The 56,529-nt window shown below is 67.1% G+C and carries 54 protein-coding genes and 1 tRNA gene (2 of these 55 only partly in view); 24 read left to right on the forward strand and 31 right to left on the reverse strand.

The genetic code is table 11. The annotated features are described in order from the left end of the window. A protein-coding gene (locus QSK25_RS08375) for a dienelactone hydrolase family protein (RefSeq protein ID WP_285635858.1) crosses the window boundary here: on the reverse strand, positions 1 to 279 show its start. 363 nt of this gene lie to the left of the window's left edge; the window shows 279 of its 642 coding nt (coding positions 1–279); it begins with the start codon at positions 277 to 279; its stop codon lies off the left edge, out of view. A 76-nt stretch (positions 280 to 355) separates the two neighbouring features. Between QSK25_RS08375 and hisC the strand changes: the two genes are divergently transcribed. Continuing rightward, positions 356 to 1,423: a histidinol-phosphate transaminase gene (gene hisC, locus QSK25_RS08380; protein ID WP_285635861.1), complete on the forward strand. Its 1,068-nt coding sequence runs from the start codon at positions 356 to 358 to the stop codon at positions 1,421 to 1,423. A 17-nt stretch (positions 1,424 to 1,440) separates the two neighbouring features. Here hisC and QSK25_RS08385 read toward each other — a convergent pair whose 3' ends face one another. Next, positions 1,441 to 2,190, reverse strand: coding sequence for a sulfite exporter TauE/SafE family protein (locus QSK25_RS08385; RefSeq protein ID WP_285635864.1), 750 nt, complete (start codon positions 2,188 to 2,190; stop codon positions 1,441 to 1,443). A gap of 123 nt (positions 2,191 to 2,313) precedes the next feature. Further along, positions 2,314 to 4,788: an SdrD B-like domain-containing protein gene (locus tag QSK25_RS08390; protein ID WP_285635867.1), complete on the reverse strand. Its 2,475-nt coding sequence runs from the start codon at positions 4,786 to 4,788 to the stop codon at positions 2,314 to 2,316. 144 nt (positions 4,789 to 4,932) lie between these two features. Between QSK25_RS08390 and QSK25_RS08395 the strand changes: the two genes are divergently transcribed. The 3 genes from QSK25_RS08395 (at position 4,933) to QSK25_RS08405 (ending at position 6,643) form a co-directional block, all read left to right on the forward strand. Next, complete coding sequence (locus tag QSK25_RS08395) at positions 4,933 to 5,364, forward strand: helix-turn-helix transcriptional regulator (RefSeq protein WP_285635870.1); 432 nt, start codon at positions 4,933 to 4,935, stop codon at positions 5,362 to 5,364. A 10-nt stretch (positions 5,365 to 5,374) separates the two neighbouring features. Beyond that, the gene (locus QSK25_RS08400) at positions 5,375 to 5,794 is read left to right on the forward strand and encodes a VOC family protein (protein WP_285635873.1); all 420 of its coding nucleotides are present in this window, start codon (positions 5,375 to 5,377) and stop codon (positions 5,792 to 5,794) included. A gap of 141 nt (positions 5,795 to 5,935) precedes the next feature. Further along, positions 5,936 to 6,643, forward strand: coding sequence for a class I SAM-dependent methyltransferase (locus QSK25_RS08405; RefSeq protein WP_285635876.1), 708 nt, complete (start codon positions 5,936 to 5,938; stop codon positions 6,641 to 6,643). A gap of 48 nt (positions 6,644 to 6,691) precedes the next feature. Here the strand turns inward: QSK25_RS08405 and ypfJ are convergent, their stop codons facing one another. The 4 genes from ypfJ to QSK25_RS08425 all read right to left on the reverse strand — a co-directional run bounded on the left by ypfJ (position 6,692) and on the right by QSK25_RS08425 (position 11,372). After that, positions 6,692 to 7,588: a KPN_02809 family neutral zinc metallopeptidase gene (gene ypfJ / locus QSK25_RS08410; RefSeq protein WP_285635879.1), complete on the reverse strand. Its 897-nt coding sequence runs from the start codon at positions 7,586 to 7,588 to the stop codon at positions 6,692 to 6,694. Positions 7,589 to 8,160: 572 nt separating this feature from the next. Continuing rightward, positions 8,161 to 8,940, reverse strand: a complete 780-nt coding sequence (locus tag QSK25_RS08415) for a hypothetical protein (RefSeq protein WP_285635881.1) — start codon at positions 8,938 to 8,940, stop codon at positions 8,161 to 8,163. 57 nt (positions 8,941 to 8,997) lie between these two features. Then, complete coding sequence (locus QSK25_RS08420; protein ID WP_285635883.1) at positions 8,998 to 9,558, reverse strand: hypothetical protein; 561 nt, start codon at positions 9,556 to 9,558, stop codon at positions 8,998 to 9,000. Between the two features lie 98 nt (positions 9,559 to 9,656). Further along, positions 9,657 to 11,372, reverse strand: a complete 1,716-nt coding sequence (locus QSK25_RS08425; RefSeq protein ID WP_285635886.1) for a bifunctional metallophosphatase/5'-nucleotidase — start codon at positions 11,370 to 11,372, stop codon at positions 9,657 to 9,659. Positions 11,373 to 11,536: 164 nt separating this feature from the next. On the opposite strand from QSK25_RS08425, the gene QSK25_RS08430 reads away from it, so the two are divergent. The 3 genes from QSK25_RS08430 to QSK25_RS08440 all read left to right on the forward strand — a co-directional run bounded on the left by QSK25_RS08430 (position 11,537) and on the right by QSK25_RS08440 (position 13,287). Continuing rightward, positions 11,537 to 11,968, forward strand: coding sequence for a MarR family winged helix-turn-helix transcriptional regulator (locus QSK25_RS08430; RefSeq protein ID WP_285637546.1), 432 nt, complete (start codon positions 11,537 to 11,539; stop codon positions 11,966 to 11,968). Positions 11,969 to 11,998: 30 nt separating this feature from the next. After that, a tRNA-Ser gene (locus QSK25_RS08435) sits at positions 11,999 to 12,083 on the forward strand. 124 nt (positions 12,084 to 12,207) lie between these two features. Further along, positions 12,208 to 13,287 carry a toll/interleukin-1 receptor domain-containing protein gene (locus QSK25_RS08440; RefSeq protein WP_285635889.1) on the forward strand — a complete coding sequence of 360 codons (1,080 nt, stop codon included), beginning with the start codon at positions 12,208 to 12,210 and terminating at the stop codon, positions 13,285 to 13,287. A gap of 15 nt (positions 13,288 to 13,302) precedes the next feature. Here QSK25_RS08440 and QSK25_RS08445 read toward each other — a convergent pair whose 3' ends face one another. From QSK25_RS08445 to QSK25_RS08480, 8 genes are all read right to left on the reverse strand, one after another. Further along, on the reverse strand, positions 13,303 to 14,583 hold the full coding sequence (locus QSK25_RS08445) for a tyrosine-type recombinase/integrase (RefSeq protein WP_285635901.1): 1,281 nt from the start codon (positions 14,581 to 14,583) through the stop codon (positions 13,303 to 13,305). After that, complete coding sequence (locus QSK25_RS08450) at positions 14,583 to 14,762, reverse strand: helix-turn-helix domain-containing protein (protein WP_090074583.1); 180 nt, start codon at positions 14,760 to 14,762, stop codon at positions 14,583 to 14,585. Before QSK25_RS08450 ends, QSK25_RS08445 begins: the two co-directional genes overlap by 1 nt. An 18-nt stretch (positions 14,763 to 14,780) precedes the next feature. Next, on the reverse strand, positions 14,781 to 16,391 hold the full coding sequence (locus QSK25_RS08455) for a replication initiator (RefSeq protein ID WP_285635914.1): 1,611 nt from the start codon (positions 16,389 to 16,391) through the stop codon (positions 14,781 to 14,783). Then, the gene (locus QSK25_RS08460; RefSeq protein ID WP_285635917.1) at positions 16,388 to 17,848 is read right to left on the reverse strand and encodes an FtsK/SpoIIIE domain-containing protein; all 1,461 of its coding nucleotides are present in this window, start codon (positions 17,846 to 17,848) and stop codon (positions 16,388 to 16,390) included. The genes QSK25_RS08455 and QSK25_RS08460 overlap by 4 nt, the downstream gene beginning before the upstream one ends. Continuing rightward, entirely contained in the window at positions 17,845 to 18,108 is a 264-nt protein-coding gene (locus QSK25_RS08465) for a hypothetical protein (protein WP_285635920.1), read from the reverse strand. Before QSK25_RS08465 ends, QSK25_RS08460 begins: the two co-directional genes overlap by 4 nt. A gap of 363 nt (positions 18,109 to 18,471) precedes the next feature. Then, complete coding sequence (locus QSK25_RS08470) at positions 18,472 to 18,891, reverse strand: hypothetical protein (RefSeq protein ID WP_285635923.1); 420 nt, start codon at positions 18,889 to 18,891, stop codon at positions 18,472 to 18,474. 2 nt (positions 18,892 to 18,893) lie between these two features. Continuing rightward, complete coding sequence (locus QSK25_RS08475; protein WP_285635926.1) at positions 18,894 to 19,166, reverse strand: hypothetical protein; 273 nt, start codon at positions 19,164 to 19,166, stop codon at positions 18,894 to 18,896. 268 nt (positions 19,167 to 19,434) lie between these two features. Beyond that, positions 19,435 to 19,911: a hypothetical protein gene (locus QSK25_RS08480; RefSeq protein WP_285635929.1), complete on the reverse strand. Its 477-nt coding sequence runs from the start codon at positions 19,909 to 19,911 to the stop codon at positions 19,435 to 19,437. A gap of 233 nt (positions 19,912 to 20,144) precedes the next feature. Between QSK25_RS08480 and QSK25_RS08485 the strand changes: the two genes are divergently transcribed. The 4 genes from QSK25_RS08485 (at position 20,145) to QSK25_RS08500 (ending at position 23,714) form a co-directional block, all read left to right on the forward strand. After that, positions 20,145 to 20,987 (forward strand): GntR family transcriptional regulator, encoded by an 843-nt coding sequence (locus QSK25_RS08485; RefSeq protein ID WP_285635931.1) that lies wholly within the window; start codon positions 20,145 to 20,147, stop codon positions 20,985 to 20,987. Then, entirely contained in the window at positions 20,984 to 21,697 is a 714-nt protein-coding gene (locus QSK25_RS08490; RefSeq protein WP_285635933.1) for an HAD family hydrolase, read from the forward strand. The genes QSK25_RS08485 and QSK25_RS08490 overlap by 4 nt, the downstream gene beginning before the upstream one ends. Before the next feature lie 134 nt (positions 21,698 to 21,831). Next, complete coding sequence (locus QSK25_RS08495; RefSeq protein WP_285635936.1) at positions 21,832 to 23,094, forward strand: DUF262 domain-containing protein; 1,263 nt, start codon at positions 21,832 to 21,834, stop codon at positions 23,092 to 23,094. A 107-nt stretch (positions 23,095 to 23,201) separates the two neighbouring features. Further along, the gene (locus QSK25_RS08500; protein ID WP_285635939.1) at positions 23,202 to 23,714 is read left to right on the forward strand and encodes a HEPN domain-containing protein; all 513 of its coding nucleotides are present in this window, start codon (positions 23,202 to 23,204) and stop codon (positions 23,712 to 23,714) included. Between the two features lie 650 nt (positions 23,715 to 24,364). Here the strand turns inward: QSK25_RS08500 and QSK25_RS08505 are convergent. The 3 genes from QSK25_RS08505 to QSK25_RS08515 all read right to left on the reverse strand — a co-directional run bounded on the left by QSK25_RS08505 (position 24,365) and on the right by QSK25_RS08515 (position 27,542). Beyond that, entirely contained in the window at positions 24,365 to 24,988 is a 624-nt protein-coding gene (locus tag QSK25_RS08505; protein WP_285635949.1) for a hypothetical protein, read from the reverse strand. A gap of 337 nt (positions 24,989 to 25,325) precedes the next feature. Beyond that, a complete protein-coding gene (locus QSK25_RS08510; protein ID WP_285635951.1) occupies positions 25,326 to 26,837 on the reverse strand; it encodes a M28 family metallopeptidase in 1,512 nt (503 codons plus the stop codon). A 78-nt stretch (positions 26,838 to 26,915) separates the two neighbouring features. Beyond that, on the reverse strand, positions 26,916 to 27,542 hold the full coding sequence (locus tag QSK25_RS08515) for a GNAT family N-acetyltransferase (protein ID WP_285635954.1): 627 nt from the start codon (positions 27,540 to 27,542) through the stop codon (positions 26,916 to 26,918). Positions 27,543 to 27,587: 45 nt separating this feature from the next. Between QSK25_RS08515 and QSK25_RS08520 the strand changes: the two genes are divergently transcribed. After that, on the forward strand, positions 27,588 to 28,553 hold the full coding sequence (locus tag QSK25_RS08520) for an NAD(P)H-quinone oxidoreductase (protein WP_285635957.1): 966 nt from the start codon (positions 27,588 to 27,590) through the stop codon (positions 28,551 to 28,553). Here QSK25_RS08520 and QSK25_RS08525 read toward each other — a convergent pair. Beyond that, positions 28,537 to 29,181 carry a class I SAM-dependent methyltransferase gene (locus QSK25_RS08525; RefSeq protein WP_285635960.1) on the reverse strand — a complete coding sequence of 215 codons (645 nt, stop codon included), beginning with the start codon at positions 29,179 to 29,181 and terminating at the stop codon, positions 28,537 to 28,539. The genes QSK25_RS08520 and QSK25_RS08525 overlap by 17 nt on opposite strands. A gap of 18 nt (positions 29,182 to 29,199) precedes the next feature. Continuing rightward, positions 29,200 to 30,399, reverse strand: a complete 1,200-nt coding sequence (locus QSK25_RS08530; RefSeq protein ID WP_285635963.1) for a cysteine desulfurase-like protein — start codon at positions 30,397 to 30,399, stop codon at positions 29,200 to 29,202. Positions 30,400 to 30,481: 82 nt separating this feature from the next. Here QSK25_RS08530 and QSK25_RS08535 point away from each other — a divergent pair, with 82 nt between their 5' ends. The 11 genes from QSK25_RS08535 to QSK25_RS08585 are packed head-to-tail and all read left to right on the forward strand — an operon-like array spanning position 30,482 to position 42,694. After that, positions 30,482 to 30,967, forward strand: a complete 486-nt coding sequence (locus tag QSK25_RS08535) for a bacterial proteasome activator family protein (protein WP_502881815.1) — start codon at positions 30,482 to 30,484, stop codon at positions 30,965 to 30,967. Positions 30,968 to 31,026: 59 nt separating this feature from the next. Then, positions 31,027 to 31,866, forward strand: a complete 840-nt coding sequence (locus QSK25_RS08540) for a class I SAM-dependent methyltransferase (protein ID WP_285635966.1) — start codon at positions 31,027 to 31,029, stop codon at positions 31,864 to 31,866. Positions 31,867 to 31,925: 59 nt separating this feature from the next. After that, a complete protein-coding gene (wzm, locus tag QSK25_RS08545; protein WP_285635969.1) occupies positions 31,926 to 32,840 on the forward strand; it encodes a galactan export ABC transporter permease subunit Wzm/RfbD in 915 nt (304 codons plus the stop codon). Between the two features lie 17 nt (positions 32,841 to 32,857). After that, complete coding sequence (wzt, locus tag QSK25_RS08550; RefSeq protein WP_285635972.1) at positions 32,858 to 33,658, forward strand: galactan export ABC transporter ATP-binding subunit Wzt/RfbE; 801 nt, start codon at positions 32,858 to 32,860, stop codon at positions 33,656 to 33,658. Beyond that, the gene (gene glfT1 / locus QSK25_RS08555; RefSeq protein WP_285635975.1) at positions 33,659 to 34,561 is read left to right on the forward strand and encodes a galactofuranosyltransferase GlfT1; all 903 of its coding nucleotides are present in this window, start codon (positions 33,659 to 33,661) and stop codon (positions 34,559 to 34,561) included. It abuts the gene before it with no gap. A 24-nt stretch (positions 34,562 to 34,585) separates the two neighbouring features. Continuing rightward, a complete protein-coding gene (locus tag QSK25_RS08560; RefSeq protein ID WP_285635978.1) occupies positions 34,586 to 36,856 on the forward strand; it encodes a putative glycosyltransferase family protein in 2,271 nt (756 codons plus the stop codon). Next, positions 36,853 to 37,899: a glycosyltransferase family 2 protein gene (locus QSK25_RS08565; RefSeq protein ID WP_285635981.1), complete on the forward strand. Its 1,047-nt coding sequence runs from the start codon at positions 36,853 to 36,855 to the stop codon at positions 37,897 to 37,899. Before QSK25_RS08560 ends, QSK25_RS08565 begins: the two co-directional genes overlap by 4 nt. 26 nt (positions 37,900 to 37,925) lie before the next feature. Next, complete coding sequence (locus QSK25_RS08570; protein ID WP_352235730.1) at positions 37,926 to 39,767, forward strand: DUF6541 family protein; 1,842 nt, start codon at positions 37,926 to 37,928, stop codon at positions 39,765 to 39,767. Between the two features lie 40 nt (positions 39,768 to 39,807). Next, entirely contained in the window at positions 39,808 to 41,037 is a 1,230-nt protein-coding gene (locus tag QSK25_RS08575; RefSeq protein ID WP_285635988.1) for an ABC transporter substrate-binding protein, read from the forward strand. After that, positions 41,034 to 41,885 carry a carbohydrate ABC transporter permease gene (locus tag QSK25_RS08580; RefSeq protein ID WP_285635991.1) on the forward strand — a complete coding sequence of 284 codons (852 nt, stop codon included), beginning with the start codon at positions 41,034 to 41,036 and terminating at the stop codon, positions 41,883 to 41,885. Before QSK25_RS08575 ends, QSK25_RS08580 begins: the two co-directional genes overlap by 4 nt. Then, a complete protein-coding gene (locus tag QSK25_RS08585) occupies positions 41,882 to 42,694 on the forward strand; it encodes a carbohydrate ABC transporter permease (RefSeq protein ID WP_285635994.1) in 813 nt (270 codons plus the stop codon). Before QSK25_RS08580 ends, QSK25_RS08585 begins: the two co-directional genes overlap by 4 nt. A 45-nt stretch (positions 42,695 to 42,739) precedes the next feature. Here the strand turns inward: QSK25_RS08585 and QSK25_RS08590 are convergent, their stop codons facing one another. From QSK25_RS08590 to QSK25_RS08600, 3 genes are all read right to left on the reverse strand, one after another. Continuing rightward, positions 42,740 to 44,641, reverse strand: a complete 1,902-nt coding sequence (locus QSK25_RS08590; protein WP_285635997.1) for a glycosyltransferase — start codon at positions 44,639 to 44,641, stop codon at positions 42,740 to 42,742. 182 nt (positions 44,642 to 44,823) lie between these two features. Then, positions 44,824 to 46,008 carry a UDP-galactopyranose mutase gene (gene glf, locus QSK25_RS08595; RefSeq protein WP_285636000.1) on the reverse strand — a complete coding sequence of 395 codons (1,185 nt, stop codon included), beginning with the start codon at positions 46,006 to 46,008 and terminating at the stop codon, positions 44,824 to 44,826. A gap of 76 nt (positions 46,009 to 46,084) precedes the next feature. Beyond that, positions 46,085 to 46,984, reverse strand: a complete 900-nt coding sequence (locus QSK25_RS08600) for an LLM class flavin-dependent oxidoreductase (protein ID WP_285636003.1) — start codon at positions 46,982 to 46,984, stop codon at positions 46,085 to 46,087. 58 nt (positions 46,985 to 47,042) lie between these two features. On the opposite strand from QSK25_RS08600, the gene QSK25_RS08605 reads away from it, so the two are divergent. Continuing rightward, the gene (locus tag QSK25_RS08605) at positions 47,043 to 47,834 is read left to right on the forward strand and encodes an HAD family hydrolase (RefSeq protein ID WP_285636006.1); all 792 of its coding nucleotides are present in this window, start codon (positions 47,043 to 47,045) and stop codon (positions 47,832 to 47,834) included. A gap of 3 nt (positions 47,835 to 47,837) precedes the next feature. Here the strand turns inward: QSK25_RS08605 and QSK25_RS08610 are convergent, their stop codons facing one another. The 8 genes from QSK25_RS08610 to QSK25_RS08645 form a co-directional block, all read right to left on the reverse strand. After that, positions 47,838 to 48,557 (reverse strand): DapH/DapD/GlmU-related protein, encoded by a 720-nt coding sequence (locus tag QSK25_RS08610; protein WP_285636009.1) that lies wholly within the window; start codon positions 48,555 to 48,557, stop codon positions 47,838 to 47,840. A 95-nt stretch (positions 48,558 to 48,652) separates the two neighbouring features. Continuing rightward, positions 48,653 to 49,069: an LGFP repeat-containing protein gene (locus QSK25_RS08615; RefSeq protein ID WP_285636012.1), complete on the reverse strand. Its 417-nt coding sequence runs from the start codon at positions 49,067 to 49,069 to the stop codon at positions 48,653 to 48,655. Then, the gene (locus QSK25_RS08620; RefSeq protein WP_285636015.1) at positions 48,993 to 50,132 is read right to left on the reverse strand and encodes an LGFP repeat-containing protein; all 1,140 of its coding nucleotides are present in this window, start codon (positions 50,130 to 50,132) and stop codon (positions 48,993 to 48,995) included. Before QSK25_RS08620 ends, QSK25_RS08615 begins: the two co-directional genes overlap by 77 nt. 26 nt (positions 50,133 to 50,158) lie before the next feature. Beyond that, positions 50,159 to 51,679, reverse strand: a complete 1,521-nt coding sequence (locus QSK25_RS08625; RefSeq protein WP_285636018.1) for an LGFP repeat-containing protein — start codon at positions 51,677 to 51,679, stop codon at positions 50,159 to 50,161. A gap of 95 nt (positions 51,680 to 51,774) precedes the next feature. Next, positions 51,775 to 53,286, reverse strand: a complete 1,512-nt coding sequence (locus QSK25_RS08630; protein ID WP_285636021.1) for an LGFP repeat-containing protein — start codon at positions 53,284 to 53,286, stop codon at positions 51,775 to 51,777. Between the two features lie 93 nt (positions 53,287 to 53,379). Next, positions 53,380 to 54,942 (reverse strand): LGFP repeat-containing protein, encoded by a 1,563-nt coding sequence (locus QSK25_RS08635; protein ID WP_285636034.1) that lies wholly within the window; start codon positions 54,940 to 54,942, stop codon positions 53,380 to 53,382. A gap of 227 nt (positions 54,943 to 55,169) precedes the next feature. Next, positions 55,170 to 56,180 (reverse strand): lysylphosphatidylglycerol synthase transmembrane domain-containing protein, encoded by a 1,011-nt coding sequence (locus tag QSK25_RS08640; protein ID WP_285636037.1) that lies wholly within the window; start codon positions 56,178 to 56,180, stop codon positions 55,170 to 55,172. Positions 56,181 to 56,223: 43 nt separating this feature from the next. Continuing rightward, positions 56,224 to 56,529: the end of an acyl-CoA reductase gene (locus QSK25_RS08645; protein ID WP_285636040.1), read on the reverse strand. The gene runs 924 nt beyond the window's last position; 306 of the gene's 1,230 nt are visible here — the last part of the coding sequence; its start codon lies beyond the right edge, outside the window; it ends in the stop codon at positions 56,224 to 56,226.

Below are 56,529 nucleotides of genomic sequence, written 5' to 3' on the forward strand. Positions count from 1 at the left end.
GACGTCGGTGTCCGCGAGCAACCGGTCGCCGTTGAGCTTGCTGACCTGGTCCCTGATGTCGTCGCCGTGCACGCGGTCGGCGTCGTAGAGATGAGGCGCGATCACGAGCCATCCCTCGTCCGCGAGGCTGCTGACGAGCGTGCGCACACCGGCGGTGATACCGCGGGCCTCGTGCAGCACCACGAGTCCGCCCCGGACGGCGGAGTCGGGTTCGGCGATCGTCACCCTCAGCTCACGGCCGTCGGTGAGGGAAAGCGTCTCGACGCGGGTACTGGTCATGATTCCCACCCTTCCACGACGGGGTGAACTCCAGTCAACGTGACCAATCGGACGGAGCAATGCGAGGATCGGTGACATGACCGTGCGAACCCGTGCTGACCTGGCGTCCCTGCCGTCCTACGTGCCCGGCAGGTCCATCCCCGGCGCCATCAAGCTCGCGAGCAACGAGGTGTCCGCCGGACCGCTGCCGAGCGTCGTCAAGGCGATCGCCGACGCGGCCACCGGTATCAACAGGTACCCCGACTCGGGCTGTGTCGAACTCACCGACCGGCTGTCGGACCGGCTCGGCGTCCCCGCCGACCACCTCGCCCTCGGCTGCGGCTCGGTGACCCTGTGCCAGCAGCTCGTCCAGGCGACCTGCACCGAGAACGACGAGGTGCTGTTCGCATGGAGGTCCTTCGAGGCCTACCCGATCGTCACGCACGTGGCGGGCGCGAAGCAGGTCCGCGTGCCGTTGAACTCGGAGCACACGCACGACCTGGACGCGATGCTGGCGGCGATCACGCCGAACACGCGGATGGTCTTCGTCTGCAACCCGAACAACCCGACGGGCACCGCGCTGCGCACCGAGGAGATCGAGGCGTTCATCGCTCGCGTGCCGCGGGACGTGCTCGTGGTGCTGGACGAGGCCTACAAGGAGTTCGTCGACGACGCGCACGTGCCGGACGGCGTCGAGCTCGCGAAGCAGCAGTGGGCCGCGGGCCACGACAACGTCGCCGTGCTCCGGACGTTCTCCAAGGCGTACGGCCTCGCGGGCCTGCGGATCGGCTACGCGGTGGCCCCGCCGGCGGTCGCGGACGTGCTGCGCAAGGTCTACGTGCCGTTCTCGGTGAACGCGCTGGCCCAGGTGGCCGCGATGGCGTCGCTCGACGCCGAGGACGAGCTGATGGTCCGCTGCCGTGCGATCGTCGCGGAACGCACGCGCGTGCGTGGCGAACTGCTGGCGATGGGCTACGACGTGCCGGAGACGCAGGCGAACTTCGTGTGGCTGCCGCTGCGCGAACGCACCGCCGAGTTCAACGCGCACTGCCTGGAGCACAAGGTCATCGTGCGCGCGTTCGTCGACGAAGGCGCGCGAGTGACGATCGGCGAGCCGGACGAGAACGACGCCTTCCTGGCCGCCGCCCGCGCGTTCCTCGCGTAGGAACCGCCTGGGAACCGCTACTTGGTGAGCAGCTGAACGATCGCCGCGACTCCCACCACCACGATGACGCCGCGCAACACGGCGGGTGGGAGTTTGCGGCCGATCTTCGCGCCGATCTGGCCACCGACCACGGACCCGACGGCCAGCAGCAGCACGACCAGCCACGCCACGTCGGCGATGAAGATGAACAGGACGCCGGCGACGAGGTTCACGAACGCCGTCAGCACGTTCTTCAGCGCGTTCATCCGCTGCAGGTGCTCGCTGACCAGCACACCCATGATGCCCATCACCAGCACGCCCTGCGCGGCCCCGAAGTAGCCGCCGTAGATGCCTGCGGCGAAGACGCCGAACCACAGCAGCACGCCGCCATCGTTGTCGTTGCGCCGGTGGGAGAGCTTGCGGTTGAGCCACGGCTGGATCACCACGAGCACCAGCGCGATCACGATCAGCACCGGCACGATCGCGGTGAAGGCCTTGTCCGGCAGCGTGACCAGCAGGATCGCCCCGATGACGCCACCGAGGATCGAGGCGGGCAGCAGCCGCTTGACGCGGTCGCCCTGCCCCTTGAGCTCCTCGCGGTAGCCCCACGCGCCGGACAGCGAACCGGGCACGAGACCGAGGCTGTTCGACACGTTCGCGACCACGGGTGGGTAACCGACGGCGAGCAGCACGGGGAACGTCACGAGAGTGCCGCTGCCGACGACGGTGTTGATACCGCCCGCGAACACACCCGCGATGACCACGGCAATTGCTTCCCAGACCGTCATGTCACCCCCAGGTACCCGATGGTTCGCGACGCTAACACTTGACCCGGGACCACGAACTGTGGCGCTCATGACAACAGACCCGGCACTCAGAGTGAGCACCGGGCCTGCGTTCTGCAGCCTTGATCAGGTTCGGCGGCGGGCCGCCAGGCGGGCACCGAAGCCGAACGCGACGAGGAGTGCGGCGACCAGGCCGAGGCCGAGCACGCTGGCCCCGGTCCTGGCGAGCGCCTCGCGCACCGGCTCCGGTTCGGCGCCGGGCGGCCGGGTCGGCGCCGGGCCGGGCACGACCCAGAGCGCGCCGCCCGGGTCGAATCCGATGGAGACCACCACCTGGGGCGAGTTGTCATCCCTGTTCTTCCAGGGGCCGTCGAACTGCGGCCAGTACTCACCGGGCTGCAGCTGCTCGAAGACCACGGTGCCCTCGGCGTCCGAGACGGCCTCGGCGACGATGCCGCCGAACTCCCTCTCACTCATCAACACGACGCGGACGTTCGGAACGGTCTCGCCGGCGTCGACCACGAGGTTCTCGTTCTCGTCGTACGCGAGCGTTCCCGTGAACGTGCCGGTCTGGCCGGAGATGGTCGCCCAGTCGTACACCGTCGCGCCGTCCTCGTTCGACTCGACCCACGGCGCGAAGGAGCACTGCACGATGGCGCGGGTGCGGACGAACCGGATGTCCTCGGACACCTTCTCGGTGACGGTGAACGTCCTCGTCTCACCCGGTCCGACGTCCACACCCCGGTCGCGGAGATCACCCCAGCCGTCCACCATCGGCTTGTTGCCGAACCCCTGGCCCACGCCCACGGGGCTGCAGAAAGCCTGAATGCCGCGCATGGGGTGACCGGACTTGTTGGTGAGGGTGATCGTGATCTCGGCTTCCTCACCGAGGGCGTAGGACGACTTGTCGAGCACCGCGGTCGCCTTGAGTTTCTCGTAGTACGGGCGTTCGGCGCGGACGACGAGGTCCAGCGGCTCGACCGGGCTGACGATGTGCTGCGGGGTGGCGGTCTCCACGCGCACGATCCAGCCGTCGGCGAGCGTGTAGGCGATCAGGTAGCCACCGGAGGGGACGTCGCGGAACGAGAAGCGGCCTTCGGCGTCCGTCGTCGTCTGGAAGTAGTCGTAATTCACACCGCCGTTGGCCTCGACCACGGCGTCCGGGGCGGCCTCGCCGGGATCCTGCTGACCGTTGGAGTTGCGGTCGACGTAGACCACGCCGGTGATGTCGCCGTTGGACTGCACGACCTCGGTATCCGCGCCGACCTTCAGCACGCTCGGCATGCCGATGTAGCGGATTTCCACCGTGGCGGCGAGCTTGTCGGGGACGCCGGTGATCGCGGCCGTGACGGTGAACGTGCGCGACTCCCCGGCCGCAATGCGCGTGCCGGGCCCGTCCGGCCCCACGTCGTGCCACTGCTCGCCGGGGTACTCGAGGTACGGGAAGTAGCCGGACAACTTGACGCGTTCCGCGGCCTGGCCTCCGGTGTTCGTCACCGTCACGTCCACACGCGCGGTCTCGTGCGACTCGTACCGCGGCTTGTCGAACTTCATCGTGGCGCTCAACGACGCCGGTGCGGCGCGTTTCAGGAACTTGGTGATGTCACCCTGCGCGGGGACGACCACCCGTTGCTCGCCCTCGTCCGTGAACGCCCATGAACCGAGCACCACGACCTGGTACTCGCCGTCCTTCAGGCCGGTGAACTCCACCACGCCGTCAGCGCCGCTGGTGCGTTCGGTGATCGGCAGGCCCTGCACGGAGTCGAGCAACACGACCTTCGCGCCGCTGACCACCTCGGAAGCGTCGATCCGCTGGTCGGCGTCGCGGTCCTCACCGAGGACCATGCGGTGGCCGAGGCCGCCGGTGACCTTCGCCTCGACGCGGGCCTTCGCGCCGTCCTCGTTCAGGTCGGCGTACGGCGCGAACAGGAGGTCGAGCACGAGCGCGCCGTCCGGCAGAGCGTTCGGTGGAATCGTCTCGTCGACGGTGTGGGTGAACTGTCCGCCGGGGTCGAGCGAGATGCCGTTGTCGCCGCCCAGGCGCCACCATTCGCCACTGGAGCAGCTCGTGCCATGGGTGCTCACGCGGGCGCAGGTGGCCTTGATGCCGTCGATCCTGCGGCTGCTGACGTTGGTCAGCGTCACGGTGATCTTCACCGTCGCCGGGTGCGCGTAGCTGTCGCGGTCGATCGACGTGGTCAGCTTCAGCTGTTCCGTGTACGGGCGCTCGGCGCGCGCGGTCACCCGGGCGGTCGTGCCGTGGTCGACGAGGAGCTGGTCTTCGAGGCCCGGGCCGACGGTCCTGCGGACGATCCAGCCGTCCGCGATTTCGTACGACGGCCGGTACCAACCGGGTGGGAGGTCCGCGAAGACGAACCTGCCATCGGCGTCGGTGGTCGTCTCGAACTTCGTGGGGCCGTCCTCGTTGGTGACGGACACCTTGGCGCCCTGGACGACCTCGCCGGGGTCCTGCACGCCGTTGTTGTTCCTGTCGGCGTAGAGAAGTCCGGTGATGCTTCCCCCCGGCGCATCCTGCGCCAGGGCTGGCACTGAGCCGAACATGAGCACCACGACGGTCGTCAGCGCACCGAGCTTGAGCACGGGCGGACCGTAGCGCAGGCTCGTGACCTGCCGAAAGGTCTTTGGCCAACGTCAAAAGCCCGGTCTTTTTTCTTGGTGACCAGGGCAACCGTCGGGGGTCTTCGAGCGTGAGCAACGCGGGGGTTTCTCTGCCTTCGGGGTGGCATGCTGGTCGTCGTGACGCCCGAGGACCTCGCGCACCTGCGCCGGGCGCGTGACCTGATGGACCGCGAGTACGCGCGGCCGTTGGACGTGCCGGCGATGGCCCGTGCCGCGCTGATGTCGCCGTCGCACTTCGCCCGGCAGTTCCGCGCGGCCTACGGCGAGACGCCGTACGGGTACCTGATGACGCGGCGGATCGAACGCGCGAAGGCGTTGCTGCGGCTGGGGAAGATGTCGGTGACCGAGGTGTGCGTCGAGGTCGGCTGCACGTCGCTCGGGTCGTTCTCGGCGCGGTTCACCGAACTGGTCGGGGAGACTCCGTCGGCCTACCGGGCGCGCTCGCACGACGCGCTGGCCGCGGTGCCCGGATGCCAGTTGAAGGGGCTGACGCGACCGAGCAGGTTTCGAGAAGCGACGGGCTCAGCGCGTCCCTAGGGTTTCGGCCATGAAGCTCTCGCACACGTTCCTCTTCGTCCACGACCAGGACATCGCGTTGAAGTTCTACCGCGACGTCATCGGGCTCGAGGTGCGCACGGACGCCACCATCGAGAACGACTACCGGTGGCTCACCGTCGGTCCTCCGGAGCAGCCCGACGTCGAGATCGGGCTGGCGCTGATCGGCCCGCCCGTCCCGCCGACCGACCACGAGGCGCTGCACGCGTTGCTGGCCAAGGGATCGCTGCAGGGGATCATCTTCGCCCACGACGACGTGGACGCGAAGTTCGACCAGGTCCGCGCGGCCGGGGCCGAGGTGATGCAGGAGCCGGTCGACCAGTACTACGGCGTGCGCGACTGCGCGTTCCGCGACCCGTCCGGCAACATGGTCCGCTTCTCGTCGACGCGCCGAAATCCGTTTCCCGGGTAGGACGCCGCTGTGCTTCAGTAGTGCCCCAAGGCGGTTACACAGACAAGGTCGATGCCATGGCAGCCCCCGGACGCACCGGGTGCTTCAGCCGTGCCCGGTGACTCTCGCGCACTGATTCTCGCGATCACCAGGAGCATCACCTTGAGTTGGTACACCTCGTTCTTCACCGATCTCGCCAACAGGTTCTGGCGTGGCGCCGTCCTGCCGGAGCAGACCTCGGCCGAGATCGACTTCATCACCTCGTTCAGCGCCGGTCCGCGTGTGCTGGACGTGCCGTGCGGCAGTGGCAGGCACAGCATCGAACTGTCCCGTCGTGGCTACACGACGACCGGTGTCGACATCTCCTCCGAAGCCATCGCGCACGCCCGTGCGTCGGCCCCGGAACTCGACTGGCGGCTGGGCGACCTCGCGTCGCTGGGCTCGTTCGGCGTGACCGCCGACCTGGCCCTGTGCCTGGGCAACAGCTTCGGGTACCTCGACCACGAGGGTTCGCAGCGGTTCCTCGGCGACCTGGCCGCCGCCGCGCCCGTGCTGGTGATCGACTACGGCTGCACGGCCGAGTCGTTGTTGCCGAACCTGCCGGGTGAGCTGCGGATGTCGTTCGGCGGCGTCGACTGCGTCGCCGTGAACACCTACGACGTCGCGACCGCGCGGTTGGTGATCGACTTCGTGTTCGGCGACGGCGAGCGGACGCAGGAGTCGACCTGCGTGCAGCACGTCTACACGGCCGGTGAGCTGACCCGGATGCTGAACTCGGCCGGGTTCTCGTCGGTCGAGCTGTTCGGCGACGTCGACGGCAGCGCGTTCCGGCTGGGCGGCCACCGGTTGCTCGCCGTGGCACGTCGTTGAGGCCGAGCGGCCCGTCCCCTGCCTCGGGGGCGGGCCGCTCGTTCGTCGTCAGCCCAGGTTGTTCGTGTCGAACGTGTTGCAGCGGGCCGGGTCGCCGGTCTGCAGGCCGAGCGTGAACCACTTCTGCCGCTGCTCCGAGCTGCCGTGGCTGAACTTGGTCGTGTCGACCCTGCCGCCGCCGAGCTCGCGCTGGATGAAGTCGTCACCGATGCGGGCCGCCGCGTCGAGGGCCGCGTTGACGTCCTCCTGGGTGATGTTCGTGATCAACGGCTGGCCGTTGGAGGACGGCACGGTCGTCGCCGCCTTGCCCCAGGCACCCGCGTAGCAGTCGGCCTGCAGCTCCAGGCGCACGCCGTCGGACGTCGGGCCGGTGCCGGGACGGACGCGGTCCGAGGTGCCGAGCAGGTTCTGCACGTGGTGGCCGTACTCGTGGGCGAGCACGTAGGCCTCCACGAACGGGCCGCCGGTCGCGCCGAACTTGGTGCGCAGCTCGTTGAAGAAGTCCAGGTCGATGTACACCTGCGAGTCCGCCGGGCAGTAGAACGGCCCGACCGCCGAGGTCGCGTTGCCGCAGCGGGTGTTCACGCTGTTGCGGAAGAAGTTGGTCTTGGTGACCTGGTAGGTGTTGCCCGAGCGGGCGAACTGGTCGGTCCAGAAGCCCTGGATCGAGTTGATCGTCGCGACGACCCGGCAGTCGCTGTCGCGGTTCGCGTCCGCGCCCGTCTTGCACTTCTCCGCCAGCTGACCGGACTCGACCTGGGTGTTGCTGCCCAGGCCCTCCAGCCCGCCCGCGGGCAGCTGGATGCCGGTGAACTGCTGGAACAGGAAGTAGATGATCAGGCCGACCACGCCGAGACCACCGCCGACCCCGGCGACCCGGCCACCGACGCCGCGTTGGTCCGAAACCTGCGAAAGGTCGAGTTCCGCGCCTTCGTTGAACTGCACCGCGTGCCTCCATGCCAAGGACCCGTAGGCGGCACACGATAAAGCACAAAAGACGCCCAGGTGCGGGACCCGACGTCGGGGCACCGCACCTGGGCTTTCCCATTTGGTTGTGACGACTACGGCCCACGGAGGTTGGCGTGGCGCTCAGCCGGTGACGCCTCGAGACGACACCGATGCCGAGCTCAACAGCGTCGAAGTGCGCCGAGCGACGCCAGATGGCGCCTGGGCACCCGAAACCTCGTGTCCGCCGCTACACAGTCGCGCCCGGACCGGTCACGTCCGATCCGCTCGCGGGGATGCGACAAACCGCGTTTCGCCACAGCGAGGAGATACCTGCACAGCACCACCTACCCCTTCTGGGCGTGGCCACCGGGCGGTCCAGTTCATTCACCTGCCGGTTGCCAGCTCGTTATCGACTATGCGCTTGATCGCCACATTTCACAACACCTCACCGCAAACCTGAATTGGTGAAGTCAGACGGGTGACCTGCGGAGATCGACACTGCAGACAGCAATCGCCCGGCGAGAAAGAATCTCGCCGGGCGATTGTGAGAAAAGATCGTGAATTGTTGATCAGGCGTTGGTGCCGCGGCGCGCGCCACGACGTGCCATCACGCCGGCGGTCATCAGACCGAAGCCGACCAGCAGGAACTCCAGGGGGTCCGCGCCCGTCTTCGACAGGGTCGGGATGACGGCGGCGGCGTGCTCGGAGGCCTTGGTGCCGGTCTGCGGGAGGCCCGCGCCCGAGTCGTCACCGGTGGTGCCGCTGCCGGAGTTGTCGCTGTTGTTGCCGCCGCCGGGGTTGCCGGTGCCCGGGTTCTGGCCGGGGGTCTCGCCGCCGGGGGTCTGGCCCGGGTTCTCGCCGGGGTTCTGACCGGGGTTCTCTCCCGGGTTCTCGCCCGGCTGCTCCGGGTTCTCGCCCGGCTGCTCGGGCGTCTCGGTCTTGCCGCAGTCGCCGGTCGCGGTGCCCAGCACGCCCGCCGCCGTGCCGCAGACCGTCAACGGGGCCTCGACGGTGCCGTTGGCCTGCTCCGGCTTGGTCTCGCCGCAGCTGCCCGCGCCGCCGCCGGCGACGCCGGCCGAGTTGCCGCAGACCGTGACGGGGGCGGAGACCAGTGCCTTGTCGGCCTGCAGGCGCTCGGCGGGCTCGGTGTCGCAGGTGGCGTCGCTGTGGCCGAGGACGTTGATCGCGTTGCCGCAGACCTTGACCGGGACGCTCAGCAGGTTGCCGACGCGGACCTCGTCGTCGACGTTGATCGGCACCGGGACCGCCTGGGCCCAGCCGGCGGTCGCGACCATCAGGCCACCGGTGAGCAGGGCTGCGGACATGGTGCGGTTGAGGTTCTTGCGCATGACTTCTGGTTCTCCCTGAGTTGACTGATCCCTTCCGGCGCGTGTGGCTCGGGAGGGTCAGTCGGGGGAGAACGTCGGCTTGTCGGCGCGCACGGTGTGCGGCGCGTCGTGGTGTTCGTCGTTCGCGAGCTGTGCTGTGGTGGCGGGCGGCCTCGTTGCGTGCGGCAGCGTGCCCACCGGGGCCTGGTTGCTCGTGCTGCTGCCCGCGCCGCTCTGCGGGAGCGTGCCGGGGACCGGCTGCTCGGCCTGCTGGGGCTGCGGGACGGGTACGGGTTCTGGCTCGGGTTGTGTCGTCGTGGGAGGCGCCGGCGCTCCCTGCTGTTGTTGGGGCGCTTCGGCGTGCACGACGGGTGCTGCGGGCTGCCGAGGTGCGGGCTGGGGCTGCGGAGGTTCGGCGGCCGGTTCGACGCGCGGGTCCGGCGTGGACACCGGCGGCACCGGAGTCTGCGGCTGCGTGGTCTCCACCTTCAGCGCGATCTCGACGACGGGGAGCCCGACCTCGACCTCGAGCCGGTCGATCCCGACCTTCACGTCGGCGTTCGCCTGGCCTGCGCCGCCCAGCAGCCAGGCGCCGGTCACCAGACCGGCGAGCAGCAGGAGCCGACGCAACCACGACATCGGCCCTCACCCTAGATCAAATGGAGCAGTCCGACATCCGAAAAAGGCCATCCCGGCGACTGCGCGTCGCCGGGATGGCCTTCAGGTGCGCTCTTCGGTTACGGCGTGACCGTGATGCGGTCGAGCGCGGGAGCGGACTGGCCGGGGTTGGCCGTCAGGTACGCGGAGAACGCGTCCAGGTCGATGCCACCACCGGTGATGGCGGTGCCCTTGGTGAACTCGCTGAAGCCGTCACCACCGCCCTGCAGGAAGCTGTTGATCGTCACGCGGTAGCTGGCGTTCGGGTCGAGCGGCACGCCGTTGAGCGTGATGTTCGAAACCTTGGAGCCGAACGGCGCGGACTGCGACCAGCTGTACTTCAGGCCGGCGGACGGCTGGAGCACGAACTGGCGGGCCGCCGTGAACTGCTGCTCCAGCACGGCCTTGAGGTTCGTGCCGGTCAGCGTGATCGTCTGCAGGATGTTGCCGAACGGCTGCACGGTGAACATCTCGCCGTACGTCACCACGCCGGGGCCCTCACCCACGGGCGAGGGAGCGAACGTGAGGTCGGCGCGCACGCCACCGGGGTTCATCAGCGCGAGCACGGCGCCGTTGCCCTTGGTGGCCTCGAGCTGCGAGTCGGCGATGAGGTTGCCGAGCGGCGACTCACCGGCGGGGTTCTGCGCCCGCAGGATGTCCGAGCCGATGGTGCCGACCTGACGGTTGGCGATCGGAGCGGCCTTCGTCTTGGCGAGGTCGACCAGCGCCTGGATCTGCGGATCCGGCGTGACCGTGCGCGTGACGATCTTGTTGTCGGCCTTCGTCTCGCCGCGGATGACGTCGCGCGTCCGGCGGTCGATCTTGAGGTCGACGACGCTCAGCTCACGGCCGAAGGCCAGGCCCTCGATGAACGGCCGCGGGTTGCCCGCCGGGTCCTTGACCACGCAGTTGTAGTGCTGGTGGCTGTGGCCGGAGAAGACCGCGTCGATCTTGGGGCTGACCTGCGTGGCGATGACGCTGCCGGGGTTGTTGGGGGCGACGTTGCACGCGTTGGGGCCGCCACCGGACGAGGTGACCTGGTCGCCCTGGTGCACGAGCAGCACGATCGACTTCACGCCGATGGCGTCGAGGAGGTTGGCGTACTTGTTGGCCGCCTTGACCTCGTCACCGAACTTGAGCTCCTTGATGCCGTTCGGGTCGACCAGGATCGGCACGTCCTTGAGCGGCATGCCGATGAAGCCGATCGGAATCCCGTCCCGGATCTCGATCCAGAACGGCGGCAGAGCAGGCAGCCCGCTCTTCGCGTGCGTGACGTTCGCACCGAGGATCGGGAAGTTCGCGCCCTTGTACTTGTCGCTGAACTGGCACCCGTCCGTCGGGTGGCAACCGCCGCGCTGCATGCGCAGCAGCTCCTTGTAGCCCTCGTCGAACTCGTGGTTGCCCGCCGCGGTCGCGTCCATGCCGACCTTGTTGAGCACCTCGATCGTCGGCTCGTCGTGGAACAGCGCCGACACGATCGGCGACGCACCGATCAGGTCACCCTGCCCGACGATGACGGAGTTCTTGACCTCCTTCTGGAGGTTCTTGATGTGCGTGGCGTTGAACGCGGCACCACCGGCGTCGACCGTCGTGCCGTCGGGGAGGATCACTCGACCCGACGACCCGCTCGGCGGCTCGATGTTGCCGTGGAGGTCGTTGATGCCGATCAGGCGCACGTCAACCGTGCCCCGACCGCGCAGTGACTGGACATCGGCCTGGGCAGGCCCGGTAGCGCTGATGACAGTGGCCGCGGCGGCGGTGATCGCCAGAACGGAAAGCCGTCTGAACGAACTCATGGGTAGAGCCTCTCGAAGGCGTGGTTAACGCGCGTGTACGGCGTGGGAGTCTGCCTTTTTGAGGCGCCGTTTTCCAGAGGATCGACAGGATCGTCATCTCGCCGACTAGCCTTGTTCCCGTGACACCAAGTGAGCAGGAGCCGCACTGGCTCGACGAGGGCGAGATGCGCGCGTGGCGCACCTACGTGAACGGTTCCTCGATGCTCATGGACCGTCTGCACCGCGAACTGCAGGACACCCACGGGGTGTCACTGGCCGACTACGAGATCCTGGTGCGCCTGTCCGAGCAGCCCAACCACCGCATGCGCATGACGCAACTGGCCGAGGACGTCGCCTCGTCCAAGTCGCGCGTCTCGCACCAGGTGGCGCGGATGGAGAAGGCCGGGCTCGTGTCTCGTCGTGAGTGCACCGAGGACGGGCGCGGGGTGCTGGCGGAGCTGACTCCTGCCGGCCTCGCCCAGTTGGTCGCCGCTGCTCCCACGCACCTTCGCGGGGTGCGGGCGCACATCGTGGACCTGATCTCGCCCGAGGAGGGTGAGGTGCTGGCCAAGGTGTTCGACCGGGTCATGACACACCTGCGGGATGCGAACGGCTAGGCTTTGGGCTTGGCGCTGTTCGGCGTCGTTGGAAGCGTGGCAGAGCGGCCGAATGCACCCGCCTTGAAAGCGGGAGACGGGCAACCGTCCGGGGGTTCAAATCCCTCCGCTTCCGCAGTTCAGAGGGGTTGTGAAGGCCGTCGGGAGGCCTTCACAACCCCTCTGGTGTAGCAACGGGTGTAGCAACGCCCTCAGCTGGCCGATTGTCGCTGTGGGCACTAGCGGAGGCCATCCTGATCATGACTAACCCCGAGTACGATGTCTGCCTCTCATTTGCGGGTGAGCAGCGAGCGTATGTTGATCAGGTTGCCGAACTGCTCAAGCAAAAGAAGATCGAAGTATTTTACGATCGGTACGAACAGGTCAACTTGTGGGGCAGGGATCTTTATGAACACCTTGACTCCGTATATCGAGATCAAGCTCGATACTGCATAATCTTCGCTTCGAAGCAATATGCGGAGAAAGTTTGGACCTCACACGAACGCAGGAGCGCTCAAGCTCGGGCCCTGACTGAAAACTCGGAGTACATCCTCCCTGCGCGGTTTGATGATACGGAAATCCCTGGTGTTCGACCGACTGTTGGCTACATTGATCTTCGTGTGACGACACCAGAACAGCTGGTCGCGATGTTCGCAGAGAAGCTGAATGGAGTCCGGGCGACCGCATCCGAAGCTCCCCTGGCGGCCAACTACTCACTCGCGCCGGTATCTGACAACGAGCAGGCCACGCTTCTCTCGGTTCGCCCCGAGGCGTGGGAGTACATGCTATTCGCTGGCGTAATTTCGCGCGGCAAAATCAAGCTTCAGTCCAAGCTCAGGGATCACCAGATCAAGTATGCCAGGAGGATCCGCAGGATATCCGACGATATAGAAGCAGTTAACTACCTAGCCGACCGAATGGGCAGCGTTGTTGATATTGCGGAATCATTTATGAATATCTTCTCCCCCGAGGCCCAGGAGTGGGCTTTCGGCGCACAGGGAGAGCCTGGGGATCCCGAGAATATAATCCATCTCGGAAACCGTTTTACCGACTGTTACGAGGACTTTCTCGATTGGGCGGCCGATCTGCGTGGCATTGGCGTAGACGATGGACTAAAGAAACTGTATGAACTTGGCGCCCTCTTTGTGGAACTACCAATTAGACAAATTGGCGATTTCATCAATTCTTACGTTTCTCAGCTTTCGGGCATCACTGAACGAATCGCCGCCGGAGAAACGGAGGTCGGGCTTGAGGTTAACTTCACCTTGAGTGTCGATGAGTCAGTCTCCGAAAAGTACGCCAAAGAACGAGATCGTGTCATGAGAAGCTTGGGAAAATAAGTGGCTTAACCCAAGTTATCCGCCAAGCTCTTCAGTGAGCCTCTTCAAGGCCTCCCGCTTGTCTTCAAGGGAGACGGCCGCGTAGATCATCATCGTGACCTCGATGTTCGAGTGACCGACAATGTCCCGGACGATGTGCGGCGGCACGCCGAGCCTGAGCAGCAGTGTCACGCACGAATGCCGGATGTCGTGAAAGCGCACCTCATCGAGGCCGGCGCGCTTCCGGATCGGGTACCAGCTCGACCGGAGGTAGGTCGGATCGATCGGCCCGCCGAGGACCGTCGTGAAGATCAGCCCTGACTCTTCCCACCGCTCCCCCGCAGCCTCCACTTCGTCGTCCTGGAGGTCCCAGTGATCGACGAGCGCCCAGGCGACGAGCAGCGGCAACGGCATGACCCGCTCTGACCGGTCCGTCTTCGGCGGGACGAACACGAGCTTGGTCCCAACCCGCTGAAGCGTCTGACGGATCTGCAACGTCGGTGCGTGCTGCTCCGCGCAGTCCTCGCAGAAGTCGTCCCCGTGTCCAGCGCAGGGCTCATCCCACCCGTCCCAGTCGATGTCCTTCCACCGAAGGCCGAGCAACTCACCGCGTCGCATTCCGAGGTAGAGCGCCAGCACGTACAGCGCCTTCAGCCGATCGTTTTCGGCCGCCTTGAGCAGTCCTTTTGCCTGATCGGCGTTGAGGCCCCGATTCACGTCGTACCGAGGCGACCTGACCTGAACGAGCCGGGCGACGTTGCGCGGCACGACCTCCTCCCGCATTGCGTGCGCCAGCGCATTCCGCAGAACGGCGTGGATCTGCTGAATCGTCCGGTCGGAAAGAACCGTCTTGCAGCACTTCCCCTTGGCGCAGCAACGCCGGGCATCCTTCGGCCGGTTAGCGTCGATCTTCTCCGCGCAGCACCGGCAGTCGTTCCGGAGCCGCGTGATGAACGTCCGGACGTCTTGCGCCGACAACCGCTGGAGCTTCTTCGTCCCGAGGTTGGGCACCAGGTGCCGCCGCACGACCACGCCGTATCCTTCGACCGTCCGAGGCCTCTTCGTCGCGGCCACAGTGGACAGCCAGTACTTGAGATAGCTCTCCAGCGTCCACGTCTCCGCAGCTACGGGGATGCCGGCATCGGAGTCCGCGATCTTCTTCCTGAGCTTCTTCCAGGCCTCCGACTCCGTGGTTGCCGAAACAGTGACGCGTTTGCGGTGCCCGGTCGTGGTGAGCACGTAGGCCGCGCCGATCCACATCCCGTCTTTGCGCTGGTAGACCGAGCCCTCACCGTTGGACCGCTTGCCCCCGGCCATCACGCAGCCTCCGCGATCAGCCGAGACAGGTACGCCTGCACCGACGAGGCCGGAACCCGACGACTCCCGCCGATCTTGACGGACACCAGCTCACCAGCCCTGATCAAGTCGAACACCTTCGTCCGCCCCACCCGAAGGGCCCGAGCGACTTCCTCAACGCGATACGCGATGTCGTTCATGTCTTCCCCCTTGGTTGATCAGGCCGCAGTTGCCGAAAGATCTGGAGGCCCAGCCGCGAGCAATGCGCGGTCGTACTCGGCCTTCCACGTCACGCGTTGAGCGATCGCATGCATGAGCAGGTGAGCCCGTGGAGGCACGTTCGGATCACCGGGCCGCACCTTGTGCCAGACGAGCCGAGCCGGGTCCTTCTCCGGTTTCTCGATCCCCACGGCCTTGAGCGCCTGGAGCACGAACCGCTTCCGATCGGCCTTGTGGTCCGCGAGCGTCTTCCCCGACCACTTGCGGGACACCAGAACCCGCCGCCCAGGCAGCCCGAGCGTGGCCCTGCGGTGAGCCCTCCCCTTGCACCGCCCAGCGCTCATCCGCGAGTTCGCGCCGCGAGGCTGGACGCCGTAGAGGAGCCAGTTCGCGCACCGGTCCGAGCAGGGCGTGACAGCCAGCTCGTCCGCCAGGCGGTCCGCATGCCGGCGTTGTCGTTCGGTGTCCTGCTCGACCACCTCGCCGATGGATTTCGTGAGGTACTTCGTCAGGTAGCCAATGTGCCGCCCAGCTTCCTCAGAGCCGCCGAGGATGCCCTTGGAGTGCACCTGACGACCGAACTTCGCGACGTGCGCCGGTTCCTCGACCTCCGCGTCTTCCCAGGTGGTCAAGGCCTTTCGGGTATCGGGGTCGATGAACGCCTTGGCGTTGAAGTCCCAGACCGGCAGCTGGTCCACGTAGACGCGTTCGTCGTGGTTGGGCCACCACACCTGGTGGTAGGTGGCGGCCGTGACCAGGCGAATCAGCTCGTGGGGGATCGAACCGCGGAGTGCCGCGTGCAGATGCGGAGCAGCGCGTTTCTGCGGTTCGACCGTGGCGAAGTACTGCACGTCCCAGCCAGTGACCCGCCGAAGGTTCTGCCACCACCGGTCAACGAGCGACGCGAAGTGCACGGCATCCCTCGCGGCACGGCGGTAGTCGTAGCTGTCCGGATCGACCGGGGTGCCGTCGTCGCGCACCCTGCCGTAGGTGTCGAGCGTGAGCGTCACGAACATCGAGGGACGGAAGGCTCCAGCGAACTCCCGTCCAACTGTCCGCTTCTCGACTCGCCGCCGAGGCAGGTCCGGCGCGTCCTGCCGACGCTTCGTCGAGCGCTTCACGGGCCGCTTGCCGGGGTCGTCCGGCGAGGGCAGGCGACCACGAACGCCGAGTTGCCGAAGTTCTTCGTCGACGCTGTGAATCTCCTCCCGCAGCTCGTCCGCCTCAGCCGAGTTGCCTTCCTCCTTGAAGGCCTTCATGAGGTCAGCGCGGTACTCCAGCAGCTCCGTCTGGTCCTTTGTCGGCGGTTTCGGGGTGAAGTCAGGCTCTACGTCCATGTGCCAGCCCTCGCGACACTGAGCCATCCGCAACGCCTTGGCCTTCTTGGCACAGGGCTTGCAGACGCTCTCTACGGTCGAGCCGCACGGCACTGCGACGTAGCGAACTTCGTAGGACTCGTGGTCCTCGACTTCCATCGTGAACGGCCGGACGCACACGCCATGCTGCTCAGCGGCAGCCTTGGTGACGTCGAGCGCGGCAGGCTGCCTCATCCGTTCCGCGCGGGTCTGACCTGCAACATCGCCGGGAAACGCAGTGATGTTCGTGCTCATGCCGCCCTCCGCTCGCTGCTTGCCGGGAAGTCGTGAACGGTGGCCGGAGCGAAGTAGACGCCCAGCTCGACCAGGTCCGCGTCCGTGACATGGAAGGCCCTCGCGCGTTCCGGTTCGCGCTGCCCGTCCTCCTTGAGCCACGCGACACCAGGCGTGTTCTCGCTGATCTCATGAGCAGCCGCGCCACGTTGCCGAACGCCATCCCCAAGCACCATGTCCACCTGAATCGGCTCGTCCAGGCGCAGCGCCACCCGAGTGGTGAACAGGTGCCGGAAGCTCACGACCTCCTTGCGCGGGTCCTGCACCAGCGCCACCGTGGCCACACCAGGAGCTCGTCCCTGCGAGCTGATCGTCTGGACAGCACGCCCAGCGCGTTCCCGGAGCTGCTTGTCCTGTTGGTAGGCGACCAGGTCCGCCAGCTCGTCGACCACCAGGACCGTGAACGGCTCACCGGCCGTGCGAGTCCACAGCCGTCGAACACCCCGGTACCGCGAAGCGCGAGCCTTGACCTCCGCAGCGATCTCTTCCAGCAGCTCGACAGCTTCCGGCCCGTTGTCGTAGACGACCTTGTCGAAGGCGTCGGGACACTGGCCGAGTTCCATCCCGCCCTTGGGATCGATACCGACGAGCCTCACCAGGCCGGCGCGAATGGCGGGGGCGAGCTGCCAGACGATCGACCAAAGCACCGAGCCCTTACCCGCGCCAGGGACGCCGACGACGAGGATCTGAGAGCCGAGCAGCTTCAACCGCCACGGCTTGCCGGTCTCCGTCCTCCCGACGACCAGCTTCTTCAGGTCGACCTCCGCGGAATCCCCCAGCGGCGGAACAGGCACAGGCCGAGCCAGCGGGTCAGCGTGGATGAAGTCGAGCTCAAGCAGCCGAGGCTTCAGCACCCGCACCCGGCAGGATCGAGCGTTGAACGAGTGCGCCAGGTTGTCCCGACGCGCTTCCCACTGCTCTGGAGACTGCGCGGGGATCATCCGCACCCGGACCTTGTCCCGCCAGCCCTCAGCTCGGACGCGACGCAGCTCAGGCAGGTACTCCTTGCGCCGGTGCTCCTTGGCCAGATCAGCCAGCCGCATGACCGTGCGCCACTTCGGCACGTAGACCGTGGCCCGCCGCCACTCAGTGACCGCGCGGTACCAGCAGTGCCGCAGAAACGACGGCTGGTGAAGCCCGAACCAGATCAGCAGCACAGCGACGAGCGTGAGCAGCGCCAGCACGAGCGGCGAGAGCCCGAACTTCCGATAGGTCGCAAGACCGGCGACGGCCAGGCCGGCAACGACCGGGTACCGCACGACGGCGAGCACCAGGCGGACGCCGAGCCACACGGCGAAGCCCGCCAGCACGAAGGGTGCCGCAACAACCTTCGTCCACCGAGGAAGCCAGATCCACCAAGGGAAACGCGGCCGAGCACCCTCGAACGGGGCCGGATCGACCCACTTCGTCCCGCTCATGCCGCACCGCCCAGGCACGAGACGCAGCGGAACACCATGCCTGTACTAGGGATGAACCCCACGGGCTTGAATGCGCTCAACCCGTTGCCGCACAGTCGCTTGCACGTCAGGCATTCGAACCCTTCAGCCTGAGCCTGGGTGAGTTCGAGGCTGACCAGCTCGCCGCCGTCGACCATCACCGTGTAGCTGTCGACCGCCTGCAAACGCCCCACCATCGCGGCGAACCGGTCCTGTCGACTTGACGCACCCCAGGTGCGCACAGATACCCTATGCATGACTCGAATCTCCTTGTGTCCCAACGATTTCAGGGTCGTTCGAGTTGGTGTACGTCGCCGGGAACAGTCAAGGCCCGCCAAGACTTTGGACTGTTTCCGCGCGACACACACCAACGCTGTTTGTTCAGTTGTGGATCAGCTCTGACCGAGCTTCTTCGCGAGCGCCCTGCACCAGGAGCAGAGCGGCCGTTTCTCCGTCTTGCGGAACCACCCGCCACCCAGACAGCGCGAGCAGTTCCGGTACTCCATCCGAACCCGCCCGGTCACCGGGTGCTTCGCGGTCAGGTTCATTCGGTACATCAACCGAGCCAGCAGGCGAGGCCTCACCGGCACCACCGCCTAACGCGGCTAGATGTGCGGAAGCCCGCAGCAGCACCGGCCACAGTCACACCGGCAGGCGTCGAGGACCGGGCCGAACCCCAACGCCTTGCGCACCGACAACCCGAGTGGCACCGCCATTACGTGCAGCACCTCGAAGTTCGCGCGAATCAGCCACCGCGACGACCGCAGCCCATCCGGCGAGACCCAGTACCGCCAAGGCCGTTCCTGCTCCGGCCAGAACGGCACCCGCTGCACCAACCCGCAGCGGCGCAACCGCTCCATCCGCCGATAGACGGTCCACAGCGGTTGTCGAAGAAACTCGGCCAGCTTCGGCACGGTCCACAAGCTCCACGGATCGTCGAGCAGGGCCACCAGCATCAGCTGAACCTGCACGTCGTCCGCGAACTCACCGATCACCGCGTCAGACAGTTGAAGTTCGTCGAGCATGGCTAACCCCACTCAGTCAGTGGCCCAGGCGTGTTGCCAACCCAGCCAGCGCCCTTGGACGGGTCGAGCACCGCAGCCAACAGGCCGGCGTGCTGCGACAACGTCCGCAAGAACGCCGCCAACTGCTCCCGACCTTCAGGCCCGTCCGGCACATGGATAGCGATCTGCGCCGGATCGAGGTTCAGCCGCAGGCAATGTTCCGCAGCGGCCGAGTCAGGCCACGCCACGATGTCCGCCGACGCCGCAGGACCAGGCGAGATCATGAGCTTCAACATCACGACTCCTCCCCAGAACGGGACTGTTCAAGCCGCGCGCGGCGCTCAAACTCCTCAGCGGCGATGGAGCAGGCGTGACGAGCCCACAGCGGCACCGCCAGATCAGCGGCCAAGATCCGCCACGCCTCCGCCACCGCGGAGTAGCCCAGAGCCAGACGAAGAAGTGCCTGCTTGTCGCCCGTACGGGACGCCGCAAACAGGGCCGCCGTCTGCTCCGCATACGCGGTGTTCCACCGGGCGACCGCCTCACGCGACGGCCGCGCCACTGTTAGGCCGCCGACTTCTGATCGGTCTGACCCTGCTGACCCGCAGGCTTGTTCTCACGCTTGGGCGGAGCCCCAACCTGGGGCGCGCTGATACCCGTGGCCCGGATCGTGAAGCCCTGGTACTTGAACCGGTCTCCCATGACGCGCGGCTCGACCGTCAGTCCCTCGAACGCGACGGGCCGAACCTCAACGCCGGGCATGACCTGCACGGCCTGAGGCGGGACGGGCTGGACGTCCGCGAGCACGGTGATCGTGACCGACGCGTCCCGCTCCTTCTCTGCCGACGGGTCAGTGACGACGACCTTCCACTGACGCTTGCCGGACCGCTCGTCGACCTTCTGCTTGGGCTGCTTGCCGCGCGCCTTGTCCTCGTTGCTCATGTACTCCATGTCCGGAGCGACGACGCCGACCATCAGCGCGCCTTGCGGAAAGACCTGGTCAAACGACGCCTCAAAGCGAGTGCCGTACGGAACCGCCATGACTGCAACCTCCCTAGCCTCGCTAGGCCGTCTGTACGACCTAGACAAGTTACAAGCTAGCTAGGTTGTCTAGCCAGGTCAAGCAGATCCACGTTTTCGCAGGTGAGCTAGCTCCCTAGGCGGGCTAGACAAGTCGCCCTATCATGGCTTTGTGCATGCATGCAGGCTCATGTGCGTGCACGCACGCAGGCTCCACAAGGAACCTTGTGGAGGTCGAAGATCGAGAGGGAGTCATGGCACTGGACCCGGACGACCCGCGCCCGCCATACGTGCAGGTAGCGAATGCTCTGCGGGCCTCCATCCTGACCAAGGTCTTTAAGGCCGGCGACAAGCTGCCCTCGCGCGCCGAGTTGGCGAAGAAGTACGAGGTTGCGCCGATGACCGTGCAGAACGCACTGCGCGAACTGCGCGACGAAGGCCTGATCGTCTCCCGACAGGGCAGCGGCGTCTTCGTTCGTGAGCGCACCGAACGTCCAGTGGGTCTCCGCCCACACATCGAGCGCGCGTTCGAGGCTGAGCGCGTCTCCATCGACTTCGCCGGCTTCTCCGGGGAGACGCTTCAAGGCGTCATGCAGGAGCCGTTGGACAAGATCCGAATCGGCCGACTGACACCCGCTTCAATCAACATCCGGATGCTCGTCCCGGACACGTCTCAGCCGTGGGCGATCCCGTGCCAGGTCGAGGACTTGCAGGACAGCCCGGGCTTCCGCAAGCGCATGGACGAGATCATGCGGCGCCACACCCTCGCGATCGTCGACAACGTGCAGGAACTCGGAGACCTTGGCCTGGTCAAGGACGTCTCCGTCGAGATCAAGGTTCACCGCGCCGCACCGCTGTTCAAGCTATACCTGCTCAACAACGAGGAAGCCTTCTTCGGCTTCTACCCAGTCCGAGAGCACGTCATCCGCTTTGGCAGCGAGCCCAAGCCGATCTACGACCTTGTGGGCAAGGAAGCCATCCTCTTCCATCACAGCGTCACTGACGACGACACCAGTACCGGCAGCCAGTACGTCGAGCAAGCTCGCATGTGGTTTGAATCTATGTGGACGACCGTCTCTACGGAGTATCAACGATGAGCGGCTGTACAGAACCATCTACCAACCCCGAAAAGATTAAGGCGGTTCTGTCAGACGCCGAAATTCTAATGCTTGACTTTGATGGCCCTATCTGCTCGGTATTCGCAGCACTACCCGCCTATGTCGTGGCAGATCAACTTCGAGAGATCCTCGAAAGCGGAGGACACACAAGATTCCCGGCAGAAATCCGCGCCAGCAGCGATCCGTTCGATGTCTTTGCCTATGCGGCATCAAAAGGCAGCAAGGAAGCGAAGTTCATAGAGGCGGCACTGCGCGCTCACGAGGTCGAAGCGGTCGTGAATGCAGAACCGACCGATGGAGCACTAGACCTTATTCAGGCCTGGAACAGCACGGGCAGGCGGATTTCAATCGTAAGCAACAACTCCGCAGAAGCAGTCGAAGTATACCTAGAAAGATTCGGCCTGCGCGACCAGGTGCAGCTAGTTTCCGCTCGCGAAAGCCCCGATCCAGCACTCCTGAAGCCTGCACCATTCTTGATCCGGAATGCGGCAGAGAAGCTTGGCGTATCATCCGAATCGTGCGTGCTGATCGGCGATTCTGCTTCTGATATAGAAGCGACGCTTTCTGCAGGAGCGGTTCCCATTGGATACGCAAACAAGCCGGGGAAGGCCAAAGTCTTCAGGGATCGATACTCAACACTGATCACGTACAGCATCACGAGTCTCGTGGAACTCTTGAAGCCTGCTTAACGTCGCCCTGGTCGCGCTTGCACAACGTCTGCGCAGGTAAAAGCCCTGGTCCGTCAATGAGTAGGGGCAGGCTCCGTCAGATCGTACCCATACGCGGGGTTGCGTAGACGGCGAAGATGTGGCTGCATACGCCCATGAGTCGCCAGGTCGATGAGGATGACGAAGCTATCGAGCCGGACGCGGATGACTACGAGCCTCCGCTGTTCGAGCTAGAGACCGCAGGAAGCGAGACTGAGGGTGATATCGAGAACCCTCAGGATATTCACTATAACGATGTCGTTCTAGCTCCATCTGACTGGACCGTTGAAACCATCCTCAGTCAGCTCAAAAGCGGATCATTTGAACTTGACCCTGACTTCCAGCGACGAAACGCCTGGACTGATATCCGCAAGAGCAAGTTCATCGAGTCACTAATGCTCGGCCTGCCGATCCCGCAGATCGTTTTCGCAGAGCGAGACGAAGATGATGAGTTCAACGCACGGTACGTCGTGATCGACGGAAAACAGCGACTTCTAACACTCGATGCATTCTATTCCGAGTCGAGCCCGCTGAGACTCCAGGGGCTCACCGTACTGCCCCAGCTGAACGGAATGACACGAAGTGAGGCGGCAGACGATCCATCAGTGAGCCGTTACATTAGACGATTGGCAAACCGCACGATTCGCACGGTAGTAATCCGCCGGTGGCCCGATGACTCGTTCCTTCATCTAGTTTTTCACAGGATCAATCATCAGACGTTGGCGTTGTCAGCGCAGGAGCTTCGGCAAGCACTGCAACCAGGGCGGTTCACCAAGTTTGCGGACATATTCGCTGGCAGCAGCAGTCAATTGCACGATATCCTAGGTGCAACTCAGCGACCCGACTTTCGAATGCGAGACGTCGAACTTCTAGTTCGTTTTATGGCCTACCGCTTTCGACTTAGTCACTACAAAGGTAATCTAAAGAAGTTTCTTGACGAGACCTGCAAGGAGTTCAACTCAGCCTGGCCGTCAATGGAACAGGAAATCACCGAAAGCGCTATCGCTTGCAACGCCGCTATCGACTCCACGCGAAAGATCTTTGGCAATCGCGCCTTCCGTCGGTTCACGGAAAATGGTACGTGGGAAACGCGGTTTAACCGCGCTGTGTTCGATGCGATGCTCTACTACTTTGCCGATCCTAATGTTGCAACTGAGGCAGAGTCGAAGTCAGGCGATGTACTCGCTGCATACGAACTACTGAGCGCAGAAGATCGGCGATTCACGCAATCACTGGCCTTGAGCACCAAGACGGTTCAGGCCACCGAATACAGGCTTGAGGCATGGGGCAGAACGCTACAGAGCGTCCTCAGTGTCGAACTAAGCATCCCAACGCTTTCCGCCAACGGTAGATCTATCATCGTTGGAGAAGGTGATTGATGCGCGCCAAATATGTATTCTTACTTGCGCAAATAAGGCTTCTCTCAAACGAATTACTGCCAACCCCTAGCCCAACCTCCAGCTATACACCTGGCGAGGTGTTGCGGATGTTTGCCTTCCGCATCTCTGCTCACGCAGAGATAGAGGGCTTCATCGAGTACTGCGCTGAAACACTGATGACACATCTCGCCACCAAGAACAACGCCAAGACGCTCGCATACTCGACCCAGAAAGCACTACTGTTATATAAAGACATGAACAAGCAGTTCCCACCTCAATCAATTAGCTTTCAGGTGCCATCTGGCGGAACTGCAGATAAGATCAGATCAGTCCTCAACGCCGTTGAATCCAGCATAGCGACCAACAACGGGGTATCAGAGAAGGATATTTTAAAGCTGTTCGTGCCTCTCGGCGTAAGTCTAAATTTTTTCGAGGAGAATTGGCTGCGATCAATGACCGACCTCGCGCGAGCCCGAGGAGAGGCCGCTCACAACTCTTGGGTGTCAAGCAATACTGTCCAACAGCCTGATCCGATAACAGAGCGAAGCCGACTCGTCCTCCCGCTACGAGGCATTGGAAAACTAGTTGATGAGCTAGAACGACTCAGGGCAGTCGCATAGTCGACGACCGTGCTCACACCGACGGTCGTAGCCGTCCGTTGGTCGTCACTCCTCCTGTCAGCTGCCGAACTTGGCTCTATGGGATCAAGGCGCGCCGCCGTCGGCGGCGCGCACGGGGCCTGTCACGTTGGCACCGGCTTCCCATCCATCACGGCACGCCGGGCTCCCGCTTCGCTCCGCCCGTCGGCCGTGCGGCGCGGCCGGCGTCCCTCCACGGCAGCGCGCCACCGACGGCGACGCGTAGGGAGCTCCCAGCACCCAGGCGTCAGGACGATCGCGCGATCCAAGACCTGACCGAGCCGGGCACGGCGATCGACGCCCGCCAACGCTCCGCGTCATCGGCTACCGGACATGCCAAAGCCGCCCCAGCGAGAACCAGCGGGACGGGACAGCTACCAGGAAGCCCCCTAGGACGAGGTGTAGCGACGGGTGTAGCAACGGTCCGGGACGGGTTGGGACGGGACAACACCCCTGACCAGGCAACACCATCAACCGCGGACTAGCCCGAACTAGCCTGGACAGCCGGATGCAGCCTTGAAAGCGGGAGACGGGCAACCGTCCGGGGGTTCAAATCCCTCCGCTTCCGCAGTTCAGAGGGTGTGAAGGCCGCTGGCGGCTTTCACACCCTCTCTCTTGCTCGGCAGGCACACTCAGACGCGCTGCGGCTGTCTTCCTTCGAGAACGTCCTTCAGGGCCAGGGTCAGGCCCACGCCTTTGGCGTGGCGCACCAGGCGGCGGCCGGGGAGATCGGTTCGCCAGTACTCACCGTGCTCGTGGGGACCGTCCATTACGCCGTTTCGAAGGTCTTTGGAGTAGTCGAAGACCATCACGTCGCCGTCGGTAAAAGCGTCCAGGCGGTGTCTCATCTCTGTGGTGTTGTGCATGGAGGCAGCTGGGAAGACGTCTTCTTTGACCACCAGCACGCGCACAAGTTGACCGTCGGGCAGCAGGGCGTAGGTCACGTCTTCTCTCAGCTCGGTGTAGCGCTGTGGGGTGACCTGGACTTCGTCGGCGTAGTAGCGGGTGTCGAGCACCCAGTGCTTGCCGAGGACTTCGACTCGCGTTCGGGTCTCCTTGACCGCGTACCTCGTTTCTCGATGCACGCGGAAGAGCTTGCGAGTGGTGATCTCTTCGGAAACGCTGCGCTTGTCGACCTTCTCGTAGGCGAAGGCGGGTGCGGGTGGCAGCTTGGCTTCGCTGGCTACCCGTTGGGCGTACTTGAGTAAGCGAGTCCAGTCGATTTTGCTCGACTCATAGCTGTTCTTGTCCGCCATCTAGGGCTTCTTGGCGTCGCATTTGCCGCAACGCTTCCAGGCACCACCGTTGTCGGCGCCGCACGACGAACACTTCCAGTCGTTCCACCGGTTGTGGGCTTCGGACATGTTCGGGTTCCGAAAGCCGCAGTGAACGCAGTTGTACTTGTCGCTGGGCGTTTCCTTATGACACCGATCGCACTTCATGTGACCCCCTCGGCTCACCGTCCTGCGGACTGTCCGGCTATCGGCAGGTTCTGCCGGGGCGTTACGAAGTGCTGTCGGGAGGACTGAGGGGACCGACAAAGAAACGGCGGCGGTGCCCGAGTGGGCACCGCCGCCGGTGTTCAAAGGGGAATTATGAGGTGGCTGCGTGCGAGTGGTCGTCCACCGAAGCCGACTTCATCAGCGTGGCCGACTTGCGGACCTCCGCCCGCTTGGCACGCGGCGGCACGCCGTTGACGTCCTCGGTCGAGACGCCGTAGGCCGCGGTCACGAAGGCGATGGCGCCCGCGTTGCGGCCCAGGGCCACTCGGTCGATGTTGCCGAGGTTGTCGCACTTGGCGTGGTAGCAGGGGTCGTAGGCGACGCCTGCGGTGCCGCCCCACTTGGCTGCCTGGGCCGGGGTCTTGACGCCTTCGGCGCCGGTGAAGAGGCCGCCTGCCGGAATGCCCTGCGCGATGAACTCGCCGTAGTCGGAGCGGCCCGAGAAGTCGGTTCCTTCGGTGGGGACGCCCTTGGCGGCGAAGTAGTCGGCGAACGCCTTTTCGATCTGGGCCGAGCCGTAGGGGCCCGCGCCGGCGCCGACGGCGTCGCTGTCGTCGCCGTCGTAGATGAAGTAGGCGGCGTTCGGGGAGCCGACCATGTCGAAGTTCAGGTAGAGGGCGATGTCGAGCTGCTGCTCGAAGGTCAGGGAGCGGACCCATTCCTCGGAGCCGATGAGGCCCCGCTCTTCAGCGCCCCACCAGGCGAAGCGGATGGCGTTGTCGACCTTCGGCTTGGAGCCGAGCTGGAGCGCGGTCTCCAGCAGGGCCGCGGAGCCGGAGCCGTTGTCGTTGATGCCAGGGCCCAGCTCGACGCTGTCGAGGTGGCTGCCGGCCATGACGACGTTGTTCTTGCGGCCCGTGCGGGTTTCCGCGATGACGTTGCGCTGGGTGACGGTCTCGGTGTGGAAGCGCATGTCCACGGTGACCGAGGCGCCCGCCTTGCCGGCGAGGGTGGTGCCGTCGGCCTGGGAGATGCCGCCGGTCGGGATCTTGCCGGGGTTGGTGAGCGTGACCTCCTTCAGCGGGCCCGCGGTGTTGTTCGAGACGAGGACGCCGATGGCGCCCGCGCTGAAGGCGTTGAGGTGCTTCTGCTCGAACGTGCAGCCGCCGCGGCGGATCAGGGCGATGGAGCCGGTGAAGTCCTGGCCGGCGAAGTCGGTCGCCTCGCAGCCCGTGGTGGCGTCCTCCGGGACGACGCGCAACGTGCCGGTGATGCCGCCGACCGGGGTCTGCGGCGATTCGATCATCGGGATCGCCTGGTAGTTCACGCCGTCGACGCGGGCGGTCTCGGCGTCGCTGACCGGGGTCTCGAAGCTGAAGTTCGGGGTGGTGACGATGAACCCCGCGTCGCGCAGCTTGCCCGCGACGTAGTCGACGCTCGCGTCGTAGCCGGGAGTGAGGGCCGCGCGGTTGCCGCCGTTGCGGTCGGCGAGGCGCTGGAACGCGATGAGGTGCCGGTTGACTCCTTCGGTCGTCACCTTCTTCGCGAGCTTCTTCGCGAGAGCGGGACCTGCCGGCTCAGCGGCGGCGGACGCCGTGGCGGTAGGGGCAGCGACTAGTGCCGAGATGGCAAGCACAGCCGCCAGCTTGGATCTGCCGGACATGAACGTTCCCCTTCGTTCGAGATTGCTGAACCCTCACAAAAGGGAGACCCAGGACACAATCCGTCGGTCGGCGGGAGTTCAGCTGGTGATCAGCTGAACACACTCCGCTAGCCCTTCGACGGTGACGTTCCAGTCCGGGCGCACGAAATCGGCGGCGTCCAAGCGGAGTCGCACGTGCTCAAGGCGTTCTCCGCGTGGTGCCATGCGCAAAGTGCCGTCGGGCACGTAACCGAGTTTGGCGCTCACACGGTTGGACGCGTGGTTACCGAGCCATGCCGCCGAACGAGCGACGTCCGCACCCAGGTGGTCGAACGCGAACTGCAGCACGGCGACACGCATCTCCGTACCGAAACCGTTGCCCTGGAACCTCTTGCCGAGCCACGACCCGGTACCCACCTCGCGCAGCACGGAGAAATCGCGCGCGCCGATGTCCTGCACGCCGATCGCCCTGCCCTCGTACCGCACGACGAACGCGATCACCCAGTCCTCGGGCGAGAACTTCGCCCGCTGACCCCAGAAGTGCTGCAGCAGGCCGCGGCCGTCGCCGAGGTGGTCGGTCCACGGCACGTTGAACGGCATCTCGGACGGGTCGTGCACGCCCTCGCGCGCCACCTCGATCAACTCGTGCAGCGCGGCGTCGTCGTCCGGGCGCAGCTCCAGCCGCGGTGTGCGGAGGACCAGGTGTCGCAACGGCCAGGCGTCCATGATCCGATGGTGCCGGACGTGTCGAACGGTATTACGGTCGACTGTATGCGTGCCATCACCGTGAGCGAACCCGGCGGACCAGAAGTGCTCACCTGGACCGAGGTCGCGGACCCCGAACCGGGGCCGGGCGAGGTGCTGATCGACGTCGCCGCGAGCGCGGTCAACCGCGCCGACCTGCTGCAGCGCCAAGGCCTCTACCCGCCGCCCAAGGGCGCGTCGGACATCATCGGCCTGGAGTGCTCCGGCACGATCGCGGCGCTCGGCGAGGGCGTCACCGGCTGGCAGGTCGGCGACGAGGTGTGCGCGCTGCTCGCGGGCGGCGGCTACGCGGAGAAGGTCGTCGTGCCCGCCCCGCAGGTGCTGCCGATCCCGAAGAACGTCGACGTCGTCACAGCCGCCGCGCTGCCCGAGGTCGCCTGCACGGTGTGGTCGAACGTCGTGATGGACGGCCGGCTCAAGCTCGGCGAGCGGTTCCTCGTGCACGGCGGCGCGGGTGGCATCGGCACGCACGCGATCCAGGTCGCGAAGGCTCTCGGAGCGACGGTCGCGGTCACCGCGGGCTCCGACGAACGCCTCGCGAAGTGCAAGGAACTCGGCGCCGACATCACGGTCAACTACAAGACCCAGGACTTCGTCGAAGAGGTCGGAACAGCGGACGTCGTCCTCGACAACATGGGCGCCTCCTACCTGGGCCGCAACATCGACGTCCTGGCCCCCGACGGCCGCCTGATGATCATCGGCATGCAGGGCGGGGCGAAGGGCGAACTGCCGATCGGCAAACTGCTCACCAAGCGCGCGTCGGTGATGGCGACCGGCCTGCGCGGCCGCAGCGTCGAGAGCAAGGGCGCCATCGTCGCTCAGGTCCGCGAACACCTGTGGCCGCTGATCGAGAGCGGCGCCGTGCACCCGATCGTCGGCGAGGTCGTGCCGATGTCGGACGCCGCGCAGGCGCACCGGCTGCTCGACAACGGCGACGTCTTCGGCAAGGTCCTGCTCAAGCGAGAGCGGTAGCCGCCGCCAGCGAGGTCCGGGGAGCCGTGCGGAACTCCAGCGCGAACTCCTCGGACCACCGCGTCAGCACCGCCGCCTCGTCGGGCCGGTCCACGTCGTCGGCCAGCACCGTCGCGCCCGGCGCCAGCACGGCCCGCAGCACGGGCAACGCCGGATAGCGGGAGTCGCCGAGTCCCGGCCCGTCCACCAGCAGCAGGTCGACCAGGCCGAACCGCTCGACGTACCCGAGCACCTCGTCGTGCACCTGCTGCGGCGCGTACCACTGGCCGTGCCGCGACAACGCCGCCGGATGCCGCGACAACGGGGCGTGCACGACGCGTGCCACGGAACCCAGGCCTTCACGACGAAGTTGCGACGCGACGAAGGCGGCGAGCCGTTCGTCGTGTTCGATCGACAGCAGGTGCCCGAACCCGCGCTGCTGCAACAACCGCGCCAACAGCACCGAAGAGGATCCGCAGCCCAACGCCACCAGAACGGTCCGTGCTCCGAGCACGACCTCGTCCATCACCGCGACGAGTGCCGCCGGGCGCAGGTCGCCGACCGTCACCGGCAGGTACTCGGTGTTCAACGAGCCGATGCGGTGCAGGGCCGAGAGATCAGCCAGCTCGCGAGCCAGCGAGTCGTCCAAGAAGATCTCTCCACCCTGTCAGCCCAGCTCGGCCACCGCCCGCACCAGGTCGTCCATCTCGACTGCGTTCGTGTAGTGCGCGAGCCCGATCCGGATCGCACCGCCGATCTCTCCGACGCCCAGCACCGAGAACACCCCGTGCTGGCCGGGGTCGGCGAACGCGCAGACACCCCGCGACGCGAGGTGCTCGACCCCGTCCGCCGCCTTGACCCCGGCGATCGAGAACGCCAGCGCGGGCACCCGCCGCATGGCGTCGCCGATCACCATCACGTGCCGCAACGACCGCAGTTCGTTGATGAGATTAGCGAGCAGTCCCGCCTGGTAGGCCTTCACGGATCCGAGCGACGTGAGCAACCGCTCGCGCCGCGTACCGGAGGCCGCGTCGTCCAGCTCCGCGAGGTACTCGACCGACGCAACGAGCCCGGCGAGCATCGGATACGCGTGCGGGCCGAGCTCCAGCCGCTCGGGGCCGCGCGCCATCGGATCCACTGATACCGACGGCAGCCGCTCCAGCACCGAGGGGTCGCGGAACACCAGCGCGCCGACCGGCGGCCCACCCCACTGGCCGGCGGACAGGGCGATGACGTCGGCACCCATGCCAACGATGTCCAGCGGCACGAACGGCGCCGCGGCGGAGGCGTCGACGACCATCAACGACCCGTGCGCGCGAGCCACGGCGGAGATCTTGGCCAGGTCGGGCCGGGTGCCGACGACACCGGACGCCGCCGTGATGGCGATCAGCTTGGTGCGGTCGGTGACCAGCTCGTCGAACTGCCAGCCGGGCAGCTCGCACGTCTCGATGTCGATCTCGGCCCACTTGACCGCGCTGCCGGTCCGCTGTGTCGCGCGCAACCAGGGTGCGATGTTCGCCGGGTGGTCCAAGCGGGAAACCAGTACCTCGTCACCCATGAACCAGTCGTCCGTCATCGCGTCCGCGAGCCGTTGCAGCAACACCGCCGAGGACGGCCCGAGCACCACTCCGGCGGGATCGCCTCCGACCAGGTCGGCGACCGACCGGCGGGCGGCGTCCACGATGCCCTGGGCGCGCTGCGAGGCGGGGAAGATGCCACCGGGCCCGGAGACCGGGGCGCGCAACGCGGTGGAGACGGCGGTCGCGACCTGCTCCGGCACCTGCATGCCGGCCGGTGCGTCGAGGTGGACCCAGCCGTCGCCGAGCGCGGGGAAGAGCCCTCGTACCCGTGCGACGTCGAACGCCATGACACACACCGTACGTATATGGGCAAACACAGCAACTACCAGCCCCACCCCGATTGGTTTCGAAAACGTGAATGGCGCGAGGATGGAGACCATGAACCAGGAGCAGCCCGTCGTAATCGTCGGCGGCCAGGACGGCGACATCGCCGACCTCGTCGAACAGCCGGCCAAGGTCATGCGGATCGGCACGATGATCAAGCAGCTGCTGGAGGAGGTGCGCGCGGCTCCTCTGGACGAGGCCAGCCGCAACCGCCTCAAGGAGATCCACAAGCGGTCCATCGAGGAGCTCGAGGACGGCCTCGCGCCCGAGCTGCGCGAGGAGCTGGAGCGGCTGTCCCTGCCGTTCACCGAGGAGGGCACGCCCTCGGACGCCGAGCTGCGGATCGCCCAGGCCCAGCTCGTGGGCTGGCTGGAGGGTCTCTTCCACGGCATCCAGACCGCGTTGTTCGCCCAGCAGATGGCGGCCCGCGCGCAGCTGGAGCAGATGCGCGGCCGCGCACTGCCCGCGGGCAGCGGTGCGGAGGGCGCCGAAGGTGGCATCACGGGCAAGGGCACCGGCCAATACCTCTAGCCGAGACACCAGGGGTTGGTTCTACGATGCCCGCTGAACTTTCCCTGAGAGGAGCCACCGTGCTCGAGCAGGTGCGCCGCGGTCTGTCCGCCCAGCAGTTGCGCCACAAGCTGCGTGTCAAGGCCATCGAGCTCGTGGCCGACGCCGTCGCCCCCGTCCGCGCCCAGATCGCCGACCTGCAACGACAGGTCGACGAGCTGCGGGACGAGGTCCGGCACCAGGGCGAGAGGTCGGTGGACCAGACCCGGCAGCTGGAGATCCGCACGCGCCGCGACCTCGTGTTCGCGGGCGAGCAGGAGGCCGCGCTGCAGAGCGCGCAGTTCGTGCGCGACCACATGCCGCACACGCCGCAGTTCGGTCACCCGCACCAGACGCTCGAGCACGCCCTGTCCCTCGCCCCCGAAGGCGGGATGGCGCTGGAGTTCGGCGTCTTCCAGGGCACCACGCTGAAGATCATCGCCACCGCCCGCGGCGGCGAGGACGTCTACGGCTTCGACTCGTTCGAGGGCCTGCCGGAGAACTGGCGCAACGGCTTCCCGGCCGGCGCGTTCAACGTCGACGGCCTGCCCGAGGTGCCGGGCGCGGAACTCGTCGTCGGCTGGTTCGACGAGGTGCTGCCGGGCTTCCTGGCCGAGCACGAGGGCCCGGTCACGTTCCTGCACGTCGACTGCGACCTCTACTCCTCCACGAAGACCGTGCTGGAACTGGTCGGGCCGCGCCTGGTCGAGGGCAGCGTCATCCACTTCGACGAGTACTTCAACTTCCCCGGCTGGCGCGAGCACGAGCACAAGGCCTGGACGGAGTACGTCGAGCAGACCGGGATCGAGTTCAGCTACGAAGCGTTCACCTACGACAACGAGCAGGTGACCATGAAGGTGATCAAGATCCCGGGGCGTTGACCACTCCGTGACGTACCGGCGTCCAGGTCGTTTCTGAGACGCCGGTACGCTCAGTCCTCGTGCAAGCCACCAGTACCCTCGACCATCCCGAGGCGCCGCCTGCCGTCAAGTCGCGCAGCTTCAAGCGCGCGTTCGCCGACGTGCGAGAGGCGTGGGACCACCGCGAACTGTGGGGCCACCTCGGCTGGCAGGACATCAAGCAGCGCTACCGCCGATCGGTGATCGGTCCCCTGTGGATCACCATTTCGATGGGCACCACGGCCCTCGCGCTCGGCTTGCTGTACTCGGTGCTGTTCAAGACCGACGTCGCGACGTTCCTGCCGTACGTGACGGTCGGCTTCATCGTCTGGAACTTCATCGTCGGCTGCGTCACCGAGGGCACCGACGTCTTCATCGCCAACGAGGGGCTCATCAAGCACCTCCCGGCCCCGATCACCGTCCACGTGATGCGCATGGTGTGGCGGCAGGTGCTGTTCCTGCTGCACAACCTGGTCGTCTACGCGGTCGTGCTCGCCATCTTCTTCGGTTCGCTGAGCGGTGAGTACCGCATCGGTGAGAACAGCCCGCTGCAGCCGGGTCTGAGCTGGACGATCGTGCTCGCGATCCCCGGTTTCGTCCTGCTCGCGGTCAACGCCGTGTGGGTGTCGCTGCTGTTCGGCGTCATCAGCACCCGCTTCCGCGACATCCCGCCGGTCGTGAACAGCTTCATCAACCTGGTCTTCTTCATGACGCCGATCGTCTGGGACGCCGGCGTGCTGAACCGGGTCACCGGCGGTGGCGACGGCGACTGGCGGATGCTGATCGCCGAGCTCAACCCCGTGTACCACTTCGTCGAGATCGTCAGGGCCCCGCTGCTGGGCCACGTGGTGGACTGGCACCACTGGGCGATCGTCGGCGGCTTCACCGTCTTCGGCTGGTTCGCCGCGCTGGTGATCCTGCGCAACTACCGCGCCCGCGTTTCCTACTGGGTCTAGAAGGGGGTCGACGAACAATGGTCAGCATCGACGTCTGGAACGCATCGGTCGACTTCCCGATCTTCGACGCCAAGTCGAGGTCGTTGAAGAAGCTCGCGCTCGGCAAGGTCGGCGGCAAGATCGGCTCCGAGGGCCGGGTGCCGATCATCGAGGCGCTGCACGACATCACGCTGTCGCTCAAGGACGGTGACCGCGTCGGCCTCGTCGGCCACAACGGCGCCGGCAAGTCCACGCTGCTGCGCCTGCTGGCGGGCATCTACGAGCCGACCCGCGGGCACTCCCGCATCGTCGGCAAGGTGGCGCCGGTCTTCGACCTCGGCGTCGGCATGGACCCGGAGATCTCCGGCTACGAGAACATCATGATCCGGGGCCTGTTCCTCGGCATGACCCGCAAGCAGATGGAGAAGCGCGTCGACGACATCGCGGAGTTCACCGAGCTCGGTGACTACCTGCAGATGCCGTTGCGCACGTACTCGACCGGCATGCGCGTCCGGCTCGCGCTGGGCGTCGTCACGTCGATCAACCCCGAGATCCTCCTCCTGGACGAGGGCATCGGCGCGGTCGACGCGGCCTTCATGGCGAAGGCCCGCGACCGTCTCAAGGACCTGGTGGCCCGCTCCGGTCTGCTGGTGTTCGCGAACCACTCCGACGAGTTCCTCGCGGAGTTCTGCGACACGGCGATCTGGATGGACGAAGGCCACGTCAAGATGCACGGCGGTCTGCGCGAAGTGCTGACCTCGTACAAGGGCTTCGACCCGTTCGAGCGCATGCACGAGCACAACCCCACGCCCGTGCTCAGCGGAAATGGTGGCGACTAAGTGATCTCCGAGGCACTGCCCAAGGGCTCCGTGGTGGCGGTGGTGGTCACCCGCCACCGCCGTGAGCTGCTCTCCGAGTCGCTCAAGGCCCTCTCGACGCAGACGCGCGTCCCCGATCACCTGGTGGTCGTCGACAACGGCCCCGACCAGCCGGTCAACGACCTGGTCGAGCAGTGCCCGCTGCCCACGACGTACCTCGCGTCCCACCGCAACCTCGGTGGCGCCGGCGGCTTCGCGCTGGGCATCCTGCACGCGCTGTCGCTGGGTGCGGAGTGGGTGTGGCTCGCGGACGACGACGGTCGTCCCGCCGACGAGAACGTGCTGGAGGTCCTGCTCGGGGAGGCCGAGCGCCGGGGTCTCGCCGAGATCTCGCCGGTCGTCACGAACATCGACTCGCCGGACAAGCTCGCGTTCCCGCTGCGCAGGGGCCTGACCTGGAAGCGTTCGGCGGCCGACCTCGGCACCGACTTCCTGCCGGGCATCGCCTCGCTGTTCAACGGCGCCCTGTTCCGCGCCACGACGCTCGACGTCGTCGGCGTGCCGGACTACCGCCTGTTCTTCCGCGGCGACGAGGTCGAGGTGCACCGCCGCCTGGTGCGCAGCGGCCTGCCGTTCGGCACCTCGCTCAAGGTCGCGTACGTCCACCCGGACGGTTCCGACGAGTTCAAGCCGATGCTCGGCGGCCGCTTCCACGCGCAGGACCCGGAGAACCCGGTCAAGCGCTACTACACCTACCGCAACCGCGGTTACCTGCTCGCCCAGCCGGGCATGCGCAAGCTGGGCGTGTTGGAAGTATTCCGCTTCGGCCTGTACTTTCTCGGGGTCCGCAAGGACCCGAAGGCCTTCGTCGAGTGGTTGCGCCTGGTCCGCCTGGGGCGGCGTGAGCAGTTCTTCCGCAAGTGAGCGCTTCGAAACCGATTGCTTGAGATGACTTCGACTCTGAGCCCGGCAGTGGCGTCGGGCAAACCCGGATTCCGGGAACGGGTGACACCACCGCTCACGATGGTGGCCCTGGTACTGCTCGGTGCGGTCATCCCGATGTACCGCAACCACATCTTCTACTTCTGGGACGACACGGCCGCGGCCGCCGTCCCGGTGTGGCAGCGGGTCGGCGAGGCGTTCAGCGAAGGCCGGATGCCGCTGCTCGAGCTCGACATGTGGCGCGGCGGCAACTTCGCCGCCGAGGTCGCCACCGGCATGTGGAACCCGGTCGAGGTCCTCCTCGCCGTGGGCACCGGCTGGATCGACAACATCGCGCTCGGCATCACGATCGTCAAGCTCGTGTTCCTGGTGGCCTTCTCGGTCGGCGTGTTCCTGCTGGCCCGCGAGTACGGCGCCAAGCCGTGGATCGCGGCGGCCATCGGCACGGCGCTGCCGCTGTCGGGCTACATCCTCTTCATGGACGGCACGTCCTGGATCAACGCCCTCACGACGTACGGCTTCCTCCCGTACGTGTGGTGGACGGCCAGGCGCACGGCCAGGCTCGGCAAGTCGACGGCGTGGGTGGTCCTCACCGGCTTCCTCGCGGCGACCACCGGCAACCCGTACGTGCTGGTCTCGATCTTCCTGATCGTCCTGGCCGTGGCCCTCGAGGCCTGGCTGGCGTTCGACAAGCGCAAGATCATCAACCTGTTCGCGGCCGGCTTCGCCGTGCTGATGCTGAACGTGATCGTGTACCTGCCGTTCTCGCTGACCTCGTCGGTCAGCTACCGCAAGGACAGCAGGACGTTCAACGACGGGTTCCTCTCCCCGCAGCTGCAGGACTTCTTCGGGATGAGCAACCCGGCCGCGCAGCCGCTGATGAACATCTGGAGCGGTCTCAACCCGACGTTCCCCGCGCTCTACCTGGCCTGGTTCTTCCTGCCGCTGCTCCCCTGGTTCCGCTGGAGCGTGCTGTTCGAGCGGCGCAAGGAGTACCTGGGCCTGTACCTCTACACGCTGGCCTACCTGTTCCTGGTGCTCGGCCCGTCGAACCTGAACGTGTTCCGCTGGCCGGCCCGCCTCATCCCGTTCTTCTTCATCCCGCTGGTCATCATCTGGGCGATCCTCGCCAGCGAGGGCCTGCAGAAGACGAAGAAGAAGGCCCGCACGCTCGGCTCTCTCGGGATCGTGCTGGTCGGGGCGTACTCCGGGTGGGCCTCGCTGCCGCAGACCAACCTCCGCCAGGCCTACACGATGGTCATCGTGGCGGTCGCGGTGCTCGTGCTGCTGCGCGTCGGCATCGGCTCGTTCAAGGGCTACGCGGTGATGGCGGTCGGCACGATCGGCTTCCTCGCGATGCAGACCGTGTGGTTCCCCGGCAACTACAGCGTGGCGGACTACAAGTTCCCGACCAGCGAGAGCAAGCTCGAGCAGCGCTTCGAGAAGCGCTACGAGGGCGTGACGGTCTCGCTGAGCGACATCGGGAAGGTGAAACCGGGCGACCTCTACCCCGGTGGCGCCTACCAGGACTTCATCTTCGGCACGAACTTCAGCGTCGCCAACGTCGAGGCCCTCACCGCGTACAGCGGCGTCGGCTTCAACGCCATGGACCAGGCGCTGTGCACCGCCTACAACGGCGCCGTCACGTGCCCCGAGGCGTGGAAGACCCTGTGGTCGACCCTGCCGGGCTCGGACAAGCCGCTGGCCGACCTGCTCCGCGCGGAAACGGTCGTCGTCCAGAACAACCTCATCGACACCCGGAACGTCCCTGCACCGGAGGGCTGGCGCCAGGCCGAGTCCTCGGACCGCGTGGTCGTCTGGAAGCGCATCGACAAGCTCGAGTTCCCGGACGGCAGGGTGTCGTCCTACCCGGACGGCATGAAGATCGAGTCCGACCGCATGACCGGCAAGGTCAGCGAAGAGGTGAAGTTCAGCGACGCGAACGGCGGCAAGCTGGTCTTCTCCCGCCTCGCGTGGCCGGGCTACGTCGCGAAGGTGAACGGCCAGGACGTGCCCGCGAAGCTCGGACCTGCCGGTTTGCTCGAGGTCGAGCTGCCGAAGGGCGTCCGGGAGGGCACACTGCAGATCGACTGGGTCATGCCTGGAATGACCATCGGCCTCATCACCGGCGCGATCGGCATCGTGCTGACGCTGGGGCTGGTCGTGCTCGACCGCGTTCAGCGCCGCAGGCGGCGTGACGAGCCACAACACAACTCAGACCTTGAGCCACTGGACGACGTGATCCGCGAGACCGTCGGAACAGGAGACCGAAAGTGACCGACCAGGCGCGCCGACCTCTGGTGTCGATCGTGGTGCCGGCCTACGACGAAGCCCCGAACGTGAAGGGCACCGTCAACCTGTTCCGGCAGATCAAGGAGTCGCAGCCGGACGTCGACTTCGAGCTCGTCCTCATCGACGACGGCTCGTCGGACGGCACGGCGGACCTCTTCATCGCCGAACTCGGCGAGCAGGACGTCGCCCGCGTGGCGTCGTTCTCGCGCAACTTCGGCTCGCACGCGGGTCTGAGCGCCGGCTTCGCGCTCTGCCGCGGCGACTGCGCCCTGACGCTGTCCGCCGACCTGCAGGAGCCGGTCGAGGTCATCGACCGCTTCCTCGCCGAGTGGCGCGCGGGCAACGACATCGTGTGGGCCGTTCGCGCGGTCCGCTCGGTGCCGAAGGGCCTCGCCAACAAGCTCGCGCTGAAGTTCAACGACTTCTTCGCCAAGCACTCCGACGTGCCGAAGACCTTCCCGAAGGAAGGCCCGTCGCAGATGCTGGTCAGCCGTCCCGTGCTGGACGTCGTGAACCAGATGCCGGAGCTCAACCGCAACATCCTCGCGCTGGTCGCGTGGGCGGGCTTCAAGCAGACGACCGTCGCGTTTGAGCAGAAGCCGCGTGCGGCCGACGACAGCAAGTGGACGACCAGCAAGAAGATCAAGCTGGTCTTCGACTCGTTCGTCGAGTTCTCGGTCATGCCGATCATGCTGATGATGGTCGCGGGCGTCGCCTTCACGGGCATCGGCCTCGCCACGGTCTTCGGCTTCCTGCTCGGCGCGCTGATCACGCTGTCCGCGCCGAACGCCATCGGCATCATCGTCGGTGTCGTGCTCTTCGCGGCCGGTGCGAACCTCGGCTGCACGGCGATGCTCGGCCAGTACCTGTACCGCGCCGGTGACGACGCCCGCCGCCGCCCGCTGTACGTGATCCGCCAGGTCCGCGACGTCAACGCCCTCGCCGGTCAGCCGCCGCAGGGTGTCGTCAACGTGAACCCGCTGGACATCCCGGGCCTGACCAACGTCAACGGTCTGGGCCGGCCCTGATAGAGGCACTCGCTCTCACGGCGGCCCTGCTCTGGGGCCCCGGAACACTGCTGGCAGCCATCCTCGGTCTCCGAGGGTGGCTGCTCGCAGGTTCGGCCCCTGCCATCACCATGGGCGTCGTGGGCGTGGGAGCGCCGCTGACGTCGGCCGCCGGGATCCGCTGGAACGTCTGGGTCCTGCTCGGCTGCACCGTCGCCATCGCGGTCGTGGTGCTGGTCGTGCAGCGCTTCGCCCGCAACCCCCTGACCCAGCCCGCGTGGTCGCGCACGGGGTCGCTCACCGTCGCCGCCGGTGTGGTCGCGGCGGGGGGCATCGCCACGCTGACGCTCCTGCGGGGCACCTACGGGCTCGACTCGGTGCCGCAGGGCTGGGACGCGCCGTACCACGGCAACGGGATCCGGTTCATCGCCGAGACGGGCAACGCCGGGAACAGGGCGTTCGGCTGGATCGACGTGCCGGACAACCCCGCCGGCGCCTTCTACCCGAACGCCTACCACGCGTTCGAGTCGATCATCTACAAGCTCACCGGCGTGACGATCCCGCTGGTGATGAACACCGGGATGGTCGTCACCGCCGCCCTGGTCGTCCCGCTGGGCACCGTGGCGCTCGTCAAGGCGTTCGGGGGCCGGGCGGGCTTCGCGGCCGCCTCGGCGCTGGTCTCGACGTCGTTCGCGGCCTACCCGTTCGACCTGTGGCAGTGGGGGCAGCTCTACCCGTACGTCGCGGGGCTGTCGCTGATCCTGCCGTTCCTGGCCCTGTTCGTGCGGTGGCTGGACGCGCGGGCCGACCGGCTCGGCGTGCTCGTGGCCGTCGTCGCGGTGGGCCTGGCCGCGGTGCACTCGGCGATGATGTTCGTCGCCGTCCTGCTCGTGCTCTGCTACCTGGTGCAACGGGCCTGGCCAGCGCCTCGGGAGTTCCTGCGCCGCGACCTGCCCCGGCTGGGCCTGCTGACCGTGGGTGCCGCGGTCATCGCCATCCCGTACCTGATCGGCGCCTCCACGATGGCCGGGCGGACGTCGGCCTACAACTGGCCCGCCGTGACCACGCCGTCGCGCGCGTTCGGGGACGCGGTGCTGCTCGGGCACGAGGCGGAGGCCCCTCAGTACCTGCTGGCGGCGTTGTCGCTGTTCGGCTTCTACCTGATGCTGCGCGAGCCGGTCTGGCGGTGGGCGCTCGGGGCGTACGTGGTCTTCCTGGGCCTGTTCGTCGCGGCCGACTCGGTGGACGCCGCGTGGGCCACCGCGATCACGTCGCCGTGGTGGAACGACCGCTGGCGACTCGTCGCCGTGCTGGTCCTGCCCGCGACGCTCGCCGCGGGGTGGGCGCTGAACCACCTGGTCAAGCTGGTGGAACCACGCGGGCAGGTCGTGCTGCTGGTGGTCGCCGCGCTGGTCGCCGGCGGGTACCTCGTCGTGACGCACGGGTACGTCGGGCGCAACGCGATCCGGCTGCACTGGACGTTCCGCAGCACCGTCGTCACCGACCAGGAACGGCAGGGGCTGCTGGAGCTCGGGAAGATCGTGAAGCCCGGTGAGCGGGTGATGAACGACGGCGTCGACGGCACGGTGTGGATGTACGCGCTGAGCGGTGCCGAGCCGATCGTCGGCCACTACCCCAACCCCGCGACCATGAGCCCGCGGCGCAAGCTGCTGCTCGACCGCTTCAACCAGATCACCACGGACTCGGCCGCGGCGCAGGTCGTGCGCGACCTGAACATCCGCTACGCCGTGGTGTCGAGCGGGCTGATGGCCGACTTCCGGCGCTCCCCCGGCATGGTCGACCTGGACGACGTCGCGGCGTTGAAGGCGGTCTACCGCAACCGCGACTTCCAGCTCTACGAGGTCGACTGGTCCCGACTCGCACGGTAATCGCTCGCATACGAGCCGTGATCGGAGTAAGACGGGACGGGTGATCTCCCGACGCAGGCTCCTGACGGCCACCGGTGCTCTCGCGCTGCTCTCCGCGTGCGGTTCGAACACCGGTCGTGGCTCCTCCGAAGGACTTCGCCAGTGGTACCACGCCTACGGCGAACCCGGCGTGCAGCAGGCGGTCGAGCGGTACGCGCAGGCGTACGGCAAGGTGCCGGTGGACGTGCAGTGGAACCCCGGCGACTACGACTCGAAGCTCGCCACCGCGTTGCTGTCCGGCACCGGGCCCGACGTCTTCGAGGCCACCACGCAGGTGAGCGCGGTGCGGGCCGGTCAGCTGGTGCCGCTGGACGACGTGATCGCGTCCGCGCGTGACGACTTCACCGCCTCGATCCTCGCCGGACACACCGTCGACGGGCAGCTCTACGGCATCCCGCAGGCCGTGGACATGCAGATGTTGTTCTACCGCAAGAGCATGCTCGCGGCAGCCGGGGTGTCACCTCCCTCCACTGTGGACGAACTGGTCGACGCGGCGCGGCGGCTGACCGCCGGTGGCGTGAAGGGGTTGTTCGCGGGCAACGACGCCGGCGTGAAGGTGCTCGCCGGTCCCGCGCTGTGGTCGGCCGGCCTCGACTACGTGACGCCGGAGCACCAGGTCGGGTTCGACGACCCCGTTGCGGCCCAGGCGATCGGCAAGCTGCGCTCGTTGCAGGAGAGCGGGTCGCTGCTGCTCGGCGCGGTGAAGGACTGGTCGGAGCCGGACGCGTTCACGCAGGGGCTCGTGGCGATGCAGTGGACCGGGCTGTGGACCGTTCCGGCCGTGCAGAAGGCCCTGGGTGACGACTTCGGCGTGCTGCCGTGGCCGCGGCTGAACGACGCCGGCAAGCCGTCCGTGCCGGTCGGGGCGTACGGCGCGATGGTGAACGCCAAGTCGGCGAAGGTGGCCGAGGCCAAGGAGTTCGTGCGCTGGCTGTGGGTCGAGAAGACCGAGTACCAGGCCGACTTCAACCAGTCCTACGGCTTCCACATCCCGCCGCGGAAGTCCCTCGCCTCCTCTGCGGACAAGCTCAGGACCGGTGCGGCCGCCGATGCCGTGAAGTTCGTGCAGGACAACGCTCGCTCGTCCAACCCGCCGGACTGGACGTCGGCGATGCGGACGGCGTTCGAGGACGCCGTGGCCCGCGTGGTGCGCGACGGCGCCGACGCGTCGTCCGAACTGCGTGGCGCTGTGTCGAAGGTGCGGGACGAGTTGAAGCGCCTCTACGGATGACGCGCACCTTCTGGCTGTTCGTGGGGCCGTTCTTCCTGGGGCTGTTGGTGTTCGTGTACGTGCCGATCGGGTGGAGCGTGCTGCTGTCGTTCTTCGACGCGCGCAACACGGTCACGCCGACGACGTTCATGGGGTTCGACAACTACGCCGACATGCTCACCGACGGGCCGTTCCTCGAGTCGCTGGGCACGTTCAGCGTGTTCGCGGCGTTCGTGGTGCCGCTGACGTTCGTGCTCGCGCTGGCGCTGGCGTTGCTGGTCAACGGGATCCGCTTCATGCAGGCGTTCTTCCGCTCGGTGTTCTTCCTGCCGTTCGCCTGCTCGTACGTCGTCGCGTCGCTGGTGTGGAAGCTGTCGCTGTTCAACGGCGTGCGGTACGGCCTCGCGAACACGGTGCTGGGCTGGTTCGGCGCGGACCCGATCGCGTGGACCGTCACGCCGCCCTGGTACTGGTTGGTGCTGGTGACGTTGCGGCTGTGGCTGCAGCTGGGGTTCTACATGATCCTGTTCATCGCGGGCCTGCAACGGATCCCGCACCACCTCTACGAAGCGGCGTGGATCGACGGCGCACGGCCGTGGCAGGCGTTGCGGCACATCACGTTGCCGCAGCTGCGCACGACATCGGTCGCGGTGCTGCTGCTTCTGCTGATCGCGGCCTATCAGGCGTTCGACGAGTTCTACAACGTGCTGGGCTCCGGCCCGTTCGGCAGGCCTCCGCTCGTGTACCTCTACTACACGTCGCTGGGCAGTGGCGGGCAGGACTTCGGGCACGGCAGCGCGGGTGCGGTGATCCTGTCGTTGCTGATCGCGGGCGTGACGCTGGTCCAGGGGCGGGTGTTCACGCGATGAAAGCCTTGCGGTACACAGCTTTGACGGTCGTCGCGTTCTTCTTCCTGCTGCCGTTCTACCTGGTGCTGCGCAACGGGCTCGCGCTGGAGTCCGAGATCACGGCCGCCGACTGGACGTGGTGGCCTTCCGAGATCCACTGGGAGAACTTCGCCGAGCTGTTCAACGATCCCGCCGTGCCGCTGCTGCGGAGCATGCTCAACTCTCTCGTCGTCGCGGTGCTGCAAACGGTGGGACAACTGCTGTTGTGCTCGTTGGCGGGCTACGGCCTGGCGCGCATCCCGTACCGGTTCTCGAACGTCGTGCTGTACCTGGTGGTCGCGACGCTGATGATCCCGGCGGCGGTGACGTTCGTGCCGTCGTTCGTGGTGGTGTCGACCCTCGGCTGGATCTCCGACCTGCGCGGACTGGTGATCCCGGGCCTGTTCAGCGGGTTCACCGCGTTCCTGTTCCGGCAGTACTTCCTGACGTTCCCGCGGGAGCTGGAGGAGGCGGCCCGCATCGACGGCCTCGGCCACTGGGGCACGTTCTGGCGGATCGTGGTGCCGAACTCGCGCGGGTTCTTCGCCGCGCTGGGCGTGATCTCGTTCGTGACGTCGTGGAACCAGTTCCTGTGGCCGTTGGTGATCGCGCAGGACCAGGACTCGTGGACGGTGCAGGTGGCGCTGTCGACGTTCCTCACGGCGCAGTCGCTGAACCTGCACGAGCTGTTTTTGGCGGCGGCCGTCTCCATCACGCCACTGGTGGTCGTGTTCGTCGCGCTGCAACGGTTCCTGGTGCGCGGCGTGACGGAGACGGGCATCAAGGGATGAAGAAAGGGCCCCCGGAATTCCGAGGGCCCTTTCTGCACAACCGGATCAGTTGTTCTCGAAGACCTTGCGCCACGACTCGACCGAGGTCAGCTCGGGCAGGGCGTCGCGGTAGACCTTCTGCATCCGCGGCCACTCGGAGGACAGCCGGCGGTAGTTGCGAACCGCGCGCTTCATCAGGGCGCGGAACTCCTTCGGGTCGCGCTTGCGGAACGCGACACCGCTGCCGTCGGCGTTGGAGACCGTGGCGCTGTCGAGGTTGCCCAGCAGGAACCAGCGCGCGTTGGACGCCGGCACGTTGATCTGCGGACGCTCGGTGGTGGCGGCCTGCGGCTCGCGCAGGTTGTGCACCAGGGCCTTGGCCGCCTCGGAGGCGATCGTCACCGGGTTCGTGGGCGGCGTGAGCATCTGCTCGGCGCGGACCATGTCGAACGTCGGCGCCGGGAACTCGCGGGCTGACGGCAGGACCTGGGCGTCCGAGTAGTCCTTGCGCAGCTCGCGGATCTCCGGCAGCGCCGTGCGCAGCGAGTCGAACAGGCGCGACGGGCCCGCCAGGAAGTCCTCGATCGCCTTCTGCTGCACGGCGACCGTCGAGTACTCCATGGACAGCAGGTGCCGCAGCGACAGCTTCAGACCCTGCTTGAGCAGCGTGGACCGCACGTCGTACGGGCTGTGCAGCGCCGCGAGGACGAGCCGGTTGCGGGTGTGGAAGTACGCCTGCCAGTCGGTGGCGTCGTTCTTGTCCGTCCACGGCATGTGCCACACGGCCGAGCCGGGCAGCGACACCGTCGGGTAGCCGCGCTCGAGGGCGCGCAGCGAGTACTCCGCGTCGTCCCACTTGATGAACAGCGGCAGCGGGTAGCCGGTGCGCTGGACGACCTCACGCGGGAACAGGCACATCCACCAGCCGTTGTAGGTGGCGTCGATGCGGGCGTGCAGTTCCTCGGTCTCGCGCAGCGACTCGGCACCGAAGTCGTGGTCGGTGACGGCGCCGGGCGCGGCACGCCAGTAGCAGGTGCCCAGGTCGACGACCTCGCCCATGGAGTGCAGGCGGGCGCGGGCCTGGAGGTTCAGCATGTGCGAACCGACGATGACCGGCTGGGCGGCCGCACGCGCGAACGCGTTCGAGCGCAGGACGGCGTCCGGCTCCAGGCGGATGTCGTCGTCCATCAGCATGATCTGGTCGGCGTCGGTGTGCTCGATCGCCTCGTACAGACCGCGGGTGAAGCCGCCGGAGCCACCGAGGTTGTCCTGCTCGATGACCTCGAGCTTGTCGCCGAGCGCCTTGACAGCCTCGGCGTAGCCCTCGGTGTCGCGGACCTTCACGGCGCCCTGGTCGGCGACGAAGACCTTCTTGAGCACCGCGAGGACGGCCGGGTCCTCACCGAGCGCACGCAGTGCGATGACCGCGTCGACCGGGCGCATCGTCGTCATGCCGATGGCGACGGACTGGGCCGGGAGCTCCTGCTCCGTGGTCCAGGCGGCCTCTTCGATCTCGATGGTGGTGTCGTCGGTGAAGACGTCGAACCAGATCCAGCCACCGTCCTCGAACGGCTTGAGCGAGATCTTGATGGCGACGTCGGTGTACGACTTCGCGCTGCGCACGACGTTGCCGTCGAGGTGCACGATGTCGCCGTTGGGCTTGGAGCGGTAGACGTCGATGCGTCCGGCGCCGCGCACGCGCATGCGCAGCACGACGTCCTCGATGACCGTCCAACGCTTCCAGTAGCTCGCGGGGAACGCGTTGAAGTACGAAGCGAAAGACACCTTCGCCGAGGTCGGAACCGTCACCGCGCGGCGGCCGGAGACGTGGCTGTGCACGTTCGTCGGCTCGTCGAGGTACAGCGGACGCACGTCCAGCGGGTCCTCGTCCCGCGGCATGATCACCCGCTGCAGGACCTGGGTCGGGTTGATCTTGATGGCGCTTGCGGCTTTGGCCTGCTCGGTCACGTGCTTCCTCCGGCGAACCGCACGCGGTCGGTTCGGGTCAGCTTCATGGATGGCTTCCGCCACGGGAGAGAGTGTCGTGGCGCGGCGCGTCAAGCGCCCATAGTACTCATTGTGCAAAGACGATCGCCCGGCCGCACAGGTTGTACGGCCGGGCGAAAATGCGAGTTAAATCGTCGTCACCATCAGTCGAGGTCGCCGTTGATCGGCGTGCCCTCGGTCAGGTGCGGCGCGATCTTGTTGTCGAACGCGCTGAGCGCCGAACCGATCGCCATGTGCATGTCGAGGTACTTGTAGGTGCCCAGACGGCCGCCGAAGAGGACGTTCTTCTCGGCCGCCTCCTTCTTGGCGAGCACCCGGTACCGCTCCAGCTTCTCGCGGTCCTCGGCGGTGTTGATCGGGTAGTACGGCTCGTCGTCCTTCTCCGCGGCGCGGGAGAACTCGCGGACGATGACCGTCTTGTCCTTCGGGTAGTCCCGCTCCGGGTGGAAGTGGCGGAACTCGTGGATGCGGGTGTAGGGGAACTCCGCGTCGTTGTAGTTCATGACCGGCGTGCCCTGGAAGTCGCCCGTCGGCACGACCTCCTGCTCGAAGTCGAGCGTGCGCCAGCCGAGCCAGCCCTCGGAGTAGTCGAAGTAGCGGTCGACCGGACCGGTGTAGACGATCGGCGTGCCCGCCGGGATCTCGTCCTTCACGTCGAAGAAGTCGGTGTCGAGCCGCACGTCGATGTTCTCGTGCTCCGCCATCTTCTCGAGCCACGCGGTGTAGCCGTCGACCGGCAGACCCTCGTAGGTGTCGTTGAAGTAGCGGTTGTCGAAGTTGTAGCGGACCGGGAGGCGGCTGATGACCGCGGCCGGCAGCTCCTTCGGGTCGGTCTGCCACTGCTTGGCGGTGTAGTCGCGGATGAACGCCTCGTAGAGGGGGCGCCCGACCAGCGAGATCGCCTTCTCCTCCAGGTTGGAGGCGTCCTTGGTGTCGATCTCCGACGCCTGCTCGGCCACCCACGCGCGGGCCTCGTCGGGCGACAGGTACTTGCCGACGAACTGGGTGATCAGACCCAGGCCCATCGGGAACTGGTACGCCGTGCCCTTGTGCATCGCGAAGACGCGGTGCTGGTAGCCGGTGAACTCGGTGAACTGGTTGCAGTACTCCCAGACCCTCTTGTTCGAGGTGTGGAAGAGGTGCGCGCCGTAGCGGTGCACCTCGATTCCTGTCTCGGGCTCAGCCTCCGAGTAGGCGTTCCCGCCGATGTGGGCACGACGCTCAAGCACCAGAACCCGCTTGTTCAGCTGCGAGGCGGTGCGCTCGGCGACCGTGAGACCAAAGAATCCGGATCCGACGACGATCAGGTCATAACCTGCGAAGCTCACGGCAACGGAGGATACCCGGCTACTCTGCGCCACCTCGACGGCCCCTCAGCGTGCATATCCGCTGATCAAGAACCCCCTAATGAGGTCTTTCGGTGATCAATGCGGGGAGGACCTCGTCGGCCACCTTCTCCAGCACCGACTCCTGGCCCATGTAGATGCCGTCGTGGCGTGGCCAGTGCGAGACCGCGTCGGTGAACCCGAGCTCGCGGGCCCGGCAGGCGGCGTCGCGGAAGCACTCGACGCTCGACAGCGAGTACACGGGCGCGGAGTCGAGGTTCAGGTAGCGGTCGATGGTGTGGCTCGCCCTGCCGATGGCGTTCAGCGCCTCGTCGAACCTGGCCGCGTGCACGGCCACGCCGCGCCACCACTCGTCCATGGTCTCGACGGTGCCGGTCGGCGGGCCGGTGGTGACCCAGCCGGTGCCGTAGCGGGCCGCGATGGCCATCGCCTTCGGGCCGTTCGCCGCCAGCACGAACGGCACCCGCGGCCGTTGCACGCAGCCCGGCGCGTTGCGGGCCTCGACGGCGGAGAAGAACTTGCCCTCGTACGACGTGCGGTCCATGGCCAGCAGCGACCCGAGCAGCTCGACGAACTCGGCGTAGCGCTGGGTGCGGTCGGCGGGCAGCAACGGCTCGGTGCCCATGACCGTGGTGTCGTACCCCGCCCCACCCGCGCCGAGACCGACCGTGAGCCGCCCGTCGGACAGGTCGTCGATCGTCATGAGCTCACGCGCGAACGGCACGGGGTGCCGGAAGTTCGGGGAGGCCACGAAGGTGCCGAGGCGGATGCGCGTGGTCACCAGGGCGGCCGCGGACAGCGTCGGCACCGCACCGAACCAGGGACCGTCGACGAGGCTGCGCCAGCCGAGGTGGTCGTAGGTCCACGCGTGGTGGAAACCCATCTCCTCGACAGCACGCCACTTCGGTTCTGCGATCCACCAGCGGTGTTCAGGCAAGATGACGATGCCGATACGCACCACCGAACAGTATCCGCACGTCCGTAGCTCGGCGAAGCGGCAAGGCAGGATGGACCCCGTGGAAACTCCCCGGCTGGTCGCATCGGACGTTGACGGCACCCTTCTCGGGCTGAACGAGAGGGTCAGCGACCGCACCGCCGCGGTGGTCTCCCGCGTGCTCGCCACCGAAACGCCGTTCGTGCTGGTCACGGGCCGTCCGCCGCGCTGGGTCCCGATCGTCGCCGAGCAGGCGGGCCTGCAGGGTTACGCGGTCTGCGCGAACGGCGCCGTGCTCTACGACATCGGCCGTGACGAGGTCGTCTGGCAGCAGACCCTCGGTCCGGTGGAGCTGAACGACATCGCCCACGCCCTCGGCACCGTGCTGCCGGGCGTGACGTTCGCCACCGAACGCGTCGGCGACGAGCCGACGTTCCTCGCCGAGCACGACTACCTGCACGCCTGGGCGGAGAACTCCGCGCGCTACTCACGCGCCGAGGTCTTCGGCTTCCCGGCGGTGAAGATGCTGGTCAGGCTGCCCGGGATGCACAGCTCGGAGATGACGGAGGCCGCCACGGCGGTGCTCGGCGACGAGGTCACCATCACCTACTCGACGGGCAACGGCCTGATCGAGATCGCGCGGGCGGGCGTGACCAAGGCCACCGGCCTCGCCGACGTCGCGGCGCGCTTCGGTGTCGAGGCGGCCGACGTCATCGCGTTCGGCGACATGCCCAACGACGTGCCGATGCTGGGCTGGGCGGGGCACGGCGTCGCGATGGCCAACGCCCACCAGGACGCCCTGGACGCCGCCGACGAGGTGACGGCGTCCAACGAGGAGGACGGCGTGGCCCAGCTGCTGGAGCGCTGGTTCTAGGTTCTAGCGCTGCTCGGAGAACGACTGGGCGAGCGGGCGGGCGGGCTCGACCGAGTTCCACCAGGCGAAGGCCTCGGCGAGCGACTCGGGCACGTCCGTCGGCACGCGCAGCTCGGCGTAGGCCGCGTCCAGCAGCCGCACGACGTCCTCGGGCACGCCGGAGCGGGTCATGCCGACCGCGTTCACGCCGTGCAGCTTGGCCGGGCTGCCGTAGGCCTTGGCGAACGGCGGCACGTCGCGCGTGACGGCGCTGCCCATGCCGACCATCGCGCCGGTGCCGATGACGCGGCGCTGGTGCACGACGGCGTTCATGCCGACGTTGACCCGGTCGCCGATCTGGACGTGCCCGCCGAGGCTCGTGCCCGCGGACAGCGTGACCGCGTCGCCGACCTGGCTGTCGTGCGCCACGTACACGCGGTTGAGCAGCCAGCAGTCGGCCCCGATCCGGGTGGGCCGGTAGCTGCCCTGGTGGATGGTGCTCAGCTCGCGGACCACCGTGCGCGCGCCGATCTCCACGCCGGCGTGCGCGAGTTCGCCGTCCCAGGCGCGGTTGTGCGGCTCGCTGCTGATCTCCGGTGGCGTGCCGATGACGCAGCCGGGGCCGATCCACACGTCGTCGCCGATGCGCGCCGGACCGAGCACGACCGCGTTGGGCCCGATGGTGACCCGCTCACCGAGTTCGACACCTTCGCCGACGAAGGCGCTGGAGTGGACCTTGCTCACGATCATGCTCCTCAGGGACGTGGGGATGCCGCGAGTGTACGGAGAAGGGGCCGGCGCGGGTCGTCCCGCACCGGCCCCGACGTGTCCGGCCCGGGTCAGCGGCGGGCGATGGCGACCCTCGTGCCCTGCGCCCGGACCTGCTCCACGGTCATGTGCAGGCCGTAGCGGCACTCGGCGAGCCCGTGGTCGCAGACGATCCAGCCGTGGTTGTAGGACTGCGCCCAGACGTTCGGCTCGATCTGGCGGCGGTTGGCCGTGGCCATGCCGAGCCCGCTGCTCGTGCCGCCGGTCAGCCACCACACGTCGCGGAACTCCCAGCCGAGGGTCAGGGCCGTGCCGCCGGAGACGAAGATCGAGGCCTTCTCGAACTGCGCGAAGCCGTCGTCGCCCCAGGTGAGCCCGTGCACGTGCTGCGGGAGGCCGTACGCCGCCACGTCACCGCCCGCGCGCAGTTCGGCGAGCGCCGGTCCGCGCAGGGCGTGACCACCGGTGCGCGGACCCCACAGCAGCACGGCGCCCAGGTCCTCGTCGAACAGGACGTACTGGCCGTCCGTGCCCTGCGCCGGGGGCGGGGTTGGTCCTCGGGTCACCGAGGCGCTGACCGGAGCTGGTCTCGATCGCCTCGTAGGTGTCGCGGAGACCGCCACCCATCCAGTACGTGCCGCGGACGTGGTCGGCCTGGTAGAGCCCGTAGTTCTGGACGAACTCGGTGACGTTGCTCTGCTCGCCCGGTTCGCCGGAGCGCCGCCTGGTGTCCCCCTTCGGGTAACCGAACGGACCAGCCGGACCGCCCTTCGCCAGGTAGACCTCGTTCGGGCCGGAGTGGACTAACGCCGCTCCGGTCGCCGGCGACCAGTAGATCCCCTCGTTGCCGTGGATCTGGACGCTCCAGCCGCCACCGGGCTGCTCGACCTGGTCCGACGTGAGCCAGTCGACGCGTGAGGTGGGTTCCGGACCGCCCAGCGACCGGTACTTGTCGCGCAGGGCACCGCTGATCCAGAACGGCGGCATCTCGCCGGCCTGGTCGAAGAAGCTCACGGCCTCGCTGAAGCGCTGCTCGGTCCCGGTGCCGTCACCGATGTCGAGCCGCCCGCTGGTGGGCCAGCCGAACCGGCCGGTGACGCTGCCGTTGGCCCAGTACTTGTCCCGCGTCGGGCCCCCGACGGCGTGGGCGCCGTACGCGTCCGAGTAGTAGACCGAGTAGCCCGTGTCGTACGCGATGGCCGCGCCCGCCTGCGCGCCCCGGTTCACCGGCACCTGGTCCATCGTCGCGGCGGACGTGGCGGGGCTCGTACCGAGCCACAGCCGCGAGATCGCACCGGACATCCAGTGCGCCCCAGCGCTTTCACGCCACGTGATCACGATGTCGTACCTGGAGAACCTCGCCCAGCGGATCCCGTTCTCGAGGACGACCTCGTCGCCCACCTTCTCGCCGGCGAACGAGGCACCGCCGAGTGCCTCCCACTTCGCCTTCACCGGCGAGCTGTTCCAGTCAGGAGCAGCCTGCGCGGTTCCCGCCACGGCCGTCGCCGCCACGAAGGCGACGACGACCGCGGCGCAACGTCTGACGAACACTCCTACGCACCCCCAGGACCGCGAAATCAATTGCGCGGAGAATACGTCCTGGCGTGAATTCGGGTGCCGATTTCCCGGGCCTTCTCCAGGCTGAGACCTGCCTGCGCCTTCCCGGTTCCCCAGTACCACTCGTCGACGTCGGTGTAGTACGCGATCCAGCCGTCCTCGAAGTCCTGCCCCTCGACGTCGGGCGTGACCGCGTGGACGTTCGAGATCGGCATGCCGAGCACGCTCCCGGTGCCGCCGAGCTGCCACCAGATGTCGCGCCACGTCCAGCCGAGCGTCGTCACCGCGGCGCCGCTGTTGAAGAGCGTGGCCCTCTCGAACTGCTGGAACGAGTAGTTGCCCGTGAACAGCCTGTCGGTCTGCGGCAGGCCGTAGACCGCGACGTCACCACCCCGGCGCAGCGGGGTCAGGAAGTCCTCCACGACGAAGTGCGTGCCGGTGCGCGGCCCCGAGAGGAGCGCCGTGTTCCGCGCCTGCCCGAACAACGAGTACCTGCCGTCCGTCCCCGGCGCGGGCGTCGGGTCGATCTGCGGCCAGTCGAGGTACCCCTGGGGACCACCGTTGCGCACGTACTCGGCCCGCATGGCCTTGTCGAGGTACACCTCGTGCGTGACGCCGGGTCCCTTGTAGATCGACGCGTTGCGGGCGAAGTCCGTCACCGTGCCACGAGTGGTCCCGTTGCCGGCGTGGTACGTGTCCGTCATCGGATATCCGAACGAACCGTACGGCCCGTCGAGGCTCACGTACTTGTTGTACGCGCCGGCGTCGAGCAAGCGCGCACCCGTCTCGGGCGACCAGTAGATCCCGCCGGTGCCGAAGAGGGGCACGTTCCACCCGTTGCCCGGCTGGGCGGTCTGGTCGTACGCGAGCCAGAGCGAGTTGCCGTCCGGGCCACCGGGACCGCCGATCTCGCGGAACTTGTCCCGCAACGCGCCGCTGATCCACCGCGCCGGTCCACCGGGCTGGCGGAAGGTGCTCACGGCCTGGCTGAACCGCTGCTCGACACCACCCGGCCTGCTGGGCGTCGCCAGCGGTCCGCTGACCGGCCACCCGAAGACGCCGTAGACGCTTCCGTTGCGCCAGTACGCGTCCCGCTCCTCACCGGAGATCGGGAACGCGCCGTACAGGTCGGAGTAGTAGACCGAGTAGTCCGTGTCGTAAGCGATCGCCGCTCCGGCCTCCCCGCCCCGGCTCAACGGCACCTGGTCCATCGTCGCCGCCGCCACGGCCGGCTTCGTGGTGAGCCACAACCGCGAGATCGCACCGGACATCCAGTGCGCCCCAGCGCTTTCACGCCACGTGATGACGATGTCGTACTTCGAGAACTCGGCCCACCGGATGCCGTTGGCCAGCACGACCTCGTCGCCGACCTTCTCCCCCGCGAACGAGGCACCACCCAGCGCCTGCCACTTGGCCCGCACCGGCGAGCTCTCCCAGTCGGGAGCGGCCGCCTGGGCGGTGCTCGCTCCCACCACGGACGCCACCAACGCGGCGACCAGAACCACAGCACGTTTGACGAACATGTCCCCCAGAACCCCCATATCCACCAACGTGAACTGTCCCCGCCGTAGATACGCGCGAGGGCCGGCGCGGGGTTGTCCCGCACCGGCCCTCAAGGCAAAAACCTTCGATCAGCTCATCGACGCGAGACCCGGAACGTGGGTCCCTCGGCGCGGCCCTTCTTCGCGACGGCCAGCGACCCGCCGTCGTTGAGCGCGTAGGAGCACTCGCCGAACGCGTAGTCGCACCACATCACGCCGTTGTCGAAGTCCTGCACGAAGAAGTCGGGCGAGTCGCGGTACACGTCCCCGCGCGGAATCCCCAGCGGCCCACCGGCTCCACCGATCTGCCACCAGAACGCGCGGAAGTCGCCGGCGAGGGTGGGCACGAGCCCGTCCGGCCGCAGGAACACGGTGGCCTTCTCGAACTGCTGGAACTCGAACGAGGTCCCGACGGCCATCTGCCCGTACTGCGGCAGGCCGTACACGGCGACGTCACCACCGGCGCGCACCTTCTGCAGGACCGGCCCGGACACGACGTGCGCCCCGGTGCGCGGACCCCACAGGATGACCTTGTCCCGGTCCTCGCCGAACAGCACGTACTGCCCGTCGGTCCCGGAAGCGGCGGTCTGGTCGGACTTCGGCCAGCCGAGGAACGCGCCGGGCCCACCGTTCATCCCGTACTCGTCCCGGATCCGGCCACCCATCCAGAACGCGTCGCCCAGCGGGGAGACGTACACCGACTTGCCGGCCGCGAACTCCGTGATCTCACCCTCGACCGCGTCCGCCGTGTCGGTGGTCGGGTATCCGAGGTGCCCGCTGACGCCTCCACCCATGTTCAGCTTCGCGTTGGTCTTCGGGCTCACCGCGTGCGCACCGGTGGAAGCCGACCAGTAGATGCTGCCGTTGTCGGTGTGCACGGCCCAGCCGTTGTTGTGCTGGACGTCCTGGTCCCGCCACAGCCAGCCGAACCCGTTGGGCCCGCCCTTCTCGCGGTACTTGTCCCGCAGGGCTCCACTGATCCACATCGCCTCGGACTGCGCGGGCACCTGCTGGAACAGCGACACGGCCTCGCTGAACCGCTGCTCCACGCCGCCGCTGTCGGCCAGCGCGATCTGGTCGGTGGTGGGCCAGCCGAAGAGGCCGGTCACGGCACCGGTCGCCCAGTACTTGTCGCGCTGCTTGCCACCGACGGCGTACGCGCCGTAGGCGTCCGAGTAGTACACGGAGTAGCCGGTGTCGTAGGCGATGGCGGCGCCGGCCTGCGACCCGCGGTTCGCCGCGACCTGGTCCATGGTCGCGGCCGAGGTGGGCACGCTCCCACCGCTCTGCCACTTGCGGGCGATCGCGCCGGACATCCAGTGCGCACCGGCACCTTCACGCCAGCTGATGATGATGTCGAACTTGGCGAACTTGGCGTAGCGGATGCCGTTGGAGAGGACGACCTCGTCGCCCACCTTCTCGCCGGCGAACGACGCGCCGCCGAGCGAGACCCACTTGGCGTGGACCGGTGAGTCCTCCCACCGGTCGGCGGCGAGCTTCGTGACCTGGCCGGGCTCGGCCGCGGCGGTGCCCAGCGTGATCGGCAGCAACGCCGCGGTCGAGGCCGCGAGAGCGACGACCAGGGCGGTACAACGTCGGACGGACATGCTTTCCAGAACCCCCGAAATCTGTGGCGGACGTGCGAGAGGGCTGGCGTCCACTGTGGACACCAGCCCTCGTCTAGCGGGAACTGCTCAAGATCACTTGCGCGGCGCCTTGGCGGTGGGGATGAGCTTCTTGCCCTCCGCACGCGCCTTGTCCAGCGTCACCTTGGGCTGGTCGGCCGACGCGGTCTTGGCAGCGGCCGAGTTCCAGGTGTTGTAGTAGCACTGGCCCTCGTTGTAGTCGCAGTACAGGTAGCCACCGTCGAAGTTCTGACCGATGACGCCGTCCGCGATCCAGTACACGTCGGTCGTGGCCATGCCGAGGAAGCCGGAGTAGCCACCGAGCTGCCACCAGCCGCGGCGGAAGTCCCAGCCGATGGTGATGGTGTTGCGACCGTTGCCGTCGAAGATCGACGCGTCCTGGAACTGCTGGAAGTTGTACGGGCCGACCTGGGCGATGCCGGTCTCCGGCAGGCCGTAGTCGCGGACGTCGCCGTCCGCGCGCAGCTTCGCCAGGTACTGGTCCTGGACGACGCGGGCGCCGGTCGTCGGGCCCCACAGGATGACCTTGCTCGGCCCGAACAGGACGTACAGGCCGTTGCGGCCGGTCGTCGCGAACTGGTCGGAGGTCGGGAAGCCCAGCGGACCCGTGACGCCGCCGTTGACCTGCAGGTGGTCCCGCAGACCGCCGCTCAGCCAGTGCGCACCGGTCGCGGCCGAGTGGTAGATCTCGACGGCGTTGCGGAACTGCGCGTAGGTGCCGGTGCCGACCGGCTTGACGCCGCTGATCGGGTAGCCGGCGTGGCCACCGGGGCCGCCCTGCTGCACGAACTTGGCCTCGATGTCGCCGGTCAGGCGCTGGGCACCGGTCGCGGCGCTCCAGTAGATCGTGCCGCCGGTGATGCCCGCGGTCCAGCCGCTGCCGGGCGCCTCGACCTGGTCGCGCGTCAGCCAGCCGGCGGGGCCGCTGGGGCCGCCGTCGGAGTGGTACTGGTCGCGCAGCGCGCCACTGATCCAGTACGGCGTGTCGGTGCCGTCCTTCTTGTAGAACACGACGGCTTCGCTGAAGCTCTGGGACTTGCCGCCCGCGGAGTGGATGTGCTCCTCGGAGGTCAGCAGACCGAACCGGCCGGTGATGCTGCCGTTGGCCCAGAACTTGGCGCGGTTGGTGCCGCTGATGCCGTAGGCACCGTAGGCGTCGGAGTAGTAGACCGAGGAGCCGTCGAGGAACGCGGTCGCGGCACCGGCCTGCGCACCGCGGTTGGCCGCCACCTGGTCCATGGTCGCGACGGTGCTCGCGATGCCGTCCTTGACCGAGACGAACTCCCAGCGCGCGGCGATGGCTCCGGAGAACCAGTACGCGCCGACGCCGTCCTTCCACGTGATGACGACGTTCTTGGAGAACTTGGCGTAGCGGATGCCGTCCGACTGGACGACCTCCTCGCCCACCTTGTCACCGGCGAAAGCGGCGCCGCCGAGGGCGACCCACTTCTTGTAGACCGGCGAGTCCTCCCACTTCTCGGCCGCCAGCTTGGTGACCGAGTTCTGCTGCTGCTGGACGACGGGCGCGGCGTTGGCCGCCGTGGACGTGATGATCGGCAAAAGTCCCGCAGTCGCGGCCGCAACGGCAGCGACGAGCGAGACAGCACGACGAGACATGCTGATAACTCCCCCAGGGCAAATTGTACGTCTGCCGACGAACCCGAAGGCCCCACCAGAGGGTTCGATCAGCAGGATTGCGGCCAGTCTGCACGAAGAATGGCGCCCTGGCGAGAAAAATCTGTAGATGCTCTAAACACATCCGGCGGACAGTTTCGCGTGTAACGAAACTGCCCGCCGGATCGATGGAATGATTCTATTGGCGAGAAACGATCAGTCTTGAATGGTCACTGACCGGCTGCCGCGGCGGCCGCGGCGATGCGCGCTTCCGCCTGGCGCTTGCGGTAGGTCGCGATGGCGGCGGCCGCACCCGCGGTCACGACGTCGGCGATGATGAACATCAACCGCGAGGCGACGGCGAACGCCAGCGCCTGGATCGGGTCGATGCCGCTCGCCGCGAGCACCGCGACGATGACGCCCTCGCGCACACCCGCACCGGACGGCAGGAAGAACGCGAACAGACCGGCCGTGAGGCTGATCGCCATCGCACCGATGCACAGCACCAGACCGCTCACGCCGGGCGCGCCGACGGAGTTCGCCAGCAGCCACATGTGGGCGCCGAACGCGATGTAGCCGAGCATCGAGAAGCCGAGGACCTTGCCGATCGTGCCCCAGCGCAGCTGGTGGTCGAGCGGCGGGCGGCGCAGCGTCTTGAGCACCAGCGAGGTGCCCCAGGTCAGGATCTTCGGGTGCAGCGCGATGAGGCCGATGGGCAGCAGCGCGAACAGCCAGACCGCCTGCGGGGTCTCCTTGAAGATCACCGGCAGGGCCAGGACGCCGAGCAGCAGCGACGCGACCGTGGCGATGCCGAGCTGGATCAGCGAACCGGTGAAGATGCGGGCGCGCGGCAGGCCCGCCTTGCGGCCGAGCTCCATCTGCAGCAGGTAGGCCCACACCGAGCCGGGGACGTACTTGCCGAGGCCGCCGACGAGGCAGATCATGCCGCCGCGGAACACACCGATCGGCTTGCCCAGGTCGTCGATGATCGTCTGCCACGCGAACGTGTTGAACCCGATGGCCGCCATCACCGCGAGCTGACTGAGCAGGCTCGACTGCCACGCCACCGCGGAGATCGTGTGCCACACGTCGTTCCACTTGGTGATCAACGCGTAGGCGGTGAACCCGATGACCAGGACCACCATGAGCCGGCGACCCCATTGGATGATCTTGCCCTTGGTGGTCTTCGTGCTCTCTGGCGGAACCTCTGCGATGTCCGCATCTGCCTCGACAGTGGTCATCTGGTGGTCTCCGGTGGAGGTTGGTGGTTGAGGCGGCATCGACTCAGACGGTGACCGTCGTGATGCGACTGAACTCGGACAGCAGATCGTAGCCGTCCCAAACGGCCGCGAAGCTGAGGGCCGATCCGAAGGGGACGACCCGGTCGATGCCACGCCCGGCGAGCCGGCGGGTGAAGGTCATCACCTCGTCGCGGTCGAAACCGAACACGCTGAGCGTCTGGTCCTTGCGCTGCACGATCCGGCCGAACTCGGCCAGGTCGCTGATCGTCGCCTGCGGGAACGTGCCGACGCCGAGCCACTCGCGCGGCACGTCGGCGGCCTCGACGAGTTCGAGCGTCGCGACCGCGTT

This window comes from Lentzea sp. NBRC 102530 (assembly GCF_030269365.1).
Lineage (GTDB): Bacteria > Actinomycetota > Actinomycetes > Mycobacteriales > Pseudonocardiaceae > Lentzea.

What these genes read in the sequence shown, in the direction of transcription:
- hisC (WP_285635861.1), top strand. Translation starts at nt 356, where the DNA reads ATGACCGTGCGAACCCGTGCTGACCTGGCGTCCCTGCCGTCCTACGTG.
- QSK25_RS08385 (WP_285635864.1), bottom strand. Translation starts at nt 2,190, where the DNA reads ATGACGGTCTGGGAAGCAATTGCCGTGGTCATCGCGGGTGTGTTCGCG.
- QSK25_RS08395 (WP_285635870.1), top strand. Translation starts at nt 4,933, where the DNA reads ATGCTGGTCGTCGTGACGCCCGAGGACCTCGCGCACCTGCGCCGGGCG.
- QSK25_RS08400 (WP_285635873.1), top strand. Translation starts at nt 5,375, where the DNA reads ATGAAGCTCTCGCACACGTTCCTCTTCGTCCACGACCAGGACATCGCG.
- QSK25_RS08415 (WP_285635881.1), bottom strand. Translation starts at nt 8,940, where the DNA reads ATGCGCAAGAACCTCAACCGCACCATGTCCGCAGCCCTGCTCACCGGT.
- QSK25_RS08420 (WP_285635883.1), bottom strand. Translation starts at nt 9,558, where the DNA reads ATGTCGTGGTTGCGTCGGCTCCTGCTGCTCGCCGGTCTGGTGACCGGC.
- QSK25_RS08425 (WP_285635886.1), bottom strand. Translation starts at nt 11,372, where the DNA reads ATGAGTTCGTTCAGACGGCTTTCCGTTCTGGCGATCACCGCCGCCGCG.
- QSK25_RS08430 (WP_285637546.1), top strand. Translation starts at nt 11,537, where the DNA reads ATGCGCGCGTGGCGCACCTACGTGAACGGTTCCTCGATGCTCATGGAC.
- QSK25_RS08440 (WP_285635889.1), top strand. Translation starts at nt 12,208, where the DNA reads ATGACTAACCCCGAGTACGATGTCTGCCTCTCATTTGCGGGTGAGCAG.
- QSK25_RS08445 (WP_285635901.1), bottom strand. Translation starts at nt 14,583, where the DNA reads ATGGCCGGGGGCAAGCGGTCCAACGGTGAGGGCTCGGTCTACCAGCGC.
- QSK25_RS08450 (WP_090074583.1), bottom strand. Translation starts at nt 14,762, where the DNA reads ATGAACGACATCGCGTATCGCGTTGAGGAAGTCGCTCGGGCCCTTCGG.
- QSK25_RS08455 (WP_285635914.1), bottom strand. Translation starts at nt 16,391, where the DNA reads ATGAGCACGAACATCACTGCGTTTCCCGGCGATGTTGCAGGTCAGACC.
- QSK25_RS08460 (WP_285635917.1), bottom strand. Translation starts at nt 17,848, where the DNA reads ATGAGCGGGACGAAGTGGGTCGATCCGGCCCCGTTCGAGGGTGCTCGG.
- QSK25_RS08470 (WP_285635923.1), bottom strand. Translation starts at nt 18,891, where the DNA reads ATGCTCGACGAACTTCAACTGTCTGACGCGGTGATCGGTGAGTTCGCG.
- QSK25_RS08475 (WP_285635926.1), bottom strand. Translation starts at nt 19,166, where the DNA reads ATGTTGAAGCTCATGATCTCGCCTGGTCCTGCGGCGTCGGCGGACATC.
- QSK25_RS08480 (WP_285635929.1), bottom strand. Translation starts at nt 19,911, where the DNA reads ATGGCGGTTCCGTACGGCACTCGCTTTGAGGCGTCGTTTGACCAGGTC.
- QSK25_RS08485 (WP_285635931.1), top strand. Translation starts at nt 20,145, where the DNA reads ATGGCACTGGACCCGGACGACCCGCGCCCGCCATACGTGCAGGTAGCG.
- QSK25_RS08490 (WP_285635933.1), top strand. Translation starts at nt 20,984, where the DNA reads ATGAGCGGCTGTACAGAACCATCTACCAACCCCGAAAAGATTAAGGCG.
- QSK25_RS08495 (WP_285635936.1), top strand. Translation starts at nt 21,832, where the DNA reads ATGAGTCGCCAGGTCGATGAGGATGACGAAGCTATCGAGCCGGACGCG.
- QSK25_RS08500 (WP_285635939.1), top strand. Translation starts at nt 23,202, where the DNA reads ATGTTTGCCTTCCGCATCTCTGCTCACGCAGAGATAGAGGGCTTCATC.
- QSK25_RS08505 (WP_285635949.1), bottom strand. Translation starts at nt 24,988, where the DNA reads ATGGCGGACAAGAACAGCTATGAGTCGAGCAAAATCGACTGGACTCGC.
- QSK25_RS08510 (WP_285635951.1), bottom strand. Translation starts at nt 26,837, where the DNA reads ATGTCCGGCAGATCCAAGCTGGCGGCTGTGCTTGCCATCTCGGCACTA.
- QSK25_RS08515 (WP_285635954.1), bottom strand. Translation starts at nt 27,542, where the DNA reads ATGGACGCCTGGCCGTTGCGACACCTGGTCCTCCGCACACCGCGGCTG.
- QSK25_RS08520 (WP_285635957.1), top strand. Translation starts at nt 27,588, where the DNA reads ATGCGTGCCATCACCGTGAGCGAACCCGGCGGACCAGAAGTGCTCACC.
- QSK25_RS08530 (WP_285635963.1), bottom strand. Translation starts at nt 30,399, where the DNA reads ATGGCGTTCGACGTCGCACGGGTACGAGGGCTCTTCCCCGCGCTCGGC.
- QSK25_RS08535 (WP_502881815.1), top strand. Translation starts at nt 30,482, where the DNA reads ATGGAGACCATGAACCAGGAGCAGCCCGTCGTAATCGTCGGCGGCCAG.
- wzt (WP_285635972.1), top strand. Translation starts at nt 32,858, where the DNA reads ATGGTCAGCATCGACGTCTGGAACGCATCGGTCGACTTCCCGATCTTC.
- QSK25_RS08560 (WP_285635978.1), top strand. Translation starts at nt 34,586, where the DNA reads ATGACTTCGACTCTGAGCCCGGCAGTGGCGTCGGGCAAACCCGGATTC.
- QSK25_RS08580 (WP_285635991.1), top strand. Translation starts at nt 41,034, where the DNA reads ATGACGCGCACCTTCTGGCTGTTCGTGGGGCCGTTCTTCCTGGGGCTG.
- QSK25_RS08585 (WP_285635994.1), top strand. Translation starts at nt 41,882, where the DNA reads ATGAAAGCCTTGCGGTACACAGCTTTGACGGTCGTCGCGTTCTTCTTC.
- QSK25_RS08625 (WP_285636018.1), bottom strand. Translation starts at nt 51,679, where the DNA reads ATGGGGGTTCTGGGGGACATGTTCGTCAAACGTGCTGTGGTTCTGGTC.
- QSK25_RS08630 (WP_285636021.1), bottom strand. Translation starts at nt 53,286, where the DNA reads ATGTCCGTCCGACGTTGTACCGCCCTGGTCGTCGCTCTCGCGGCCTCG.
- QSK25_RS08635 (WP_285636034.1), bottom strand. Translation starts at nt 54,942, where the DNA reads ATGTCTCGTCGTGCTGTCTCGCTCGTCGCTGCCGTTGCGGCCGCGACT.
- QSK25_RS08640 (WP_285636037.1), bottom strand. Translation starts at nt 56,180, where the DNA reads ATGACCACTGTCGAGGCAGATGCGGACATCGCAGAGGTTCCGCCAGAG.